Annotated in this window: 63 protein-coding genes, 2 tRNA genes and 1 pseudogene (1 of these 66 cut by a window edge); 23 read left to right on the forward strand and 43 right to left on the reverse strand. The window is 71.8% G+C overall.

Annotation, left to right across the window (positions count from 1 at the left end; translation table 11 throughout):
• Window positions 1–111: 111 nt before the first annotated feature.
• The 15 genes from MXD60_RS08855 to MXD60_RS08915 form a co-directional block, all read right to left on the reverse strand.
• Window positions 112–486 (reverse strand): hypothetical protein, encoded by a 375-nt coding sequence (locus tag MXD60_RS08855; protein ID WP_248818517.1) that lies wholly within the window; start codon window positions 484–486, stop codon window positions 112–114.
• Between the two features lie 113 nt (window positions 487–599).
• Complete coding sequence (locus MXD60_RS08860; RefSeq protein WP_248818518.1) at window positions 600–1,145, reverse strand: hypothetical protein; 546 nt, start codon at window positions 1,143–1,145, stop codon at window positions 600–602.
• Window positions 1,146–1,272: 127 nt separating this feature from the next.
• Window positions 1,273–1,404: a hypothetical protein gene (locus MXD60_RS28690; RefSeq protein WP_283098059.1), complete on the reverse strand. Its 132-nt coding sequence runs from the start codon at window positions 1,402–1,404 to the stop codon at window positions 1,273–1,275.
• Window positions 1,401–1,592: a hypothetical protein gene (locus MXD60_RS08865; protein ID WP_248818519.1), complete on the reverse strand. Its 192-nt coding sequence runs from the start codon at window positions 1,590–1,592 to the stop codon at window positions 1,401–1,403. Before MXD60_RS08865 ends, MXD60_RS28690 begins: the two co-directional genes overlap by 4 nt.
• Window positions 1,589–2,095, reverse strand: a complete 507-nt coding sequence (locus tag MXD60_RS08870; RefSeq protein WP_248818520.1) for a hypothetical protein — start codon at window positions 2,093–2,095, stop codon at window positions 1,589–1,591. Before MXD60_RS08870 ends, MXD60_RS08865 begins: the two co-directional genes overlap by 4 nt.
• Window positions 2,092–2,754, reverse strand: coding sequence for a hypothetical protein (locus MXD60_RS08875; RefSeq protein WP_248818521.1), 663 nt, complete (start codon window positions 2,752–2,754; stop codon window positions 2,092–2,094). The genes MXD60_RS08870 and MXD60_RS08875 overlap by 4 nt, the downstream gene beginning before the upstream one ends.
• Before the next feature lie 801 nt (window positions 2,755–3,555).
• Window positions 3,556–3,924, reverse strand: coding sequence for an SLOG family protein (locus MXD60_RS08880; RefSeq protein ID WP_248818522.1), 369 nt, complete (start codon window positions 3,922–3,924; stop codon window positions 3,556–3,558).
• 184 nt (window positions 3,925–4,108) lie between these two features.
• Window positions 4,109–5,383 (reverse strand): helix-turn-helix domain-containing protein, encoded by a 1,275-nt coding sequence (locus tag MXD60_RS08885; protein ID WP_248818523.1) that lies wholly within the window; start codon window positions 5,381–5,383, stop codon window positions 4,109–4,111.
• A 277-nt stretch (window positions 5,384–5,660) separates the two neighbouring features.
• Window positions 5,661–5,849, reverse strand: a complete 189-nt coding sequence (locus MXD60_RS08890; RefSeq protein WP_248818524.1) for a hypothetical protein — start codon at window positions 5,847–5,849, stop codon at window positions 5,661–5,663.
• Window positions 5,850–6,078: 229 nt separating this feature from the next.
• Window positions 6,079–6,465: a hypothetical protein gene (locus MXD60_RS08895; RefSeq protein WP_248818525.1), complete on the reverse strand. Its 387-nt coding sequence runs from the start codon at window positions 6,463–6,465 to the stop codon at window positions 6,079–6,081.
• A 419-nt stretch (window positions 6,466–6,884) separates the two neighbouring features.
• Window positions 6,885–8,234, reverse strand: a complete 1,350-nt coding sequence (locus tag MXD60_RS08900) for a DNA cytosine methyltransferase (RefSeq protein ID WP_248818526.1) — start codon at window positions 8,232–8,234, stop codon at window positions 6,885–6,887.
• On the reverse strand, window positions 8,231–8,449 hold the full coding sequence (locus tag MXD60_RS29785; protein ID WP_368861199.1) for an HNH endonuclease: 219 nt from the start codon (window positions 8,447–8,449) through the stop codon (window positions 8,231–8,233). The genes MXD60_RS08900 and MXD60_RS29785 overlap by 4 nt, the downstream gene beginning before the upstream one ends.
• 200 nt (window positions 8,450–8,649) lie before the next feature.
• Window positions 8,650–8,829 (reverse strand): helix-turn-helix domain-containing protein, encoded by a 180-nt coding sequence (locus tag MXD60_RS08905; protein WP_248818527.1) that lies wholly within the window; start codon window positions 8,827–8,829, stop codon window positions 8,650–8,652.
• A 167-nt stretch (window positions 8,830–8,996) separates the two neighbouring features.
• Window positions 8,997–9,170, reverse strand: a complete 174-nt coding sequence (locus tag MXD60_RS08910) for a hypothetical protein (RefSeq protein ID WP_248818528.1) — start codon at window positions 9,168–9,170, stop codon at window positions 8,997–8,999.
• Between the two features lie 53 nt (window positions 9,171–9,223).
• Window positions 9,224–10,429 carry an RNA-guided endonuclease InsQ/TnpB family protein gene (locus MXD60_RS08915; RefSeq protein ID WP_248818529.1) on the reverse strand — a complete coding sequence of 402 codons (1,206 nt, stop codon included), beginning with the start codon at window positions 10,427–10,429 and terminating at the stop codon, window positions 9,224–9,226.
• A gap of 22 nt (window positions 10,430–10,451) precedes the next feature.
• Here MXD60_RS08915 and tnpA point away from each other — a divergent pair, with 22 nt between their 5' ends.
• Entirely contained in the window at window positions 10,452–10,868 is a 417-nt protein-coding gene (gene tnpA / locus MXD60_RS08920; RefSeq protein ID WP_248818530.1) for an IS200/IS605 family transposase, read from the forward strand.
• Window positions 10,869–11,209: 341 nt separating this feature from the next.
• On the opposite strand, the gene MXD60_RS08925 is transcribed toward tnpA, so the two are convergent.
• The 7 genes from MXD60_RS08925 to MXD60_RS08955 are packed head-to-tail and all read right to left on the reverse strand — an operon-like array spanning window position 11,210 to window position 13,230.
• Window positions 11,210–11,500 carry a hypothetical protein gene (locus tag MXD60_RS08925; RefSeq protein ID WP_248818531.1) on the reverse strand — a complete coding sequence of 97 codons (291 nt, stop codon included), beginning with the start codon at window positions 11,498–11,500 and terminating at the stop codon, window positions 11,210–11,212.
• Window positions 11,490–11,720: a hypothetical protein gene (locus MXD60_RS08930; RefSeq protein ID WP_248818532.1), complete on the reverse strand. Its 231-nt coding sequence runs from the start codon at window positions 11,718–11,720 to the stop codon at window positions 11,490–11,492. The genes MXD60_RS08925 and MXD60_RS08930 overlap by 11 nt, the downstream gene beginning before the upstream one ends.
• Window positions 11,717–11,974, reverse strand: a complete 258-nt coding sequence (locus tag MXD60_RS08935) for a hypothetical protein (protein WP_248818533.1) — start codon at window positions 11,972–11,974, stop codon at window positions 11,717–11,719. Before MXD60_RS08935 ends, MXD60_RS08930 begins: the two co-directional genes overlap by 4 nt.
• Window positions 11,971–12,555, reverse strand: coding sequence for a hypothetical protein (locus tag MXD60_RS08940; protein ID WP_248818534.1), 585 nt, complete (start codon window positions 12,553–12,555; stop codon window positions 11,971–11,973). The genes MXD60_RS08935 and MXD60_RS08940 overlap by 4 nt, the downstream gene beginning before the upstream one ends.
• A gap of 2 nt (window positions 12,556–12,557) precedes the next feature.
• The gene (locus tag MXD60_RS08945; protein ID WP_248818535.1) at window positions 12,558–12,755 is read right to left on the reverse strand and encodes a helix-turn-helix domain-containing protein; all 198 of its coding nucleotides are present in this window, start codon (window positions 12,753–12,755) and stop codon (window positions 12,558–12,560) included.
• Window positions 12,752–13,015 (reverse strand): hypothetical protein, encoded by a 264-nt coding sequence (locus tag MXD60_RS08950; protein ID WP_248818536.1) that lies wholly within the window; start codon window positions 13,013–13,015, stop codon window positions 12,752–12,754. Before MXD60_RS08950 ends, MXD60_RS08945 begins: the two co-directional genes overlap by 4 nt.
• The gene (locus MXD60_RS08955) at window positions 13,012–13,230 is read right to left on the reverse strand and encodes a hypothetical protein (RefSeq protein WP_248818537.1); all 219 of its coding nucleotides are present in this window, start codon (window positions 13,228–13,230) and stop codon (window positions 13,012–13,014) included. The genes MXD60_RS08950 and MXD60_RS08955 overlap by 4 nt, the downstream gene beginning before the upstream one ends.
• A gap of 254 nt (window positions 13,231–13,484) precedes the next feature.
• Between MXD60_RS08955 and MXD60_RS08960 the strand changes: the two genes are divergently transcribed.
• Window positions 13,485–14,678, forward strand: coding sequence for an RNA-guided endonuclease InsQ/TnpB family protein (locus tag MXD60_RS08960; protein ID WP_248818538.1), 1,194 nt, complete (start codon window positions 13,485–13,487; stop codon window positions 14,676–14,678).
• Between the two features lie 19 nt (window positions 14,679–14,697).
• On the opposite strand, the gene MXD60_RS08965 is transcribed toward MXD60_RS08960, so the two are convergent.
• From MXD60_RS08965 to relB, 3 genes are read right to left on the reverse strand one after another with little or no spacing between them, the layout of a single operon-like run.
• Complete coding sequence (locus MXD60_RS08965) at window positions 14,698–15,048, reverse strand: hypothetical protein (protein WP_248818539.1); 351 nt, start codon at window positions 15,046–15,048, stop codon at window positions 14,698–14,700.
• Entirely contained in the window at window positions 15,045–16,442 is a 1,398-nt protein-coding gene (locus tag MXD60_RS08970; protein WP_248818540.1) for a DEAD/DEAH box helicase family protein, read from the reverse strand. Before MXD60_RS08970 ends, MXD60_RS08965 begins: the two co-directional genes overlap by 4 nt.
• Window positions 16,439–16,822, reverse strand: coding sequence for a type II toxin-antitoxin system RelB family anti-toxin (gene relB / locus MXD60_RS29790; RefSeq protein WP_368861198.1), 384 nt, complete (start codon window positions 16,820–16,822; stop codon window positions 16,439–16,441). The genes MXD60_RS08970 and relB overlap by 4 nt, the downstream gene beginning before the upstream one ends.
• 144 nt (window positions 16,823–16,966) lie before the next feature.
• Between relB and MXD60_RS08975 the strand changes: the two genes are divergently transcribed.
• From MXD60_RS08975 to MXD60_RS08990, 4 genes are all read left to right on the forward strand, one after another.
• Entirely contained in the window at window positions 16,967–17,368 is a 402-nt protein-coding gene (locus MXD60_RS08975; protein WP_248818541.1) for a hypothetical protein, read from the forward strand.
• Between the two features lie 214 nt (window positions 17,369–17,582).
• Window positions 17,583–17,927: a hypothetical protein gene (locus MXD60_RS08980; RefSeq protein ID WP_248818542.1), complete on the forward strand. Its 345-nt coding sequence runs from the start codon at window positions 17,583–17,585 to the stop codon at window positions 17,925–17,927.
• A gap of 112 nt (window positions 17,928–18,039) precedes the next feature.
• Window positions 18,040–18,345: a hypothetical protein gene (locus MXD60_RS08985; protein ID WP_248818543.1), complete on the forward strand. Its 306-nt coding sequence runs from the start codon at window positions 18,040–18,042 to the stop codon at window positions 18,343–18,345.
• Between the two features lie 3 nt (window positions 18,346–18,348).
• Entirely contained in the window at window positions 18,349–19,878 is a 1,530-nt protein-coding gene (locus MXD60_RS08990) for a site-specific integrase (RefSeq protein ID WP_248818544.1), read from the forward strand.
• Between the two features lie 46 nt (window positions 19,879–19,924).
• On the opposite strand, the gene MXD60_RS08995 is transcribed toward MXD60_RS08990, so the two are convergent.
• From MXD60_RS08995 to MXD60_RS09010, 4 genes are all read right to left on the reverse strand, one after another.
• Window positions 19,925–20,015 (reverse strand) — tRNA-Ser (locus tag MXD60_RS08995).
• A gap of 141 nt (window positions 20,016–20,156) precedes the next feature.
• The gene (locus tag MXD60_RS09000) at window positions 20,157–22,553 is read right to left on the reverse strand and encodes a [protein-PII] uridylyltransferase (protein WP_248818545.1); all 2,397 of its coding nucleotides are present in this window, start codon (window positions 22,551–22,553) and stop codon (window positions 20,157–20,159) included.
• A 292-nt stretch (window positions 22,554–22,845) separates the two neighbouring features.
• Complete coding sequence (locus tag MXD60_RS09005) at window positions 22,846–23,187, reverse strand: P-II family nitrogen regulator (RefSeq protein ID WP_248818546.1); 342 nt, start codon at window positions 23,185–23,187, stop codon at window positions 22,846–22,848.
• The gene (locus MXD60_RS09010; RefSeq protein WP_248818547.1) at window positions 23,184–24,473 is read right to left on the reverse strand and encodes an ammonium transporter; all 1,290 of its coding nucleotides are present in this window, start codon (window positions 24,471–24,473) and stop codon (window positions 23,184–23,186) included. The genes MXD60_RS09005 and MXD60_RS09010 overlap by 4 nt, the downstream gene beginning before the upstream one ends.
• A gap of 582 nt (window positions 24,474–25,055) precedes the next feature.
• Here MXD60_RS09010 and MXD60_RS09015 point away from each other — a divergent pair.
• On the forward strand, window positions 25,056–26,258 hold the full coding sequence (locus MXD60_RS09015) for a C40 family peptidase (RefSeq protein WP_248818548.1): 1,203 nt from the start codon (window positions 25,056–25,058) through the stop codon (window positions 26,256–26,258).
• Between the two features lie 52 nt (window positions 26,259–26,310).
• Here the strand turns inward: MXD60_RS09015 and MXD60_RS09020 are convergent, their stop codons facing one another.
• A complete protein-coding gene (locus MXD60_RS09020; protein WP_248818549.1) occupies window positions 26,311–27,000 on the reverse strand; it encodes a metal-dependent transcriptional regulator in 690 nt (229 codons plus the stop codon).
• A gap of 168 nt (window positions 27,001–27,168) precedes the next feature.
• Here MXD60_RS09020 and MXD60_RS09025 point away from each other — a divergent pair, with 168 nt between their 5' ends.
• The 3 genes from MXD60_RS09025 (at window position 27,169) to MXD60_RS09035 (ending at window position 29,746) form a co-directional block, all read left to right on the forward strand.
• Complete coding sequence (locus tag MXD60_RS09025; protein ID WP_248818550.1) at window positions 27,169–27,393, forward strand: DUF3039 domain-containing protein; 225 nt, start codon at window positions 27,169–27,171, stop codon at window positions 27,391–27,393.
• Between the two features lie 77 nt (window positions 27,394–27,470).
• A tRNA-Arg gene (locus tag MXD60_RS09030) sits at window positions 27,471–27,543 on the forward strand.
• A 949-nt stretch (window positions 27,544–28,492) separates the two neighbouring features.
• A complete protein-coding gene (locus MXD60_RS09035; protein ID WP_248818551.1) occupies window positions 28,493–29,746 on the forward strand; it encodes a malic enzyme-like protein in 1,254 nt (417 codons plus the stop codon).
• A 647-nt stretch (window positions 29,747–30,393) separates the two neighbouring features.
• Here the strand turns inward: MXD60_RS09035 and MXD60_RS09040 are convergent.
• Window positions 30,394–30,837: a type II 3-dehydroquinate dehydratase gene (locus MXD60_RS09040; RefSeq protein ID WP_248818552.1), complete on the reverse strand. Its 444-nt coding sequence runs from the start codon at window positions 30,835–30,837 to the stop codon at window positions 30,394–30,396.
• A gap of 333 nt (window positions 30,838–31,170) precedes the next feature.
• Between MXD60_RS09040 and MXD60_RS09045 the strand changes: the two genes are divergently transcribed.
• From MXD60_RS09045 to MXD60_RS09055, 3 genes are all read left to right on the forward strand, one after another.
• Entirely contained in the window at window positions 31,171–32,337 is a 1,167-nt protein-coding gene (locus MXD60_RS09045; protein ID WP_248818553.1) for a DegT/DnrJ/EryC1/StrS family aminotransferase, read from the forward strand.
• Window positions 32,334–33,479, forward strand: coding sequence for a Gfo/Idh/MocA family protein (locus MXD60_RS09050; protein ID WP_248818554.1), 1,146 nt, complete (start codon window positions 32,334–32,336; stop codon window positions 33,477–33,479). The genes MXD60_RS09045 and MXD60_RS09050 overlap by 4 nt, the downstream gene beginning before the upstream one ends.
• Before the next feature lie 196 nt (window positions 33,480–33,675).
• On the forward strand, window positions 33,676–34,392 hold the full coding sequence (locus tag MXD60_RS09055; protein ID WP_248818576.1) for an HAD-IA family hydrolase: 717 nt from the start codon (window positions 33,676–33,678) through the stop codon (window positions 34,390–34,392).
• 79 nt (window positions 34,393–34,471) lie between these two features.
• Here MXD60_RS09055 and MXD60_RS09060 read toward each other — a convergent pair whose 3' ends face one another.
• The 3 genes from MXD60_RS09060 to MXD60_RS09070 are packed head-to-tail and all read right to left on the reverse strand — an operon-like array spanning window position 34,472 to window position 37,445.
• Window positions 34,472–35,479: an ROK family protein gene (locus tag MXD60_RS09060; protein WP_248818555.1), complete on the reverse strand. Its 1,008-nt coding sequence runs from the start codon at window positions 35,477–35,479 to the stop codon at window positions 34,472–34,474.
• A gap of 35 nt (window positions 35,480–35,514) precedes the next feature.
• The gene (locus MXD60_RS09065; RefSeq protein ID WP_248818556.1) at window positions 35,515–36,351 is read right to left on the reverse strand and encodes a shikimate dehydrogenase family protein; all 837 of its coding nucleotides are present in this window, start codon (window positions 36,349–36,351) and stop codon (window positions 35,515–35,517) included.
• Window positions 36,348–37,445 (reverse strand): 3-dehydroquinate synthase family protein, encoded by a 1,098-nt coding sequence (locus MXD60_RS09070; protein ID WP_518467613.1) that lies wholly within the window; start codon window positions 37,443–37,445, stop codon window positions 36,348–36,350. The genes MXD60_RS09065 and MXD60_RS09070 overlap by 4 nt, the downstream gene beginning before the upstream one ends.
• A 436-nt stretch (window positions 37,446–37,881) precedes the next feature.
• Here MXD60_RS09070 and MXD60_RS09075 point away from each other — a divergent pair, with 436 nt between their 5' ends.
• Window positions 37,882–38,277, forward strand: coding sequence for a hypothetical protein (locus MXD60_RS09075; protein ID WP_248818557.1), 396 nt, complete (start codon window positions 37,882–37,884; stop codon window positions 38,275–38,277).
• A 155-nt stretch (window positions 38,278–38,432) separates the two neighbouring features.
• Here MXD60_RS09075 and MXD60_RS09080 read toward each other — a convergent pair whose 3' ends face one another.
• Window positions 38,433–39,002 (reverse strand): VOC family protein, encoded by a 570-nt coding sequence (locus MXD60_RS09080; RefSeq protein WP_248818558.1) that lies wholly within the window; start codon window positions 39,000–39,002, stop codon window positions 38,433–38,435.
• 127 nt (window positions 39,003–39,129) lie between these two features.
• On the opposite strand from MXD60_RS09080, the gene MXD60_RS09085 reads away from it, so the two are divergent.
• Window positions 39,130–39,492 (forward strand): cupin domain-containing protein, encoded by a 363-nt coding sequence (locus MXD60_RS09085; protein ID WP_248818559.1) that lies wholly within the window; start codon window positions 39,130–39,132, stop codon window positions 39,490–39,492.
• Window positions 39,493–39,570: 78 nt separating this feature from the next.
• The gene (locus tag MXD60_RS09090; protein ID WP_248818560.1) at window positions 39,571–40,542 is read left to right on the forward strand and encodes a pirin family protein; all 972 of its coding nucleotides are present in this window, start codon (window positions 39,571–39,573) and stop codon (window positions 40,540–40,542) included.
• A gap of 12 nt (window positions 40,543–40,554) precedes the next feature.
• Here the strand turns inward: MXD60_RS09090 and MXD60_RS09095 are convergent, their stop codons facing one another.
• From MXD60_RS09095 to MXD60_RS09105, 3 genes are all read right to left on the reverse strand, one after another.
• Window positions 40,555–41,028 carry a peroxiredoxin gene (locus MXD60_RS09095; protein ID WP_248818561.1) on the reverse strand — a complete coding sequence of 158 codons (474 nt, stop codon included), beginning with the start codon at window positions 41,026–41,028 and terminating at the stop codon, window positions 40,555–40,557.
• A 189-nt stretch (window positions 41,029–41,217) separates the two neighbouring features.
• Window positions 41,218–42,867: an NAD(P)/FAD-dependent oxidoreductase gene (locus MXD60_RS09100; protein ID WP_248818562.1), complete on the reverse strand. Its 1,650-nt coding sequence runs from the start codon at window positions 42,865–42,867 to the stop codon at window positions 41,218–41,220.
• Between the two features lie 299 nt (window positions 42,868–43,166).
• Entirely contained in the window at window positions 43,167–43,382 is a 216-nt protein-coding gene (locus MXD60_RS09105) for a hypothetical protein (RefSeq protein ID WP_248818563.1), read from the reverse strand.
• A gap of 288 nt (window positions 43,383–43,670) precedes the next feature.
• On the opposite strand from MXD60_RS09105, the gene MXD60_RS09110 reads away from it, so the two are divergent.
• Window positions 43,671–44,354: an HD domain-containing protein gene (locus tag MXD60_RS09110; protein WP_248818564.1), complete on the forward strand. Its 684-nt coding sequence runs from the start codon at window positions 43,671–43,673 to the stop codon at window positions 44,352–44,354.
• On the opposite strand, the gene MXD60_RS09115 is transcribed toward MXD60_RS09110, so the two are convergent.
• A complete protein-coding gene (locus tag MXD60_RS09115; protein WP_248818565.1) occupies window positions 44,320–44,922 on the reverse strand; it encodes a hypothetical protein in 603 nt (200 codons plus the stop codon). The two genes, MXD60_RS09110 and MXD60_RS09115, sit on opposite strands and share 35 nt — an antisense overlap.
• A complete protein-coding gene (selA, locus tag MXD60_RS09120) occupies window positions 44,919–46,754 on the reverse strand; it encodes an L-seryl-tRNA(Sec) selenium transferase (protein WP_248818566.1) in 1,836 nt (611 codons plus the stop codon). Before selA ends, MXD60_RS09115 begins: the two co-directional genes overlap by 4 nt.
• Window positions 46,755–47,238: 484 nt before the next feature.
• On the opposite strand from selA, the pseudogene MXD60_RS30270 reads away from it, so the two are divergent.
• Window positions 47,239–47,382: pseudogene (locus MXD60_RS30270) on the forward strand (TMEM165/GDT1 family protein); the annotation flags it as partial.
• A gap of 362 nt (window positions 47,383–47,744) precedes the next feature.
• Window positions 47,745–48,011: a TMEM165/GDT1 family protein gene (locus MXD60_RS09130; RefSeq protein WP_248818567.1), complete on the forward strand. Its 267-nt coding sequence runs from the start codon at window positions 47,745–47,747 to the stop codon at window positions 48,009–48,011.
• A 20-nt stretch (window positions 48,012–48,031) separates the two neighbouring features.
• Here MXD60_RS09130 and MXD60_RS09135 read toward each other — a convergent pair whose 3' ends face one another.
• Window positions 48,032–48,529 (reverse strand): frankia-40 domain-containing protein, encoded by a 498-nt coding sequence (locus tag MXD60_RS09135; protein ID WP_248818568.1) that lies wholly within the window; start codon window positions 48,527–48,529, stop codon window positions 48,032–48,034.
• 295 nt (window positions 48,530–48,824) lie between these two features.
• On the opposite strand from MXD60_RS09135, the gene MXD60_RS09140 reads away from it, so the two are divergent.
• Window positions 48,825–49,181, forward strand: coding sequence for an STAS domain-containing protein (locus MXD60_RS09140; protein ID WP_248818569.1), 357 nt, complete (start codon window positions 48,825–48,827; stop codon window positions 49,179–49,181).
• Between the two features lie 12 nt (window positions 49,182–49,193).
• On the opposite strand, the gene mshD is transcribed toward MXD60_RS09140, so the two are convergent.
• Together mshD and MXD60_RS09150 are read right to left on the reverse strand one after the other, a co-directional pair.
• A complete protein-coding gene (gene mshD / locus MXD60_RS09145; RefSeq protein WP_248818570.1) occupies window positions 49,194–50,183 on the reverse strand; it encodes a mycothiol synthase in 990 nt (329 codons plus the stop codon).
• A 151-nt stretch (window positions 50,184–50,334) separates the two neighbouring features.
• Complete coding sequence (locus MXD60_RS09150; RefSeq protein ID WP_248818571.1) at window positions 50,335–51,078, reverse strand: response regulator transcription factor; 744 nt, start codon at window positions 51,076–51,078, stop codon at window positions 50,335–50,337.
• 336 nt (window positions 51,079–51,414) lie between these two features.
• On the opposite strand from MXD60_RS09150, the gene MXD60_RS28695 reads away from it, so the two are divergent.
• The 3 genes in view from MXD60_RS28695 to MXD60_RS09165 are tightly spaced (at most 31 nt apart) and all read left to right on the forward strand, a layout consistent with a single transcriptional unit that may run on beyond the window.
• Window positions 51,415–52,740, forward strand: coding sequence for a hypothetical protein (locus tag MXD60_RS28695; protein WP_283098061.1), 1,326 nt, complete (start codon window positions 51,415–51,417; stop codon window positions 52,738–52,740).
• Between the two features lie 31 nt (window positions 52,741–52,771).
• The gene (locus MXD60_RS09160; protein ID WP_248818572.1) at window positions 52,772–53,689 is read left to right on the forward strand and encodes a hypothetical protein; all 918 of its coding nucleotides are present in this window, start codon (window positions 52,772–52,774) and stop codon (window positions 53,687–53,689) included.
• 10 nt (window positions 53,690–53,699) lie between these two features.
• A protein-coding gene (locus tag MXD60_RS09165; protein ID WP_248818573.1) for an SDR family NAD(P)-dependent oxidoreductase crosses the window boundary here: on the forward strand, window positions 53,700–54,051 show its start. Its footprint extends 449 nt past the window's final position; 352 of the gene's 801 nt are visible here — the first part of the coding sequence; its start codon is at window positions 53,700–53,702; its stop codon lies beyond the right edge, outside the window.

Raw genomic sequence — 54,051 nt, forward strand, 5'->3', positions numbered from 1 at the left:
CCCGGGGCCGCCGGGGGGGGGGGCCCGGGCCGGGGGGGGGGGGGGAACCCCCCGGGGGGGGGGGGGGGGGGCGGCCGGGCCGGGGGGGGGCGGCGGGCCGGACAGCCGGTCTCAGAGGCCGGTGAGGCGCGCGTTCGCGTTGCGGTCGTAGTAAGCGGCCTTGTACCAGCACCGCACCCGCTCCACCCCCTGCTCGTCGCGGATCACCGACCAGCGTGGGTCCTCGCGCGAGACCTCTCGGATCCAGCCGGCCGGGAGGGTGGCGTGGCGGAACAGGGGATCGCCGTCGACCGGATCGCCGAGGACGAACCCGAGGTCGGTCCACACCTGCTCGTCGGCGGGGTGCAGGTTGACGGGCAGGAGGTCGGATGCGGCGAGCTGCTCGCCGCCGGCCGCTTCCATGTCCTCGGTGTAGGCGGCGGGACCCATGCCTTCGGCTCCGAGTAGGTGGGTGAAGGGGTCGCGCCGGGCGGTGTTCTCAACCATGATCGCTCCGTTCGGTGGTGGTGTGCCTGCCGGCCCGGGGACGGGGTGGGACCGGGCCGGCAGGCGGAAGGACCGCCGCCCTACACGGGGGAGGGGAAGGGCGACGGTCGAGGTCAGAGAGGGTTGCCGGCCCCGTCGTGGTCGCCGTCCCGCGCGCAGTGGCAGATGGACCCCGACGGCCCGCCAGAGCCGGGGTCGTAGCTGGCCAGCCAGTGCCCCGACCCGGGTTCCCGCTCCTGGCCGGAAGCCGGTTCCGCCGGCCCCCAGTGGTCGAGGATCAGGCCCGGGTCGTGCATCTCGTCGTCCCGGTCGGCGACCGCAAGCAGCGCCTCACCCAAGGCCCGCGCCACGCCGAAGTTGCCGAGCACCAGGACGGCGCCGATCGTGTCGTCGTCCCAGCCCGGGAGGACGACACGGATCTGTCCGCGCGGGTCGAAGCGGTGGAGCTTTCCCGCGTCGGGATCGTCGCCGAGCCCCTGCGGCCAGTCCTCCGGTCCGGCCACGTCGACGACGGAGAATCGGAGGTAGGGAGCGGGGAACAACGGGCCCAGGTTCCTGATCGTGATCGTGTGGCCGGTGGCTTCGGCGGTGAGGTCGGCGGCCCGGCCGGTCAGGTGCTCGCAGTCGACGGTGGTGTCCCTGCGGTCGGTGTCGGTCAAGATGCGGATTCCCCCGTGGGTGTTTCGGGCTGTGGGAGGTTGGCGGCTTCCGGGTCAGGGTCAACGCCCTTCCCGCCTCGGCGCCGGCACGGTGCGCCGGCGCCGAGGCAGAGCACGCACGCGGCGTTCACCGGGGCGTCGGGCAGGGCTTGCCGGTGGCGTGCGCGCTGGCAGCGGACACCACGGCGCCCTTGGGTACCCAGACGGTGCCGCGGCACTTCGGGCAGTTCGCGATCGTCGCGCCGTCGAGGCCGCTCACCGGGCGGCCCAGCCGACGCCGAGAGCGAACCCGACGGGAGCCGCGAGGAACAGGGCGACGCCGAGGAGGAGGGTCCAAGCGGCCAGGCCCCACCAGCGCGGCCGGCGGCCGAACGGCGGCGGGACCGGGGGCAGCTCCTCGGCCGGCAGGCCGGTGAGGAGGAACGGCAGACTGTCGGGGCCGATCATGTGTTCACCGCCGGCGGGGTTAGGGCGTGCAGCGGCGCGAGGAGACCGTCCAGCTCGACCGCCGGCACGTCCCAGGCGATGGTGGTCAACGTGAGTCGAATGTTGCGCCACCGGGTCGCGATCTTTACGTGGACGGGCGCGCCGTCCTCCGTCGAGGGGACCGCGGTGAACGTGTCGACGGCGACGGCGAGCTGGCCGGCGACCGCGGCCAGGGCGGCGATGCGGGCGGCGGGTGTTGCCGCCCCGATGATGAGCACGTCCGCGTAGGCGGCACCGGTGACACTGGTCGTCACGGTCAGGGTGACCAGCGGATCGAGACCGTCCTCCACCTCGGCCAAGGCGCGGAGGAAATCGCCCCGCTTCGGGGTGGGTGTGCGGGTCGGGGTGGGCGTGTAGGCGCGGGTGCAGGCGCATCCGGAGGTCCGGCAGCCGTCCGCGCGGTGATTGTGGACCTGATGCAGGCAGGTGCCGCACCAGACGCCGCCCTCGTCGATGGCGCTCACTGGCTCACGTGCCCGTCACCGTCGTCGATCACCTTGGCGGTGTTGAAGTCGCCCGCGCCCCACGGGCAGTCGCATTCCAGGCAACCGACACCGTCGCCGTGGCTGGTGACGAGGTGCTCGCAGTGGCAGGTGCGGGTGCCGCCCGCGGCGACGTGGACCACCGGGATGGGCATGGTCCGGGCGTAGCCGGCGGGATGACCATCGGTGCCGCACGGCGCCAGGGGCGGGCGGGCGGCGATCCGCTGCCGGTCCGCCCGGAGGACGTCGGCGAGCGCCCGGCGCAACGTCGGGGAGTTCGAGTCGATGCCACGGAGTCCCGCGAGGCGCCGCGCCGCTACCGCGATGTCGTCGACGGTGACGGGCACTGGGGTTGGGATGTCCACGGTGGTCAGGAGCCATCTTGGCCAGGGGGTGGCCTCGGCCTGCGCTAGGGGGATACCTAGTGCGGACGCGAGCGCGACCTGAGCGATGCGGTTGGGCGTGACTCCCCGGTGGGCCCAGCGCCATACCTTCTGGCGTTCAGCGGCCATGTCGCGGACGCCCAGCTGCCAGGCGTGGGCGGCGACGAGTTCGGCAAGATCCCGGTAGGTCCATCCGCGTTGGGCGCGGACCACGTCAAGGGGGTGGATCGGCCCCTCGGGTGATGGGTTTGGTGACATAAGGTCTCCCTTGCAGTTACGGCCGTCCGTTCGTGATCTCTGTCCAGGGGATCGAGCGGGCGGCCGTTTTGCGTCCGTGCCACAACAGTACCACTGATTCATGAAACAGCAAATCTGCTGTTTCGCGTCAACGCCTCCGCCGACGGGGTTGCTCTGCGGCCCGCTGCTCCTGCCACACCGCCAGAGCCCCCCGACACCGGACGCACGGCCGCACCGCATCCCTCGCGACCGGAACACCCCGCCGGGCCCGGTCCACCACCCGGACCTCGACCATTCCCCGGTCACACGCCGGGGCCTCCGGGAAATCCGGGTCCTCGTTCCGGTGGGTGCAGGTGCAGCCCGGCGTCCCGCAGTGCCCGGCCTCGATATCGGCCCGGGGAATCGCCCGGGGCATCACGGACACGGTCACAGCGCACCTCCCACGAATCAGCAGATCTGTCTTTAAACGATACGACGATCCGTGAAATGCGGCTAGGAGGTATTGCGGTCAGGACGCGGTCGGATGCTCCTCAACCACCGCGCGAGCGGCGGCGCGGGATTTCGCGTGTGCCGCGCACACCGGACAGCGGGCCACCGCACCGCCGTCGACCTCGACGCCCTCCTGAAAGGACTGGCCTGCGGAAACAACCCCGCCGGTACGGCTGCCTGGCGCCGGGGTGGTGAATCCGCGGTCGCACGACCGCGGGCCATCCGGGTCGTGCGGGCAGGGACATCCGGGCGTCGGGCAGGCCCCGGAATCCCACCGCGAACGAGGTGCGCCAGGGGGCCGGCGGCGCAGGGGGAGAACCTGCGCGGTGCCGGTCACGATTCGCGCCAGACATGCAGTTCGATACCGGCGTCGAGCGCGAGACGGGCGCACCCGGTGGCACCAGCGGACCGGTTCCGGATGAAGGCCAGGCACACGTCGGCGCCCACCTGGACCATCTCCGCGCTGCGGATCATCCCGGAGCGTTTCTTGAGTCGGTCCCAATCCGCGGGGTGTTCCTCGGAGACGACGGGGTGGCCGTCGGCGCGCGCAGTTTCGGCCCAGCGCTCGGCGATCAGGTCGGCGCCGGTGGGGCACGCGCCTTGGACGACTACCAGGCCGGCCGGGCCGGCGCGGCGCAGCCGGCTGTCGAGCGCCCAGTAGATCAGGGCGGCGTTCCGCCAGTCACGGGAACCGGTGATCAACACTCTCATCATGCCTCCAGGGCAGTGATTCCCGACGGCAGTGGGACCCGGCAGCCGGGGCACACGGGCCAGCCGCGGGCCGGATTCGACGTCTGATGCCGGCAGCGAACGCACGGGGCCCACAGCGGGCGGGCGCGGGCCTCCTCCGGGGGCTCCGATGCGGCCGGGGCGGCCTCGGGCGCGGTCACGACGCCTCCCGGGCGCTGATCGTTGCGGCGTGCCCGCGTGCGGCGTCGAGGTCCCAGTCGTGATCGTCGAGCCAGGCCCCGAGGATCTGCGCGGCGAGCCGGCTCGCCGGCTTTTTCCGCTGGCCGGTGAGTTCTCCGACCACGGACAGGCCGAGCGCATCCCGCGCGCCCTCGATGCGCTGGTGTCGCTCGGCCCGCCGCGCGGACGCCTCCCGGGTGTCCTGCCGTTGCTGCGCGGCCAGCTCGGCCGCGTCCGCCTCGCAGCCGGGGCAGCGTTCGCCCGGCGCGATGTTGACCTTGTGCGTGATGCACGTCGCCGGGGACGGCGTCGCACGGGCCAGCGCGTCGGCAGCACGGCGCCACCGGGTGCAGCCGCGGCACGAGCAGCGAGCCGGGCCCTGCGGCAGCACGTCCACCTTCAGCCGCTTGCCGAGGAGCGCGGCCGGGCGCCGCATGTCGGGCAAGTCCGCGGCCAGATGCTCGGCGAGCGCGGGCGCCGGCCAGCCGCGGGCGAGCGCGGCAGCGATTGCCGGGCGGATGGCGTGTAGCTGCTCGGCGTCGAGGCGGGCGGCCTCGGCGACGGGGCCGACGACCGCGTCGACGACCGCGTCGTGTTCTTCGGGTGCTTGTTCTTCCTGTGGATCTTCCCCACCACCACCCGTCTCGGGAGCCAGTGCGAGCGGCGCGGGCGCCTGCGCGGGTGGTGGTGGAGAAGGTCTCTTAGGTCTGGAAGAAGTAATGGGGGGCGCTGCGCCCCTACCCGTGGTGTTCTGCGCCCCTACCTGTGGGTGTTCTGCGCCCCTACCTGTGGCGTCCTGCGCCCCTACCTCGATGGGGGATGCTGGGGGCGCGGCGCCCCCACCTTGAGCGGGCTTCTTCGCTTTCTTGCGGGGCTCCGGGGTGACCGGCTGAGGCATGCCGTTCAGCCCGGGGAGCCCGAGCCGGTACCAGGTGCGCGTGCCGTTCGCCCGCGCGTCGGCCGGGTCCGGACGGTGCCGGATGATCCACGCCAGCGACTCCAGGTCTTCCAGGGCACGGCGGACGGTGGACCGGTCCAGGCCGGTCAGCGCGGCCAGTTCGGTCAGCGAGGGCGTGACGTCGGCCGAAAGGGTCCCGGTCTCGACGTCGGCGCGGGCGAGCAGGGCGGCCATGACGAGGCGGCAGGTCGACGTCAGCGGAGCGAAGGCGAGGATCCAGCGGCGGTTCGGGTCGTCGCGGTGGTCGCGGAACACGGCCCGCTCGATCTGCCATTTGATCGCGGGCTCGGTCATCGGCTACCCCCGACGAGGGTGCCGGATGCGGTATCCGGGGCGCCGAGGGGCGCGCGGGCATGCGAGCATGGAAGTATCACGATGTGCTGCCTCTTGTTGGTCTGAACAACAGGGGTGGTGCGGCGTCGCAGTAGTCCCGCGCCAACGGGTGCGACGCATTGCTGGCCGGCAGGTGAACGGCCAGGCGGTTGGCTCCGCCTGGCCGGGATCCTCCCGGCCGACCAGACCATACACTCGGCCCGCCGCCCCGCGAGCTGGGCACATCCGTTCGATTCGCTCATGCCTCGACCCACCCGAGCAGGCCCTCGATGTCCTCCGCGGGCACCGCGGCGGCGAGCGCGATGACAAGGCCGACGAGCCGCTGCGGATTGGCCGACGCCAGCGTCCGCACGAGCGCGGCCACCGCGACCGTCCGGCCGTCATGCACCAAGTCTCGGACTTGTTCGGCATCGGCGATCGCGCGCATTCCACTGAGCCCCGGGTCGACCGGTCCGGCACCAGTCCCTGGTGAAACGGCCGCGATATGGCCGTCACACATCCGGGCATCAGTGCCCGGTGTTCGTCGCATCCGCGATATGCTCTTTCTCGGAAAGGCGACCGTAAGGCCGCAGTGAATGGTTGGACACATCGATCTGCTAATCGGTGATCGCGCGAATGGCCCGGCTGGGTGGCTCCGCCGGGCCATTTGCCATCCGCTAACCGTCCGGTGGCTCCTCCCGCGCGAGGAACTGCGTGCACGCCGGCCAGCTCGCCCGCAGATCGGTCGCTGGCCCACGAGTCGCGTTCAGCCGGCACTTCCGATACCGGCCGTGCTCGAAGAACCGCAAACACCCCCCGCAGGTCTTCCCGTCGCTTTCGGGCAGCAGGCGATGTCCCGAGACCGGATGCACTCCGCTCGCGAGCGCATCCTGTTTCCGGGCGGTTCTGTGCCGTTGCGCCGACAACGGTTTCGGACCTGGCGCGCACGGCTCGTCGCCGAACATGTCGAGCTGTCTCGGCCGCTGCTCGCCGGCGAGGTCCTGACGGACGGCCGTGTGCGGCTCGCGCTCAGGCGGCGCGTCGTCCAACGCGATGCCGTCCACGAGCACACCAACCCAGTCGCAGGACACACCCGCCGTGCCGCGGTGGAACGCGAACCTGCCCCGGGGCGTCAGGCCAACCTGCTCCCGGCACCCCGGGCACATCGCCGTCGGCCGCCCCGACCGCACCCGGGCACGCCGTCTCGCGGCCTGGGCCTCAACCCGGCGTCGACAGCGCTGCACCGCCCGGCACTCCGACTTCGAGCAGTACCAGCGCTCATCCGGCCGGCGCCCGCGACCAGGGGGGACCGGTGCGCCGCATCCGCCGGCGCACGGCCGCGGGTCGGTCAGCAGGTACACCCGACGTCGCGGCGGGCTTCCCTCGCACGGCGTGCCGTCGCCGTCGGTGTGGCTGTGGACCTGTCTGTCGCGGCGGACCGCGCAGGAACGGCCGCACGTCGGGCAGTCCCGGCGGGGATCGGTCACCGGATTTGCGCCGTGGATGCCCCGGTCTTCAGGCCGGATGCGGCAGCGATGCAATGCGCGGCGAGCAGCGGCGGCACCGCGTCCCCGACCTGCCGGAACCGCGCGGTCCTCGAACCGCGGAACGGGTAGTCGGCCGGGAAGCTCTGCAGGATCGCCGCCTGCTCGACCGTGATGCGAACGGAGTCCTTCTCGAACTGGGATTCGCCCTTGTCGCGGTCCTTGTGTCCCGGCCGGCCGAGCCGCGGGTCACCCTGGACGGTGGTCGCGGGCCGCTCTCGCACCCACGACACGTCGTTCAGCCGGCCGCCGAAGAACAACGTGCCCGCCGGCTGGTCAAGGTCGCGGACGGCGGCGTTCGCCTGGTTGCCGTTCCGGAGCCGCCACTCGACACCGGCCGAGTTGTGCCCGAACGCCATCGTCGGCGCCGGCTCATCGATCTGGCGGACGGCGGCGTTCGCCTGGTTGCCGGCGCGCAGCTCCCAGCGGCCGGCGTTCGCGACCGGCGTCGGCGCGGGCTGGTCGCGGCGGTGTTCGATCGGGATGCGGCCGGCGGCGGTCTCGCAACTCGGCTCCGTCCGTAGCGTCCACCCCGTGGCATAGCTGCCGCCCTGGCCGTACGCCCAGCGCGGCGCGCGGTTCCCCGCGACGGTCTGGGCCGGCCGGTCGACGCCGGTCATGCCGAGCGCCTCGGCCATGGGCACCCACCGGCGCAGGGGACCCGCGCCGAACAGGTCGGTGCCGCCCGCAGGCATGTGTGTGTGTGTGGGAACAGGTGGTTCCACCGGGCCGTCCACGGATGCCAGTAGCAGCGCGCGGACCCGAGTCTGGGGGACGCCGTAGTCGGCGGCGTTCAGCGTCCCGGTCCACGTCGACCAGCCGGCGGCACGGAGCGCGGCGGCGCAGGTCTCCCACACGGCGAGCGCGGGGGGGACTTGCTCCCAGACCATCCACCGGGGTCGGGCTTCGAGTGCCCACCGCAGCGGTTCGACGATCAGCAGCGAGCGGGGGTCCGCCGCGGCGACGGCGAGGGAGGCGCGGGAATCGACGCCGCGTGCAAGGTCAGCGATGGCCCGCCAGACCAGCGGCAGGTCGCGCCGTCCCCCACCGCGGCCCGCCATCGAGAACGCCTGGCAGGGAGGTGAGAACAGTAGGCCGTCCAGACGGCCGGCCATGCGGGTCGGGTCCACCTGGGCGACGTCGGCGCGGATGGTGCGCAGGCCGGCGGCTGCGCGGGTGGCGCAGGCGGCGGAGTCCCACTCGAAGCCGATCGGATCGAGGCCGAGCATTCGCGCGCCGAGGTCGAAGCCGCCAGGTCCGGCGCATCCGTCGACCACGAGGCCCGTCATGCCGCGTCCCACGAGTGCCGCATCAGCCCGAGGGTTTCGGCCACGAGAGGGTTAGCGTGAGCGTGATCATGGCACGCCCGACACAGCAACACGATGTTGTTCGGGTCGGCCGGGTCACCGCCCCTGGAACGCAACAGCGGCTCATGCCCGTCCTCGCCGAGCCCGGTGCACACCCCGTCGATTCGGGCGCGACACCACGGGTCCTCGTCGACCATCGCGCGCAGGACAGCCGCACGCTTCGCGAACACGGCCCGTGCGCGGGCCCGGCTGGCCGCCGACTGTTGCACCGGCCCAGAGGCCGCGAGCTGTGCACGTCGTTGCGGCGTCGCGGTGCGGGCGAGCGGCGCCCGGGTGGTGAGCGGCGTCCGCCGGGCCGGGCTGGCGCCGCGCTGGAGCGGGGTCCGCCGGGGGAGGCTCACCGGCCGTCGCCGTCGGCCACGATCGGGACGAGGGCGACCTGCATCCCGATCGTGGCCGCGACCCGGGTAACGGTCCCCAGCGACAGGTTGACCGGGTCCCGGCGGCCCTTCATCAGGCGGATGTACGTGGACGGAGAGAGGCCGAGGAGATCCTGTGCGGCGTAGTTGGTGGTCACGCCTCTGTGCTGGAGCCAGCGGCGGATCCCGGCCGCGAGCTCGTCCCGGAGCTGGGCGGTTTGGAGGGTGGGCGAGGCCATGACAGCAGAATAGCGCCTTCATGAATCAACAGATCTGCTGATAGTGCGCCCTGTTCAAACCCTCATGATCCGTTGTGGTGCCGGCGTTACTCCCCGGCAGCCGCGCGCACCGCAGCGGCCACCGCCGCATCCCACCCGTCCCGGAACGTGACCCGCCGCGCCGCCGGCACCGACGGAGGGATCTCCGGCGGCGCCCCGACCAGCGCGACGACGGCGGCCAGGCGCCGCCGCAACTCCGACTCCGGCGGACGCTCCTCCACCCGGCCTTCCACTTGACGTCCTCTCCGCCCTGAAGGGCGGAGATTCCCGCCTGCTACACCCGGGTGAGGGTGAGCTTCGGGTGGGTTCCCGCTTCGTCGCGCGGCGCCGGCACGGGTGCCGGTCTTACCTGCGCTCCACGGGCAGACACCGCCAGTCCGGCGGCCAGCGCGACATTGACCGCCGCGTTCACATCCCTGTCGTGCACCGACCCGCACGCCGCGCACGTCCACTCCCGGACCGCGAGCGGCTTCGGACCGTCCTTCACCCCGCAGGCCGAACACACCTGCGACGTCGGCTCGAACCGGCCGATCCGCACGAACTGCCGGCCGTGCCGTTCGGCCTTGTACTCCAGCATCGCGACGAACGCCGACCAGCCGGCGTCGTGCACCGACTTCGCCAGCCGCGTACGGGCAAGCCCCTTGACCGCCAGGTCCTCGACGGCGACCGCTTGGTTCTCGCGGATCAGCCTGGTGGAGAGCTGGTGGTGGAACTCGCGGCGCGCATCGGCCACGCGGGCATGCGCCCGAGCGACCTTCACCCGGGCCTTGGCCCGGTTCTGGGAACCCTTCTTCTTGCGGGATAGATCCCGCTGGGTCTTCTTCAGTCGCTTCTCCGCACGCCGCAGGAACCGCGGGGAGGCGATTTTCGTGCCGTCGGAGAGGACCGCGAAGTGTGTCAGCCCAAGGTCGATACCGATCTCGGTGGGCGTGCCTGGCAGTGTCTCCTGCGGGCCGGTCTCCACGACGAAGCTCGCGAAGTACCGGCCCGCACTGTCCCGGACCACCGTCACCGACGACGGTGTTGAGGGCAACCGGCGGGACCAGCGCACCTGAACGTCGCCGATCTTCGGCAGACGCAGCTTCCCGCCGGGAGTGATCGACCAACGGGCGTTCGCGGTGAACCGGACCGTTTGCCGGGTGTCTCGCTTCGACTTGAACCGCGGCGGACCCATTCGGGGGCGTTTCCCGGCCAGCCCGTCGAAGAAGTTCCGGTAGGCCGCGTCGAGGTCGCGTAGGGACTGCTGAAGGATCACTGCGGACACTTCGGCGAGCCAGGCCCGTTCGGGGGTCTTCTTCGCCTCGGTGATCAGCAGCTTCGACAGGTCCCCGGTCTTCGGGAATGCCAACCCCGCCGCACGGGCGTCCTCCCGGGCGCGGAGGCCGTCGTTGTACACCACCCGGGCACACCCGAACGCCCGGGCCAGCGACTCGCGCTGCCCAGGACTCGGGTAGAGCCGGAAGCTGTACCGAAGCTGCACACCCCAAGTCTACCCTTGGTCTATGGCAGCCGATCTCAACATTCGCACTGGCAGGCACTGCGTTTTCGCGTTGCACGCCCACTTGGTTTTCGTCACGAAGTACCGGCATCGCGTCTTCGACGATCAGCACCTGACCCGCCTGGAAGAGATCATGCGGATGGTGTGTGGCGACTTCGAAGTCGAGCTGGTCGAGTTCAACGGCGAACGCGACCACGTCCACCTCCTCGTCAACTTCCCGCCGAAGGTCGCCCTGTCGAAGCTGGTGAACAGCCTGAAAGGGGTGTCGTCGCGGCGGATGCGCCAGGAATTCCCCGAGCTGGCGCGGCACTACTGGCGGGCGAACCGGCTGTGGTCCGGGTCGTACTTCGCCGGATCGGTCGGTGGCGCGCCCCTGGACGTGCTCCGCCGGTACATCGAGGAGCAGGCCCGTCCGGCGTAGGGCACGCTCAGGCCGCAGGGCGGCCTTCCCGCGCGGCCCTTCACCCCCGGCCTGAAGGCCGGAGCACTGGGCCGCAACCTGGTAGCGCTCGACGCCGCCGCGGTGGACGCGGTGGCCGACTGGACCACCAGAACCACGCCCAGAACGCCGCCGCACCCGCGCTGAAACCGGCCAGCGCACGATGGCCAGTAGACCAATACAGTGCCGCCGATGCCGCGTAGACGCATGCCAGCCACAGCCCGAACGTCGCGTCGAGCAGGCGTTTCGGAACGCCCCGTGCGAGGTTCCCGACGTAGAGGCCGATTAGCGCGAAGTCGGCGGCGCTCAGCGCGCGCGCCAGTTCAGGGACGCCGGTCAAGGTCCACTCCGATCGTGACAATCGGTCCGGCCGTACCGATGGCCCGGCCGAGGGGAGACGCCGGCCGGCACCGCTCCGCGATCGAGCCGGCGGTGACGCACACCAGCCCGGTCGGCGCCGGCGGGCCGTCCGCCGGCGGGATGACGAGGAGGACCAGCGCGGACACGGCGGCGGCCAAGCCGACACCGCCGGTGATGGTGATGCCGGGCGTCAGGCACGCCGGCCAGCCGGCCCGCGGGCGCGGTACCCGCGGCACCCGATGCCTACCGCCCACCGGGCACCCCCCTACCCAGCGGCGTCCGGGCACCATCGCGGACGGCCGGGTGGACGTCACCCCAGAACCCGGACTGCCAGTCCACCGCCGGCGCCGGCCGCACCGGTACCGCCCGCCGCTCGGGATGCGCGGTCAGGAGCACCACGTACAACACCGTCGGCATGACCGCCACGAGGAGTAGCGCGACGCCCAGCAGGAACCCGCGCACATCCCGGCTCACAGGACACCCCGCCGGCCGGCGTCCTCCCGGGCGCGGGCCACCTGCGCCCGCGCGAACCCGACGGATCGCTCCAGCTTGATGAGGTCGTCGGCGAACTCGTCGAGCAACTCGGGGGGCAGGCTGTCGAAACCGGGGTGTGCCCGGAACGTGAACACTGCGGCGCGGGCGGCGTCGATGGCCGCGCGAAGTTCGGCTGTCGGGCCGGCCCCGCCGGCCGGGGACTGCCCGGCCGGCGGGGTGGGGGTGGCGTTCACGACGCGGCCTCGACTCGCACGACCTTGACACGGTCCGGCAGGGGCTCGCGGGTCCGGCAGTCCTCGAACTCCACTCCGAGGTTCGCCATGGCCCCGGTCCGATATGTCGAAATGCTGGCGATGGCCGCGAACCTGCCCACCAGAAGCTCCACCACCTCCCGGGTGACCTGCTCGGGCACGTCAATCTCGCCGGTCTCCGGGTCCATTCGCAGCGCGTCGGCGAGGCGTCCGCGCATCCGCGGGTGGTCCCACGAATCCCGAGTGACGCGCTCGCGGGCCGCGCGCCAGCCGGCCGGGTGGACGAACCTGCGGGCCTTCCACCCGAACAGGCCCAGGGAGCGTCGGGCGAGCACACCCCGGGCCGTACCGAGCTTCTGGACGGCATCGTCCGCGGTGCCCATGAGCTCGATGACCTCGGCGAGCTTCGGCCCGTCGGGCAGCAGGTCCGCGTTCTCGGCGAGCGCCTCGGCCATCGCGGCGATGGTGCCGAGGGCCGCGTGGACGTCCGACCATGACAGCGCCGAGGCCGGCGGCTCGACCGGTGCGGCGGACGCCTCCACCGCGACGTTCTCCGTGCCCATCCTCAGTTCCCCCGTTCGATGGTGGTGGGGCTCCATCGGCGGCCGTCCGAGTGGACGATCCCGCCCTGCTGGAGCCGGTACAGGGCCGTCCGCACCTCGGCGGGCGGCAGGCGCAGCGCGGCGGCGAGCATCCGGGCGCGCACCGGCCGCCCCGCGAGTTCGACGGCGAGGAGTAACGCCCCCACCTGGCCGGCCGTCACGCGAGTGGCTCGACGAGTCGTTCGACCCGCTCACGGGACATGGGCTCTGGTCCCTCCCAGTCGATGTGGCCGGCGGCGCGCATCGTGGCCGCGAGTGACTCGATGGCATTCCGGTTAGCCCGCATCGCCTCGCCCACGGTCATCAGGCGCAGTAGAACCTCGTTACCGTCGAGGTCCGTGACGGCGATCGGGTTGCCTCGCAGTGCGCTGATCAGGTCGTGGTTGGTGAGCGCTACGACGGGCCGGTTCTGGGCGCTCAACGCGCGTTCCCCGATGCCCGGCGGGTGACGGTCACCCGCGCCGCTGGCGCGAGAGGCACCACTCGGTTGGCGGTCGGGACCAGCCACCACAGGCCGTCCCGTCGCGGCTGGCCGGTGACGGCCGCCTGGCGCGGCTGGTGCTCGACGGCGATGATGACGTCGCCCTGCTCGATGTTCTCGGCGGCGAGGCTCAACGCCACCCGGGAGCCGATCATCGTGCGTTCTCCAAAGTGCGAAGGTCTCGCTTGAAGTGGCGAAGGTTCACCGGCGGCCGGTAGCAGCCCACGCAGGGCTGGGTCGCGCCCGCCCAGGTGGGGGTTTCGCCGGCTCCCCGACACTCCCGGCACACCCCGGGCTCGAACCGGCGGTCACCGAGGAGTCCGCCGTGGATGCCCCGGTCTTCAGGCCGGGGAGGAAACGGCGCCTCACGCTGGAACACATACGCGGATCCTTTCGGTAGAATGATGCCATGTCCCGCTACCGGCTTTATCCGACCGCCGATCAGGCGGCCGTGATGGGCGAGCATTGCGGGCATGCACGCTATGTGTGGAACCTGGCCGTGGAACAGCGAGCGTGGTGGAATCCGCGCCGCGGGCCGGCACCGGGCTATGCGGAGCAGAACCGACAGTTGACCGAAGCGCGCCGCGCATTCGACTGGCTTGCGGCGGGCAGTATCATCGTTCAGCAGCAGGCGCTGCGGGACTTCTCCACCGCCATGGCCAACTTTTTTCGCGGCTCCCATCGGAAACCGGGTTTTCGGAAACGCGGCCGGTCCGAAGGGTTCCGGATCGTCGCCGTGAAAGCCAGTGACGTCCGGCAGGTCAACCGCCGCTGGTCCGAGCTGCGTGTGCCGAAGGTCGGCTGGGTACGGTTCCGCCGATCCCGCGCCGTTCCCGACGCGAAGTCGTATCGGATTACTCGGGATCGTGCGGGCCGCTGGCATGTCGCGTTCGCCGTCGCACCCGCACCGATCGACCCGCCTGGCACCGGCGAGGTGGTGGGGGTCGACCGTGGCGTGGCCGTGTCGGCTGCGCTGAGCGGCGGGGAGCTGCTGGCCTGCCCCGGTCTGCGACCCGCCGAGGCCGCCCGGCTGGTCCGTCTGCAACGCCGGCTCGCCCGCGCGAAACGCGGCAGCAACCGGCGGGCCCGATTGAAGGCCCAGATCGCCCGACTGAAGACCCGGGAGGCTGACCGGCGGAAAGACTGGGTCGAGAAAACCTCCACCGATCTCGCGCGGCGGTACGACGTGATCCGCGTCGAGGACCTGCGGGTGAAGAACATGACCCGGTCGGCCCGGGGCACCGTCGAAGCACCTGGGAAGAATGTGCGGCAGAAAGCCGGGCTGAACCGCGCGATCCTCGGTGCCGGCTGGGGCCTGCTTGTTCAACGCTTGGAGCAGAAAGCCCCCGGTCGGGTCGAGAAGATCCCGGCCGCTTTTACGAGTCAGCGTTGCTCGGCCTGCGGGCATGTGGCGCCCGGGAACCGCGAGAGTCAAGCGGTATTCCGGTGCGCAGCCTGCGGCCACACGGCCAACGCTGACGTGAACGCAGCGGTGAATATCGCGGCCGGACGGGCCGTGACTGCGCGGGGAGGCGCGGCGTTGGCCGTGCCCGTGAACCGCGAACCTCAACACTGCGCACCTCCTCTTCTGGTGGGTGTGTAGGAGTTGGAATCCCCCGCCTTCAGGCGGGGGAGGACGTCAACGTGACCACGAGTTCCGAGCCGCAGTCACAGGTGACGTCGAGCGGGAGAGGGCACCGGCCGTCGCGGTGGTCGGGGACCTCTTCGATCTGCACGGGGATCGGCGCCAAGACGACCAGATCCTCGTAGTCCGGGAACGGCTCGTTACCGCAGCCGGAACAGGCGATGACCACCGACCCCTCGACGATCGTCATCTGCCAGCGGTGGTCACCGGGACCGGCCGGGCAGGGAGTAGTCGCCGTTGGCTCTGGCGTCCGGAAAAGGTCCAGTGGGGTGGGGACTTCCCCGGCCGCCGTGATGGCGGCCGGGGAGCCCTGGGTGCTGCTGGTCATGCCGCCGGGCCGTTCTCGGCGGCGGGGGCCTGGCCCTCGTCGAGCAGGGGGACCGATGCCGGGTCCACCCCGGGCGGCAGAGGCCCGCCGGTGAGGAGGTCGACATCAGCACCGGTCGCGTGGATCTTGGCGATGACCGTCAGCGCCTCGGCCTCGGTCAGCGCCAGCGTCGACTCCAGATCGTTCCTGCCGCTGATCCGGGTGACCGCGATGAGCTGCTCATCGGGGTCCGTGACGTGCCGGGCCTTGAGCAGGTCCAGAAGCTGAAGCGTCGTCTTCTCGCTCGCGAACCCGAGCGCGCGGCGGCGGCCCAGGATCAGGCCGCGGACGTGCGCGGCACCTCCGCCGGTGAGCGCACCGGACTTCTCCTTCGCGTCGACGGACATCAGCGCGTCGGCGAGGCGTTCAAGGGAGTCCGCCTCCGCGACGGCGACGGCGAACTTCCGCACCAGTTGCAAGTCCGGCTGGTTGGTCCGGTGCGCCGGAGCCGATCGGTTGGCCTGCCGCTGCACACCCGCCGGACGCTGCTCCGCAGTCGAAGCCGCAGCGCTACCCCGTTCTTCTGCGGTCAGTTCCCCGCCGGTCGTCGGTCGCAGGTCGCGCACGTCCGCTGTCTGCGGGTCGTACCGCAGCTTCGTGAAGATCAGCCATTCGAGGAGGTGGGCGTCAGCCTCTGTGGCGGCTACCTTTTCCGGCCGGTCCCGCCCGGGGCGGATTCCGGCGTGGACCGATCGGGCGCCGATGATCTGCGGCGGCCCGGTCCGGTCCATCCGCAGCCACACAGTCGCGTCGTAGGCCAGGGACTTGTGCCCCTCGACCTTGTAGTCCTTCTTCCCCTCGACCGGCCGGCCGCCCTCGACCGCTGCAACCTCGCCGCCCCGGGCGATCATGACGACGATCCCCGGGAACATCAGGAGTTCGGTCATCACCCGCCGGTAGCGGGCCTTGGCGTCGTTCCACAGGTCCATCGACACGACGACCTCGTCGTCCGGACCGGCCTTGCGGCGGCCACGTGCCCGGTTCGCCGCCCAGTCGGCGAGTCCCCCCCACAGGTCGCTACCGGTGTCCATGACCAGAACCGTCGGTAGCTCGCCCGCGTCGGCGGCCCGCCGCGCCTCGGCCTTCGCGGCGCGAACCTGGCCGAGGATCGACGCATAGGTGCCGTCATGCTCGACGACCTCGTAGCGGGCGCCGGGCCATGACCCGTACTCGTCCGCGCTGCCCTCGCCGAGGTCGAACCACAGTGTCCGGCCGACCTTCCCGGAGGACGACAGAATCACCGCGGCAGTCGTTTTCCCGCTTTTTTCCCCGCCTTCGACCAGGACGAGGGGGTAGGAGACACGGCCGGTGGGCTTGCGGGTCTGGAGCTGCGGGGGAGCTGCTGGCGCGCTCATGCCTGCACCCCCGTACGGGGGGTGCGGTGTGCCGCGGGTGTGCCCGTGGCGCTATGCTGCCGAACTGGACCCATTGTTTCTCCGTTGTCGATGGGGTCAGGGGGACCACCCGGATGCGACCCGGGCGGTTCCCCGCATTCGTTTCCTGGCCGTGGCGTGTCCCAGCCAGGGCCGAGCAGGTCCGCGATGGCCTGCCGGCGGGACAGCGTGCTCCGGTGCCCGCCCTCCATCAGGCTCACCATTTCCTGGGTGATCCCTAGGTCGGCGGCGAGGTCTGCCTGCCGTAGGCCAGCCCGCATCCGTGCCTCACGTAGCCGCCCGCCTGTGTCCTGGCGGGCCCGTGCATGGGGTGCCGGTCTGTCTGCCGCGTACCGATCCACACCAGCGAGTATAACAGAATCAGCAGATCTGTCGATCCATGATTCACATAGGTATATGTGCGGAGTCCGCGCTGCACTGCTGCTGTTGTGCGCGTCGCGGTCAGCAGGTGTCCCTCGTATAACAGACTCCGCTATGATGTGATCATGAGTTTTGCCGGCCTCCTCCGGGCCCGCCTCGGCACGGGGCCTGGCCAGTACAAGACATATGGCGCCATGGCCAAAGCGCTCGACTGCGGCAATGCGATCTACAACTGGAGCTCCGGCCGCACCGAACCGCGCGGTGGAAATCGGGAAATGCTCCGGCTAGCGGAGATACTCGGCTACACCCGCGAGGAGGCCATCGCCAAAATCGCCGAGGATGATCTGGAACCGGCCGGCCGGACCACCGAACAGGTCCTCCGGGAGGATCTGCATATGCCGGACGATGTCGTCGTCCGCTTCCTGCCCGGGGGCGATCTCGCTCAGGGCGATCCGGCGACCTGGAGCGAGGTCTGGGGCGCGGCGCTCCCGGTGATGAGCGCTCTACTCCGTCGGCGCGACGACTAGTTCCCGACTCACGTCGAGTGTGACGCTCCGTTACATATGCTCCGTGCTGGGCGGATTCGATAGGATTTGTCGTCACGCACCGCATCTGGACGATTTTTTTCTGACAACGGACAAACATTCCGGTCTCGTCGGCCTTGCCGCCATCCCACGGTGCCGCATAAATATCACTCCCTGTACGTGCATATGACGTTGCACGTGAGATGGGGGAATGTAGATGATCGCGATCGTCATGGGGCCAGCTGCGATGCACGAGGCCGCCACGCTCATCGGCCGGCCACCGATAGCCGTGATCATCCTGGTGAACGCGGCCAGGGTCGTCCTCGACGTCCTCGACCGCACCGCCACCCGAGCCACCGGCGGCTACTGGTCCTGGCCCGACATCACCATCACCGTGGGCGAACAGGATCCCGACGGCGCCGCCGAGCTGGTCCGCCGCATCGCCCAGGCCCTCGACCTCGATTCCGACGAGGTCGACGACATCGGCCGGCACCTGCTCCGTGACCTACGGGTGACCGTCGACCCCGGGCGACCCGGTGACCAGGAGTCCTGTCCGGCCTGACATGAAATAACAGATCTGCTGTTTCGCGATTCATGCATATGGTAGACATGTCTCGTGCGGTCCTGACCTGTCCAGGTCGGTCGAGGAGGGGCCCACAGGGAGGGCTGTCTAGATGTCTCGGAATTTGGCTGGCGCGGACGAGGCGTGGACCGCCGAGCGGATCGCCGCTCTCGGCCCGACCACCGACGTACCGACCACTGCATCGATCCTCGGGGTCAGCGGCTGGACGGTCTACGAGGAGATCAAAAAGAGCAGGTGGAAGACGACCCGCGTGCTGCGACTCGGCCGCATCATCAAGATCCCGACGTATGACCTCCTGAACTTCCTCTACCCGGGCCACGTCCAGGCAGCACCCGCCGCAGGCCCGGCAGCCCACGCACCCCTGGCCGCTGTCGGCTCCTCGCTGGCACCGGCGTAGGCAATGGCCCCGCACCGGAAGTGCTCATGCCGGGACCCGCAGACGAAGCGCCTCCTGGGCAAGAAGTGCCCAGACCTGGCGAAGAAGGGGCACGGGGCGTGGCATGCCCGCTACGAGGCCCCGCCCGGCCCCGACGGGAAGCGCCGCCAGCCTTGGATCGGCCCGTACAAGACCGAGAAGGAGTGCAAGGAAGCGCTCGCCAAGGCCGTCGCTAAGGTGGCGGGCAGTCCAACCCGCACCGAGGACACCAAGACCAAGGTTCGCGCGTACTTCGATCAGCGGCACGAGTGGCGCCGCAGCGAAGCGGCCACCGGCGCCGGGCTCAAACCGAAGACCCTCGCCGCCGAGCGGGAGGCGATCGACCTCTACATCAACCCTGGCCTTGGTCATCTCCCGATGGTGGGGCTCACCGACCAGCACATCCGCGACCTGTACGCCGCGATGCGACTGATCAACCGGGACGGCGAGACCGGCGGCGAACACGCCGAGCTCCTGCGTCGCCTCACCGCCGCGCGGGCAACGCGCCCTGATGGCCGGCGGTTGCATACCCGGCCGATCTCGGAGGCCCGGATCCGCCGCGTCCACGCCGTCCTCACTGGCGGCCTGAACGACGCCGTTCTCCTCTCGGGGATCATCGACCGCTCACCAGCGGTAGGTGTGTTCCGGACGAGGGGCGGCGGCCGGCGGTTCGTGCGTATCCGCCCGTTGCTGTGGACGGACGAGCGAGTCGAGCGATGGGAGGCCACTGGCCACATTCCGGGGCGGGTGATGGTCTGGACCCCGACCCAGACCGGGAACTTCCTCGATTTCTCCGAGGCATGCAACGAACGCCTGCACGCCCTGTTCCACCTGGATGCCTACTGGGGGCTGCGCCGCGGGGAACTCGTCGGCCTGGAGCGGTCCGAGGTGAGTCTGGCGCGACGGTGGATGCACGTCCGCCAGTCGCAGGCCGAAGACGACCTCGACGACACGAAGAGCGATGCCGGGGATCGGCACATCACCTACGACGAGGGCACCGCGGCGGTCCTGCGGTCGGAGCGGACCCGCCAGTCCGCTGAGCGCTTGCACTGGGGCGAGGCGTACCAGGATTCCGGCCGATTCTTCAGCTACGAAGACGGACGGGCGTTGAAGCCGGGCAATGTCTCGGAGCGCTTCGGCGCGGCCATCACGCGGTACGGGGCGATCCGGAGCCGGCTCGCCGAGGGCTGGACCGAGCAGAAGATCGCAGGACGCTACCGGGTGCCGGTCGCGGCGGTCCGTATTGCCGCGGTGATGCCGTTGCCGCCGATCCGGTTCCATGACCTGCGTCATGGTGCGGCCACGATGCTGCTCGCGGCCGGCGTCGACATGAAGCTCGTCGCGGACGTGCTCGGGCACGCCAGCGCGAACTTCACGCGCGACGTGTACGCGGTCGTCGCCGGGGAGTTGGCGGAGGCGGCGGCGGTGGCGATCGAGGCGTTCGTACCGCGCCGGAATCGGCGCGAAGCCGTTCGTGCCATCAATGTGCCAGCAACCGGCGAAATGCGATCTTGAATTAAGGTAGGTGTCTCGAACAAATGTTCAAAACTCCTGTTGGGGGCGGAGGCTCCGGGATTTGAACCCGGGAGGGGGTTGAAGCCCCCAACCGCATTAGCAGTGCGGCGCCATAGACCGGACTAGGCGAAGCCTCCCAACGTGCGTGCCCATCATAGCGTCTCCACTCAGGGTGCGAACGCGCCGGGTACGGCGGGATGCGCGCGGCGTGGATCACAGCTTCGGTCGGCGAGCCCGGCTGCACCGCCACGGGGCTCGACGGGTCAGTGACGGGGCGGTCAGCCCGGGGCCGTGCTGACCGCAGCCGGGTCGGTCCGGGCGCCGTCCGCCGCCGGCGGCGAGACGACACCGGCGGCGCTGCCGGCCGCCTCGGGGCGCCCGCCAAGCGCGGTGAGGACCGCCCGCGCGATCTCGCCGCGGCGGGACGCGTCCGCCACCGGTGTGCCGTCGGACTCGCGCAGGTAGAAGGCGTCGACCACGTCGAGTCCCAGCGTGGCCACGATCGCCGTGGCGACGTTGAGCCGCAGCGCGGACAGTTCTCGGACGATCCGGAACAGCACTCCGGCCCGGTCGGGGGCACGGACCTCCAGCACGGTGGTCGCGCCCAGATCGTCGAAGATCACCTGGGGTGGTCCGGGAGTGGTCCAGTGCTTCACGCCGGCGTAGTCGCGTTCCCGGGCGGCCAGCCGTTCGGCGATGTCCACCGTGCCGGCCAGGGCGGCGCGCAGGTCGGCCAGCAGCTTGGCCCGGTCCGGCACCCGTCCGTGCGACGCGGCGACGGCGGCCTGCAGCAGCGCGCGGCCGTCGTGACTGCGGGCGGAGGCCCGGCGGATGTCGAGTCGGTTCATCGCGAGGATTCCCGCGGTGATGGCCAGCAGGCCGACGTGGTCCGCAGTGACGACGACGACCTCGAACATCCCTTCGTCGGGCAGCGGGTTGACCTGGACGACGTGCTCCTCGGTCAGGCCGAGCAGGCCGCGCTGGCGGTCGTCGAGGCGGGGCGGGCAGGGCACCCGTTCGCCGTCGAGCAGCGCCCGGGCGCGGGTGACCAGGTCGCCGATCAGCCGGGCCTTCCAGGCGTTCCAGGCACTGGGCCCGGTGGCGCGGGAGTCGGCCTCGGTCAGCCGGTGCAGCAGGGTGAGGACCCGGTCGCTGCCGACGGCGGCGGCGACCGCCTCGATGGTGGCCAGGTCGTCGATGTCGCGCCGGGTGGCGGACTCACCGAGCAGCAGGTGATGGCGCACCATCGCGACGAGCACGGCGACGTCGTCGGGAGGCAGGCCGAGCCGTGGGCCGATCAGCCGCACCTGTTCGATCCCGGCGTCGGTGTGGTCGCCGGGAAAGCCCTTGCCGATGTCGTGCAGCAGCGCGCCGAGCAGGAGCAGGTCCGGCCGGTCGACCTCGCGGGTGAAGGCGGCGGCCCGAGCCGCGGTCTCCATCAGGTGCCGGTCGACGGTGAAGCGGTGGTACGGGTTGCGTTGCGGTCGGCTGCGCACCGCCGCCCACTCGGGCAGCAGTCGGACGAGCAGGCCGACCTGGTCGAGGGACTCCAGCACGCCGACGGCGGCGTCCCCGGTCGCCAGCAGCGCGACGAGGGCGTCGTGGGCGGCGGGTGGCCACGGTGTCGGCATCTGCGGCGCCTCGCGGGCAAGCCGGTCGATCGCGTAACGGCCCAGGGGCAGGCCGGTGCGGGCCGCCGCGGCGGCGACGCGCAGCACGAGGACCGGGTCCTTCGCCGGTTCGACGTCGAGGGCGAGCTGGATCTCGCCGCCCTGGTCGATCACGCCTTCGTCGAGGGGGCGTCGCACGGGCCGGCGGCCGGGGCGCCAGGAGGTGTTGCGCAGCCCGGCCGCGGTCCGGTACCAGGTCGCGTCCCAGGCCCAGGAGATGGTCCGGCCGGCGTCGGCGACGGTGTGGGCGAGCGCCATCGAGTCGGGGTGGCCGAGCGCTTCGGCGACGGCCGTGCCGTCCTGGAGCAGCAGCCGGTCCTGCGGGCGGCCGGCGCTGAGCCGGCGGATCTCGCCGCGGACGTCGAGCAGTACCCCGGCGGCGGCGAGAACGCGCTCGGAGGGCACCTCGGCCACCCAGGCGGCGGCGAGGGCACGCAGGGCGTCGACGTCGCGCAGCCCGCCGCGCGACTCCTTGACGTCGGGTTCCAGCAGGAAGGCCACCTCGCCGAGCCGCGCGGCCCGCTCGGCGACGGCGGCGGCAAGCTCGGGCAGCCGTTTCGGCGCGCGGGTGCGCCAGCGGGTGCGGGCGCGGCTGGACAGTTCGCGGCTGAGGCTCTCGTCGCCCGCGACATGGCGGGCGTCGAGCAGGCCGAGCGCCGCCTTGAGGTCGTCGTCGGCGACAGCGACGGCTTCCTCGATGGTTCGCACGCTGTGGTCGAGCCCGACGCCGGCATCCCACAGTGGGTACCAGAGGGCGTCGGCGACGGCGGAGACGTCGTGGCGGCGGCCGTCGTGGACGAGGACCAGGTCGAGGTCGCTGCCGAAGGCCGGCTCGGCCCGGCCGTAGCCGCCGACCGCGATGAGGGCGATCCCGGAGCCGGGTTCGCCGAACAGTTCGGTGAGCACGTCGTCGGCCAGGGCGGTGAGCTGACGGCGCAGCTCGGCACCGGTGGCCGCCGGCAGCGGCTCGTGACGACCGCGCAGGACGTCGAGGCGGTCCTTCATGGGCGTCCTCCTCGGCGGCGGGCGGCCCGGCGGGCCAGGGCGCCCGGTTCACGGTCGGAACCGGGCGCGGAGCCGTAGCCGGATGTGCCCGGTACGCATGGGCGCGGCACCGCGCCGTTGACCACGCGGTGCCGCCTCATGTGCTGATGATGCTGGACGTTCTCAGAGTGCCGAACGTCCAGCGGAGGAACTGCGTTGCTGGTGCTGGTGCGCGTCGCGTGTCGGCGGGTGCGACACGCGACGCCGGCCACCGCGGCGAGGTCACCGGGTGATGACCGCGCCGCCGCGGCGGTCAGATCGCGTCGTCGCCCCGCTCGCCGGTGCGGACCCGGATGACCGACTCGACGGGAACGACCCAGACCTTGCCGTCGCCGATCTTGCCGGTCTGAGCGGCCGCCGTGATCGCGGCGACCAGCTCGTCCGCGGCCTCGTCCGAGACCACTACCTCGATCTTGATCTTCGGAACGAAGTCGACCTTGTACTCGGCGCCCCGGTAGACCTCGGTGTGGCCCTTCTGCCGGCCGAAGCCCTGCACCTCGGAGACGGTCAGGCCGTGTACGCCCAACTTCTCCAGCGCCGTCTTGACGTCGTCCACCTTGAACGGCTTGATAACAGCGGTGACGAGCTTGGTCATGCCTGGGCCTCCTCAGGCACCTTGACGGGGGTGACGCTGGAGGTCAGCGAACCGCCGCCGCCGCCGATGGAGGTGTAACGGTAGGCCGTTTCCCCGTGCAGGGCCTCGTCCATGCCGGTGACCTGGTCCTCGTCGGTCATCCGCAGGCCGATCGTGTACTTGATCGCCAGCGCGATGATCAGCGTGACGACGGCGGAGTAGCCGAGCGTCGCGCCGACAGCGAGGGCCTGCTCACCGAACACGCTCCACGGACCGCCGTAGAACACGCCGTCGTGGCCCGCCGAGTTGGTGTCGACGGTGGCGAACAGACCGGTCAGCAGGGCGCCGAGGACGCCGCCGACGAGGTGGACCGCACCGACGTCCAGCGAGTCGTCGATGCCGACCTTGCCCTTGATGGACGTGGCCAGGGCGCAGACCACACCAGCGATGCCGCCGACCGCGATCGAACCCATCGGGGAGACGAAACCACAGGCCGGGGTGATGGCGACCAGACCGGCGACCGCACCGGACGCGGCGCCCAGTGTGGTGGCCTTGCCGTCCCGGAGCTTCTCGACGGCGAGCCAGCCGAGGATCGCGACACCGGTCGCGATCTGCGTGTTGAGCAGCGCGAAACCGGCGAGCGTGTTCGCGGCCAGCGCCGAACCGGCGTTGAACCCGAACCAGCCGACCCACAGGATGCCGGTGCCGAGCAGGACGAACGGCACGTTGTGCGGACGGAAGTCCCCGCTGGGCCAGCCGACTCGCTTGCCGAGCACCAGGGCGAGGACGATCGCGGCGATACCGGCGTTGGCGTGCACGACCGTGCCACCCGCGAAGTCCATCGCACCGCGCTTGAACAGCCAGCCGTTGGTCGCCCACACCCAGTGCGCGATCGGCGAGTAGACGAACAGCGACCACAGCGTGATGAAGATCGCGAACGCGCTGAACTTCATCCGGTCGGCGACAGCACCGGTGATCAGCGCGGGGGTGATGATCGCGAACATCATCTGGAACGCGACGAACACGACGTAGGGGATGGTCGTGTTGCCCTCGTTGAGGTGCTGCAGCGCGGCGAAATGGAATCCGCCCCAGAAGCCGTTACCCGAGCCGAAGGCCAGGCTGAAGCCCAGCAGGGACCACACGAGCGTGACGATGCCGATGGCGAAGAAGTTCTGCATGATCATGCCGAGCACGTTCTTCGCCCGCACCATGCCGCCGTAAAAGAAGGCAAGTCCGGGCGTCATGAACAGCACGATTGCGGCACTTATGAGCATCCACGCGGTGTCGCCCGAGTCCAATTTGACCATGTCTCTCCTGTCATCCCCCCGCGCGGTGCGCGGATGCGCTCACCCGGTCCCCGGCCACGCTGCTCTCGTCCCGGATCCTCGGGTCCGAAGAGTCGGCAAGATCTGTTCCGAATCTGTGTCTTAGCTGTTTCTTACGTGTGAAATCGCTAAATTGGGCGCCCCGTGGCCCGTTCCGGCCGTCTCTCGGTGGGTGGTCGGAGACTCTCCGCCTGGTTCGGCGTGCTTCCGTGACTGTACAACTGCGAATAGTTACGGTCCGGCGGTGTGAGCAGCGTCCCTACGGAGGGCTGGCATCACGTCGCCGGCGAACCGCAATCCGAGACCCGCCACTACGACGCCGACGCCGGGAGCGGCTCCGAAGGACCCGCCAGTGGGGCTGGAACACCGGCCCTGATCCCAGCACCACGGACGCCATTGCCACCGCCCAACTCATCGCTCTCGGTGCCACTGTTGTCGCCCTTGTCGGCAACAGCCCCGCAATCCCCGCAATCCCCATCTTCGGCGCCTTCGTCAATGCCGTCGGCCGCGCCCTTGTTGTCACCGTTCTCGCCGCTGGTGCCGTTGCCGGCGCCGAGGACGCGGTTGCGGCCGGGACGCGCGGACGGCCGCGGCGCCCGGCTGGCCAGGCCGCTCACGGCGGCCCTGGCGGGGCTGCTGCTGGCCGGGTCCGCGGCCCTCGCCGTGCCGGCCGGCGTCGCGTGGGGGACGCCGTCGTCGACGTCGTCGAGCCTGGACGCCGTGCGGGCCGAGATCGATCGAACCCGGGCCGCGCTCGACGAGTCCACCCGGCAGACGGCGCGGGCCGCCGAGGACTTCGACGCCGGGCGAATCCGGCTCGCCGCGGCGCAGCGGGCCGCGGCGGCCGCGGCCGAACGGGTCGGCCGGGCCGATGACGCGGTGCGCGCGGCCGCGGACCGCCACCGCGGGCTGGCTGTGTCGGCCGAGAGCGCCGGCGGCCTGCGGGACCTGTCCCTGCTGCTGACCGGCGACCCCCGGCGCGTCCTCGACCGGATGGGCGCCGTGGACGCGCTGGCCCGCCGACAGCGCGTGGCGGACAGCGGGCTACGGCTGGCCCGGCTTGACCTGACGCAGGCGCGGCAGGAGGCGGATGCGGCTCTCGCCGACCAGAAGAAGATCATCTCCGATCTCGGCGAGCGCAAGCGGTCCATCGAGGCGGCCGCGGATCATCAGCACGATCTGCTGAACCAGTTGAGTGCGCGGTTCGCCGAGCTGGAGCAGAGGGCCAGAGCGGAGGCCGCGGCCGCGCGTCGGGCCGAACAGGCGGCGCGGGCCGCTGCCGCTGCCGCCGCGGCCCGCGAGGCCGCTGCCGAACAGGCCCGCTACCAGCAGCAGGCGGGTGCCGCCGCGGCCGCCGGGCGGGATTTCGCCGCGACTCCGGTGGCGGCGGCGCCCGCCGCGCCGGCACTCGGCAGCGGTGGTGCGTCGACGGCGGTGCGGGAGGCGTACGCGCAACTGGGCAAGCCGTATGTCTGGGGAGCGGAGGGGCCGAACACCTTTGACTGCTCCGGGCTGACCCAGTGGGTCTGGCAGAAGGCCGGCGTCGCGCTCAGCCACTACACCGGGTCTCAGTGGAACGAGGGGCGCCGGGTGAGCCGGGCGGAGCTGCTGCCGGGCGATCTGGTCTTCTTCGACGCGGATCTTGGTCACGTCGGCATCTATGTAGGTGCCGGAAAGATGATCCACGCCCCCCGCACCGGCGAGGTGGTGCGGGTCGAGAACGTGTGGTGGTCGAGCTTCCAGGGCGGGGTGCGACCAGGGGGCTAGGCCGTGGGCGAGGGGCGTCGTCCGAGTCTGGACGACGCCCGGTGGTGACGGTTCAGCGGTCGACGTAGACGAGCGCCGCCGTGCTGCGGCTGATTTCCGCGTCGGTGTCGCCGTTCGGCGTCACGATGCGGATGATGTCCCCGCGGGAACCCGGCATGACCTGGGCCCCGGGCACGATCGCGGCGTCCTGGAGCCGGCGCATGGCGGTCTCGTCGGTCTGCAGCCGCTCGGAGATCCAGCTCACCGTGACCGGCAGGCCGCCGTCCGCGGTCGCGCGGTCGGCGGAGGCCAGCAGACTCACCGGCGCGTTGGTGGGCTGAGCGCTCTCCCGGTTCTGCGCGGGCGGGATCTCGTTGCCGAACGGGCAGCGTTTCGGATCGCCGAGCAGCACGGTGAGGCGAGCCTCGACCTCGTCGGAGATCACATGCTCCCAGCGGCATGCCTCGTTGTGCACCAGGGCCCAGTCCAGCCCGATGACCTTGGTGAGCAGGAGCTCCGCAAGCCGATGCTTGCGCATCACCGCGGTCGCGCGCAGCAACCCCTTCTCGGTGAACTGCACGGTGCGGTCGTCCGCGAGGGACACGAGACCCTCGTTGGCCAGGCGAGCGGTGGACTCGCTGGCGGCCGGCGCGCTGACGTGCAGCCGCTCCACGAGGCGCGCCCGTAGCGGGGGGATGCCCTCTTCCCTCAGTTCGTACAAGGTCCGGAGGTACATCTCGGTACTGTCGATCAGTCCAGTCACCGGTCTCCTTCGTCTGTTCCAGAGTACGCCGCACCCATCGGATGCAAGAGCCATGTGTCCTTTGGCGACCGTGTCGGTTGTCCGCCGACCGGCACGCCGCCGAGCGCGGCCCGAGGACCGCGCTCACCCGTCCCGGCCCTGTCGGTGCCCCGCACTAGAATCGTCGTCATGAGCACGACCCAGATCGCACCTGAGACGTCGGACACCAGTACTGATGAGGGCGACGACCACTCCCATTACGCTCGTCGGGAGGAGATCGTCCGGGCTTCCATCGAGGGCGGGCGGGTCACCGCGCTGTGCGGTTACCGGTTCGAACCCGTTCGGGACCCCTCCCGTTACCCGATCTGCCCCAAGTGCAAGGAACTCGTGGAGATGGCCCAGCAGTTCGGCTGACCAGCCGGCGGTTGGCCGGGAGCGGCTCCGTCGGTCGTACGATCGGCAGGCGCCTGGTTCCCGCCATGCGCGCACCTGCCCCAGTAGCTCAGTGGATAGAGCGACCGCCTCCTAAGCGGTAGGCCGTAGGTCCGATTCCTACCTGGGGCACGTACCCCGCCTGACCAGGCAAGCTTCGTGCTTGCCGGCGCGGGCATGGTCGAGGTCAGTGATGCTGGACGTACTAACTACCTCCCATCGTGGGACCTTGGGGAGGGCGTGCCGGCTGCTGCTGCTGACCGGGCTCGGCTGAATCCCATGGATCTTCGGCTGGCCGGCTGGAGATCCACGCGATGACGATCGTGGGCGCTACGGCGGATGGTGGCACGCGCAAGATGACGGATGTAACCTTTCGTGGCCTTCGGGTGGCGGAAGTTACCGCGTGTGGCCGCCGGCATCCAACGCGATGATCTCTCTCCCGGGTCGTCGTGGTCGCCTTGTATGGCGCAAACCGGATGTGGACCGTACGGAGGGGCCATGGCGTTCCCCGGGGTGCGGATAAACCGGGTCAAATGGTACGCGCCAGACCGCGATGCTCTGTGAGCGCTCACAGAAACGAGCCGTGGACGTCGGGGCGCCGCCCCGGTGGTGAAGTCGCGCGACGCACAGTACGCCGCAGACACAAGGCTGTGACTCGGCGACCCCAACCGCGAGCCCACGACCTCCGACGGGATGTTCGAGGCCGTGGTCCGTCGCGGCCAGGCTGTCGGAGTCCCCGACCTGGCCGGGTGCGGCGGGCCGACGCGCCCAGGCTCAGGATCAACGGCTGGGTGGCCGGATCTGACACCGATGAGGGCGCCCCGAGGTCCTGCCCGGCGTCCTCCACGCGATCAGCGCCTCGGCTCCGTCCGCAGCCGACAATCCGCCCCACGACGGGCGCGAGCACCACCTGCAAGGCGCGCGCGGGGCGGCCCGTGCCGCATGCCGGCCCGATCGGCCCGCTTGCCGAGCTTCGCCCGCTGCCGGTTTGCGATGCTGTACAGGTGATTCCGGGGTGGCGTGTGACGCGACGGTTACCGCAGGCCGAGAGGCGGCGCCCGTCGGCGCGGGTGTGCCCGGCATGAGCACCTCCGGCGGTGGCGGCGCCGACGAGCCGGCGAATGCGGCGGTGGGCAAGGCCAATCCCGCATACAGCGTGACGGTTCGGGTGCCGGGCACCGCGCGGGCCGCCATCGACGCGGTGATCGCCGCCGGTCCGGGTGAGATCACCTGCTACGCGGACGAGCCGGATCCCGCCGGCCGGCGGATCACTCTCGACGCGGACAGCGGCCCGACGCTGACCTGGCTGGTTCAGGCTCTGCGCCGTCAGCTCGGCACGGATCTGTTGCAGACGGAGGATCCGGTCTTCGCGGTGGCGTCGACCGGCAAGCTCACCCAGTCGCTGTGCGCGTCGGTCACCACCGGCCACGACCTGGCCCTGCTGGACGCCGATGCCGACCGACGGGTCATCCGGCACCTGGCCCGACACCCGACGCACACTGACCTGTTCACCGGGCGGCCGCGGCGGGTCGCCCTGGTCACCGACGCCAGTGCCGTGCTGGACTTCGAGCCCCTCACCGCCGAGGCCGCGCTGCCCGCGGTGGAGTCGCAGGCGGTGCATCTGCACCGGGCGACCGGGCTGGACGTCATCCCGATGCCCATCGCCGCCCGGGATGCCGGCGAGCTGCGCCTCGCCATCGCCATGCTGGCGCCCGGCTTCGCCGCCACGGTGCTGGTGCACACCCGGGTCAGCCACGTGGACGCCGTTCGCGCCGCGCCCACCGTGGCCGGGACCGCGGCGCTGCTGGACACCCTCAACGACGGCCTCGCCGTCGCCGCGACCGCGGCGATCATCAATCATCTCCGCGGGCGGCGGGTGCGACCGGGTGCGGCCCGCGTGGCCGTGGTGGATCCGGCCCGCGGCGGCGACCTGGCCGGGCTGCTGCTCGCCGCCGGAATCCGTGACCTGACGCTTTACGATCCACTCGCCTGCGGGATCCAGCCGCTGCACCGGATGGCGGCCGATCTCGACCTGGTGGTGGATCTCATCGGCCTGGCGTCGCCTCCGGCGGGCGCACCGGTGCTGCGCATCCGGCCGCAGTCGCCACCGCCGCTGGCGTCGGCGGCCTTCGGACCGCGTCCGCTGCACGCGCTGCCCGGTCTGCTGTGCGCCGCCGTCCGGGCGCACCGGGTGATCACCGCGCCGGCACGGCTTGCCGCGGTGCGGGCGCTCGTCGAGCTGACTCCGGTCGGCGGGCTGTTGCCGCCGCTGGATCATCCACGGCTGACCGCGGCAGTGGATCAGGCGGCGACCCGGGCATTGACGGAGAGCTGACCCCGGGCCGCGACCATGGGGAACCCTCGGTGGGGAGCCCGTGATGGGGGCCCGCGGTGCGGACCGATCGGGTGGTGGGCGTCCGCCGCGCCGCGCCCGTTGGAATGTCGTCCGGTGAGCGTGGTCCCGGGCGGGCCCGCGGTATTCCTGCCGGATCATGGCTGCCGGTCACCCCGGAAACATCGTCGCGCCGCGGGCACGGCTTTGTGGATGCGCGTCCGGCGGCGGGGCGGGAAGAATTTTCCGTTGGCGTCCGGAGAATCTACTGGGCCAGGGGCGCCGGGACCTGTTCGCGAAGCTCGACGGAAGAGTGCTGAACCGAGTATCGGTGACTCGTGGGTGTCGCGGCGGCGTGCGGTCGCCGAACGAACGTCGAACAATTGCGTACGACTTTCGCCGGCGGACCCTCGCGACCCTTCCCACGGTGCCCGGGTGGCGGCTGGGGGAGGTCGGGAACCTGGCTGGCCGGGCGTGGGCGGGGCGGGGCGGGGCGTTCCCGCGGCGCCAGCCGGCGGCGCGGGTACCCGCCGGCTCCCCCGTGACCCGCTGTCTGCGGAGCGGTCCGGCGGTGCGGCCGCTCGGCGACTGGCCGATGGTGGGCCGCTGGCCGGTCGGCGGACCCACTCTGCCCGGGTCGGGGGCGGGAGTCAGTCCGACGACGGCGGGACGAGGCGGCGCAGGGCCTGCGCGGCGAGCTCGTAGCCCAGTGCGCCGAGGCCGACCACGACCCCGCTGGCCAGCGCGGACAGGATCGACTCATGCCGGAACGACTCGCGCGCCCAGACGTTCGACAGGTGCACCTCGATCCACGGGTTCGGGTAGTTCGCCAGGGCGTCCCGCAGGCTCCAGCCGTACATCATCAGAGCGCCCGGATTGACGATCGCGCCGACCGATTCGTAATTGTCCTGAACGGCGTGGATCAGTTCGCCCTCTGATTCCCGCTGAATTGACACCAGCTTCCAGCCGCGGTCGGCGATCTGGCTGCCTACTGCTGATTCGATGTCGGCGAGGGTGGCGGTTCCGTATACTTCTGGCTGGCGACGGCCGAGGATTCCAAGATTCGGGCCGTTCAGAAGAAGAAGCGTGCTCACCGGACCTCATTACTGCTATTGACCGGCCTGGCCGGCCGGCGTCTGCCGGAGAATATCGCAGCGTCCGGAGGGCGCCGGCCGCGCCGGCGGACCCGCCAATGTGACCGGCACGGGTGCCTTCGGTGCCCGATAGTGGGATTATTGGTCCCACGTTGATCGGGGTGTGGCCTGGGATGGGCGGAGGGCGGACCAGCCGGAGGTGTTCTCGGAGTGCTGAGGTACCGTCCGTCGCGCACCTATCGTGCGGATTCTTCGGGCGACCCACGGTAATGAACCACCGACGGCCGGGATCCTAACGCGAATCTATCGTCACGTGAGAAAAGGGTGGGGACCATGAGCGGTGGAGCGCGTCGAGCGCCAGAGCTGCCGGCCTGGCCGCAGTACTCCGACGAGGAGCGCGACGGCCTGATCCGTGCCCTCGAACAGGGCCAGTGGTGGCGGATGGGCGGCAGCGAGGTCGATAGTTTCGAGCGCGAGTTCGGTGCTTATCACGGCGCGGACTACACGCTCGCGGTCACCAACGGCACCCACGCGCTGGAGCTGGCCCTCCAGGTTCTCGGGGTCGGTCCGGGCACGGAGGTCATCGTCCCGGGGTTCACGTTCATCTCGTCCTCCCAGGCGGCGCAGCGGCTGGGCGCCGTGGCCGTGCCGGTGGACGTCGACCTGGACACGTACTGCATCGACCCGGCGGCGGTGGCCGCCGCCGTCACCCCCCGCACCAAGGCGATCATGCCGGTGCACATGGCCGGCCAGGTCTCCGACATGGACGCGCTGGCCAAGCTCTCGGCGGACACGGGCATCCCGATCCTCCAGGACGCCGCCCACGCGCATGGCGCGCAGTGGCAGGGCCGCCGCGTCGGTGAGCTCGGCTCCGTGGCGTCGTTCAGCTTCCAGAACGGCAAGCTGATGACGGCCGGCGAGGGTGGCGCCGTGACCTTCCCGGACTCCGAGCTGTTCGAGGCCGCGTTCCTGCGGCACAGCTGCGGGCGGCCGCGCACCGACCGCCGCTACTTCCACCAGACGTCCGGGTCGAACTTCCGGCTCAACGAGTTCTCCGCATCCGTCCTGCGGGCCCAGCTCGGCCGGCTGGCCGGCCAGATCGACACCCGCGAGCAGCGGTGGCCGGTGCTCGCCGAGGCGCTCGCCGCCATCCCGGGCGTCGTCCCGCAGGGGCGGGACGAGCGCTGTGACCGCAACCCCCACTACATGGCGATGTTCCGGCTGCCGGGGATCGGCGAGGAGCGCCGCAACGCGCTTGTCGACGCGCTGCTCGAGCGGGGCCTGCCGGCCTTCGCCGCGTTCCGGGCGATCTACCGGTCCAACGGTTTCTGGGAGACCGGGGCCCCCGACGAGACGGTCGACCAGATCGCGGGCCGCTGCCCGAACACCGAGGCGCTCAGCGCCGAGGGCATCTGGCTGCACCACCGCACCCTGCTGGGCACCGAGGCACAGATGCACGAGGTCGCGGCGGTCGTGGCCGACGTGCTGGCCGCGCAGTGACGCAGCCGGTTCCGGAGTCGACCACCGGGCGCCAGGACCCCTTACGGGTCGCCGTCATCGGCCTCGGCTGGGCCGGTCGGTCGATCTGGCTGCCGCGGCTGCGGGAGCATCCCCGTTTCGTGGTGACAGCGGCTGTCGATCCCGACCCGGCCGTACGGGCCGCCGTCGGCGGGGACGACCCGGGACTCGACCTGTTCGCCGACGTGGCCGAGCTGACCGGCAGTGACGCCGCCCGCCCCGATCTCGCGGTGGTGGCGGTACCCAACCACCGCCATGCCGACGTCGCCGAGAGCCTGCTGGCCGTGGGCATACCGGTGTTCCTGGAGAAGCCGGTCTGCCTGAGCTCCGCGGAGGCCGACCGGCTGGCCGCGGCCGAGACGGCGGGCAACGCGACCCTGCTGGCCGGCAGCGCCGCGCGGTACCGGGCGGACGTCAGCCGCCTGTACGAGGTCGCGGCGGGGCTCGGCGCGATCCGCCACGTGGACCTCGCCTGGGTGCGCGCCCGCGGCATCCCCGACGCCGGCGGCTGGTTCACCCGGCGGGAACAGTCCGGCGGCGGTGCGCTCGTCGACCTCGGCTGGCACCTGCTGGACACGCTCACCCCGCTGCTGGGCAGCGTCTGGTTCCACCAGGTGGTCGGAACCACGTCGGACGACTTCGTCAACGACGAGGCGTGGGCGGCCTCCTGGCGCCACGACGACGAGGCCGGTGGCCCCAGCCGCTCGGGCGGCGACGTGGAGGACACCGCCCGTGGCTTCCTCATCACCGAGGAGGGCACGTCGGTGGCGCTGCGGGCGAGCTGGGCCTCGCACGAGGCCCGCGACCTGACCGCGATCACTGTCGAGGGCGCCGGCGGCACCGCGTCGCTGCGCTGCACCTTCGGTTTCGGCCCGAACCGGCAGGACCGGTCGGTGCTCACCCTGACCCGGACCGGGGAGACGACGACCGTTCCCCTGGCCGAGGAGCCGATCGGTACCGAGTACCGCCGGCAGCTCGACGTGCTGCCGGCGATGCTGGTCGACCCGGCCTCCCGCGGACGGGCGATCGCCGAGGTCCGCCCGACGATCGCCGCGATCGAACGGCTCTACGACTCCGCACGTTCGCACCGGACGGTGCCACCGCTGGTACACGCGGGCCGATGACGCCCCGCCGCTAACACCGATGTCCGATTTATCGAGCCCGGGGGGGCGCGTGGGTACGGAACTGCAGGACAGGTCGGCGGCGGACGGCTTTGGCCGGACCGCGATCCCCGAGTCGGCGCCCGCCGCGGCCGGCGGCGTCCGCCGGCGAGTGGTGATCTTCGATCTCGACGGGGTGCTCGTCGACAGCTTCGGCGTGATGCGCCAGGCGTTCACGACCGCCTACGCCGAGGTCGTCGGCGCGGGCGAGCCCCCTTTCGAGGAGTACGAACGCCATCTCGGCCGCTACTTCCCCGACATCATGCGGATCATGAATCTCCCGTTGGAGATGGAGGAGCCGTTCGTCCGGGAGAGCTACCGGCTCGCCCGCGAGGTGACGCTCTTCGACGGGGTCGGCGAGATGCTGCGGACCCTGCGGGCGCGCGGTTACGGCCTGGCGGTCGCCACCGGCAAGGCCGGACCACGAGCCCGCCACCTGCTCGGCGAGCTCGACGTCCTGCCGTTGTTCGACCATGTCATCGGCTCCGACGAGATCGCCCGGCCGAAGCCGGCGCCGGACATCGTCCTGCGCGCCCTGGACCTGCTCGGCGCCGGTCCCGAGGAGGCGATGATGATCGGCGACGCCGTCGCGGATCTCGACAGCGCCCGCGGTGCCGGAGTGCTGGCCGTCGCCGCGCTGTGGGGGGAGACGGACGGCGTCGAGCTGATCGCCGCCGAGCCGGACGCCGTGCTGCACCGTCCCGCCGAGCTGCTGGCGCTGCTTGGTGAGCTGGAGCCGAATCCGGAACCGGGCATCCCCGGCCAACTGGTGGCCGGCCCGGCCGGGGTGCCCACGGCGCACGCGACGCGGGTCGTCATGCCGCCGACCCCGGTGACGGTGACGCCGGTCGCCCAGGGACTGCTCGCCGCCGACTGACCGGGCCGTTATCCGGCCGCGACCGCCGCCTGATCGGGGCGGCCGCGGACGCCGTCGCGGGGCTGGCCGGACCGTTGGATCAACCCTGCTGGCGGGCCAGCAGGATCGCGCCTGACAGTGACGAAAGGCCGCCGAGCACGGCCGCCCGCACCGGTGCGGGCGGATGGCCGGGTCGCCCGAGCGCGCGGGCCTGCTCGTCGACGGCGGCCGCGAAACCCGTCAGCCCGTCGGCGAAACCGCCGCCGATCACGGCCAGGGCCGGATGCAGCAGTTCGGTGAGGCCGACGACGGCGACGGCCGCCGCCGCCGCACTCTCCCGCACCGCCCGCACGGCCCAGTCGGTGCCGGCGAGCCACTGCGCGCGCAGCTCGGGAAAACTCACGGCATCGGCATCGGCATCGGCATCGGTGTTGGTGCCCGGGCCGGTGGTGGCGGCGGACCGGTGCCGCGCGGCGCGGCGCAGGGTCGCGGGACCGCTGGCGACGGCCTGCACGCAGCCGCGCCGACCGCAGGTGCACGGCGCCCCGTCGGCCGCAATCACCATGTGCCCGATCTCGGCCGAGCCGCGGCCGGGCCGCGGACAGTTGCGGCCGTCCAGCACGATCCCGCCGCCGACCCCGGTGCCGATCCCCAGGTACACCAGGTTCGGGCAGCCAGCCGCGGCCGCCTCGGCGAGGGCGGCGAGGTCGCCGTCGTCCGCGTACGCGACGGCCGCGCCCGGCGCCAGGTCGCGCAGCGCTCCGTCCAGCGCGAGGCCGCTCCAGCTCGGGCGTCCCGGCCACGTCGTCACGAGGCCGGTCGGGTCCACCGTCGCCGGCATCGCCAGGCCGACCGCGCTGATCGGACCGGCCCAGCGGGACCGCAGCGATGCGACCTGTCGGGCGAGTGCGTCGAGGTCACCCGCGGCGCTGGCCATCGGCTCCCAGCGGAACGTCGCTTCGACCGGCGTGCCTGCGCCGTCGGTCGCGTCGGACCCGTCGACCGGATCACCAGCCGGCAGCGCCGGTTCGATCCGCAGCGCGACCTTGGTGCCACCGATGTCGATGCCGAGGACACCGGCGGTCGTCGTCGGGCTGGGCGCGGGCATGGTCGTGGTCCTCCCGGATCGGTCGGGCACGGGCGTCAGCCGTCGTTCGCCGGGCCGAGCCCGAAGAAGGCCCGGTACAGGTCGAGCTGCTCGGCGAGCATGGGCAGTCCCGGCTGGGTGGGCAGGCCGAGCCGCTCCGCGGCGGCCAGCAGGCGGGTCCGCGCCGGTTTCATGATGATGTCCGCGACGACGCAGCCGGCGGGCAGTTCCTCGGGCCGTAGTGGCAGCGGGTCGTCGGGACGCAGGCCGAGCGGGGTGGCGTTCACCGCAAGGTCGACGTCTCGGGTCGCGGGTGTCGCGGCGAGCCTGGTGCGGCCGGGCCAGTGGGCCTCCAGCCGACGGACGAGGTCCGCGCACCTCGCCTGGTCCGGGTCGTGGACGGCCAGGCTGGCGCAGCCGGCGTCGAGCAGCGCGACCGCGATGGCGCTGCCGGCCCCGCCGGCCCCCAGCAGGGCCACCCGTGCGCCGCGGACCCAGTGGCCGGCGGCAGCCAGCCCGCGCACGAAACCGGACCCGTCGAAGTTGTCGGCCCGCCAGCCGCCGCCGGGGGCGCGGCACAGCACGTTGGCGCTGCCGCTGATCCGCGCGGCCGTGCTCCGCTCGGCGGCGAGGGCGCAGGCGGCGACCTTGTGCGGGATCGTGACGAGCACGCCGTCCAGGTTCGCGGTGGCGGCGAGGCCCGCGAGGACGGTGGCGAAGTCGGCCGGGCGGGCGTGCACGGGCACCAGGACGGCGTCGTGCCCGAGCTGGGCGAACAGCGGGTTGAGCAGCGACGGCGCCCGCACCTGGGCCACCGGATCGCCGATGACGGCGTACAGCCTGGTGACGCCGCTGATGGGCGGCGCCGTCGGGGCGAAGGACGCCGCCGTCACGCTGCCTGCTTCTGGGGCATCGCGGCGAGCGTCGCCAGCACGAGGTCCTCGGCCACGTCGGGGACGAGTTCGGGGCCGGCCGAGCCGTCGAGAACGAACGTCAGGCCGGTGTTCGTGGACTTCTTGTCCAGCCGCATCACCGTGACGAGGTCGCGAAGATCGATCCCGGCGGGCAGGGCCCAGGGCAGTCCGTAGCCGCGCACCACGTCGAGGTGCTCCGCGACCCGGTCGGGGCCGATCCGGCCGAGCGCCCCGGCGAGCCGGCCGGCGAACACCGTGCCGATCGCGACGCCCTCGCCGTGACGCAGCGCGTAGTCGGTGACCCGTTCCAACGCGTGGCCCAGGGTGTGGCCGTAGTTGAGGATGTGGCGCAGGCTGGAGTCCCGCTCGTCGCGGGCGACGACGGCCGCCTTGAGCGCCACGCTCGCCGCGATCTGCTCGGCGACCGGGCGTCCCTGCAGGTCGGGCGCGCCGATGAAGTGGGCCCGGGCAATCTCCCCGTAGCCGTTGACGCGTTCCCGGTCAGGCAGTGTGGCCAGGTAGTCGGTGTCGCACAGCACGGCGCTGGGCTGCCAGTAGGCGCCCACCAGGTTCTTGCCCGCGGGCAGGTTCACCGCCGTCTTCCCGCCGACGCTCGCGTCCACCTGGGCGAGCAGGGAGGTCGGCAGGTGCACGACGGCGACGCCGCGGTGGTAACATGCGGCCGCGAAACCGACCACGTCCGTGGTCGTGCCGCCACCGCAGGAGATCACCACGTCGGACCGGGTCAGCCCGAAGTCGGCGAAGTGGCTGCACAGCCTCTCGACGTTCGCCATCGTCTTGTCCGCCTCCCCGTCCCGGGCGGGCAGGCGCAGCGCCGGCACCCCGGGGTCGGGGACGGCGTCGAGGGGGCGCGCGGAGATGATCGCGGCCCGCCTCGCCCCGATCCGGGCGACCACCTCAGGCAGGGTGTGGCGGACCCCGGCGCCGATGTCGATCGGGTAGCCACGCTCGCCGAGTTCGACCCGGACCCGCCGGTGGTCGGGGCCGAGCCGGTCGATGGGGCTGAGCCGGTCGATGGGGCTGAGCGGCTGACGGACGGGTGAGCCGGTCACGTGTCGTCTCCTGTTCGGCGGGTGTGGTCGGGGGCGTGGGCGCTGGTCGGCCCGCTGGCGGGGCCCGCCGTGGAGCCCTGTGCCCAGTCTGCCCGGGGGACGCGTCCGCTTCCCGAACCGGGGGAGCGGGGGAGCCGGCGGCCGAGATACGCTCCTGCGCGCGGGCTGACGGGCGTCCGAGGGGGGACACGCCGAGTTGGGCACGCCGAGGGGGGCACGCCGAGTTGGGCACGCCGAGTTGGGCACTCAGTGTGCGGTCGATCGAAGAGGAGCCTGCTCGGGTGGCACCTACGCGCGGCAGCGGCGTCTGGTCGGCCCGGTTTTGGCCCGCGTTCGCGACAGGGCCGGCAATCTGCGTCAGGCTCGGCACCGTGGGCCGCGTCCCGGATCGCAGCACCGAGGGAACGCCGCCAGCCCGTTCGACGAGGAGTCCGTCATGACCAAGCCGACCTCCGTGAACGACGCCGACGCCGGGGCGTCGCCAGCCGAGGCGGCCGGGACGCCGCCCGGCGCCGCGACGGACAGTGATGTCGCGAGCGCCGGAATCGGCAGCACATCAGATGATCCGTATCCGGACGGCTATTCGGACGTAACTGAGCCGGATGGTGCGGTGGGGTCCGACGACGAACTGCCCGGCGCCCGGGCGCTGTGGATTCTCGCGTTCACGTTCGCGATCGTCGGACTGTTCTTCCCGCTGGCCGGACTGATCGCGATCGGTTGCGGGGCGTTGGCCTGGCGCAGAGGCAGCGGGCGTGGTCGGACGGCGACCCTCGTCGCAATCGGTACGACGCTCGTCGGAATCATTCTTACGATCATCGTCCTCACGACCTGACTATTCCGTCGCCGGTCGGGACGGCGTTCACCCGACCGGTTGGCGGCACAGGTGAGGCCGCCCAGCTCGGGGGGTGCCGGGCGGCCTCGATTGATGATGACATTTAAGGTGCGTCCGGCACAAGTCTGCGGGCGGGTCGCCGGTGTGGTGTCGGGTCAGAGCGGCCAGGTCGCGCCATGCCGGAGCAGCGCGATCAGCAGGCCCGAGCCGGCGTCCAGGTACGCCTCGGTCGGCTCGGTGCGGTTCGGCTGGACCTGTTCGATGACGGCCCCGTGGGCCTGCGCGCCCCGCAGCGCCGCCCGCGGGTTACTGACCAGGTAACCGACGGCGAACAGGCCCTCGCCGCGCCGGTCGAGGATCTCCCGCGCGACCGTCGGGTGCGGGCCGGGCTGGATCAGTTCGACCAGGCCGGCGCCGAGGCGACCGACCGCGATCCGGGTCCCGTCGAGCGCGACCAGCCGGCCGTGCCGCAGTGCCGGGCCGGACAGCTCACCGGACTGCCACGCCTCCACACCCAGCTCGACGGTGTGCAGCTCGCGGGCGAGGTCCAGGTCGGCGACGACGATGGCGAAGTGGTGGAAGGTCAGGTCCGCCAGTATGGAATCGACGGCGGCGAAACCCTCCGCAGCGTACGGAGCGAATGGTCCGGACTGGAGCGCGTCGGTCGTCAGAAGACCGTCGCGGGGCGTCCGGGACCGAGGAAGAAAGACTGATTCTATTGTCACGACGCCCCCTCCGCGTCCCACCGTTATCGGGGGAGCGACGCCGATCCTAGCCGTATCAGGCCAGGCCGGCGATCGGCGGCCCCGGCCGTGGCGTGCCGATCGGCACCGCAGGAACGATGATGCGTCCATGCCTGCTTTCATCGAGAAGCCGACCATCATCGAGGCCGCGGGGAACCTGCCCAAAGTCATTCGCGAGTATGTGGGTGCGGTGAACACCGGTACCCAGGGCATGAGCATCGCCCACATGACGAGCCCGGCTGGTTGGGTGGAACCCGGCCAACGGCCGGAGTTCGACGAGTACACGGTCGTCCTGCGGGGATCGCTGACGGTGGCGCACGACGGCGGCGCCATCGTGGTGGCGGCCGGGCAGGCGGTGCACACCGCCGCGGGCGAGTGGGTGCGCTACAGCACCCCGGACGCCGACGGCGCCGACTACATCTCGGTCTGCCTGCCGGCCTTCCTGCCGCAGACGGTCCACCGGGACGAGTGACGGGCCGCGGCCAGCGTCGACAGCCAGGACGTGGGCAGGTTGGTTTCCGTTGCGCGTGCAACGTCGTACTGTCGGCAAATGAGCGGACCCGTCTCGTCTGTCGACGTCACCGCCGGGCTGGCCCCATCGTCCGATGCGCCGGTCCAGGACGCCGCCGCGCCGCAGGTCACCGAGGCGAGAACGGTGGAGGTGGGCGGCCTGCCGGTGCGCCGGGCGCTGCCTGGCCGGGCCCGGCGCACCGTCGGCGCCTGGTGTTTCGTGGATCACCTGGGGCCGACCGCGGTGTTGGCGACGCGGCCGGTCGAGATCGGTCCGCACCCGCACATCGGTCTGGCCACGGTCACCTGGCTCGTGTCCGGGTGCCTGGTGCACCTGGACAGTCTCGGCAGCGACCAGGTGCTGCGGCCGGGTCAGCTCAACCTGATGACGGCCGGCAACGGCGTCGCCCATGCGGAGGTGTCCGGGGACGGGCCCGGTGCCCCAGGGTCCGGTGCTCCAGGTCCGGGTGAGCTGCACGGCGTGCAGATGTGGATCGCCCAGCCGGAGGGCACCCGGCATGGCCCGTCCGCCTTCGCACACCACGCCGACCTGCCCGCGGCCGAGTTCGGCGCGGTCGAGGCGACGGTGCTGCTCGGCGAACTCGGCGGCGTGACGTCCCCGGCCCGCACCGACACCCCGCTGGTCGGTGCGGAGCTGGCGCCGCGCGGCAACGGGGTGATACCGCTGCGGAGCAGCTTCGAACACGCCCTCGTGGTCCTCACCGGTGCCGTGCGGGTGGGCGATCGCATCCTCACCCCGGGGCGGTTGGGCTACCTGGGCGCCGGCCGTGCGGAACTCGACCTCGGGGGCGAGGACGGCACCCGCGCGATGCTGCTCGGCGGCGAGCCGTTCACCGAGCCGCTGGTGATGTGGTGGAACCTCGTCGCGCGGTCCCGGGCCGAGATCGAGGCCGCCCGCGACGACTGGCAGGCCGGCACCGACCGCTTCGGCTCCGTGGCGACCACCGTCGCGCGGACGGTGGCGCCCCGGCCCCCGTGGTCGCCCGGCTGAACCCCGGCTTCCTCAGAGTTTGTCGATCTGCCTGGCGATCGTGTCGACGTCGGAGTACGTCAGGCCGACCAGGCCGACCTGCTTCCAGCGCAGCATGCCCTCGGCGTCGACGAGGAAGACCGAGCGGCGCAGCCCGAGGCCGGGTATCCCGATGCCGTACGCCCTGACGGCGTCACGATCCGGATCGGCGAGCAGGGGGAAGCTCAGTCCCTGCTCACGCGCGAAGGCCTCGTGGCTGTCCAGGCCCTGCGGGCTGATGCCCCACACGCGGGCACCGAGGGTGCCGAAAACCTCGATGCCCGCGGAGTAGCTGCAGAGCTGACGGGTGCAGACCGGCGTGTTGTCGCCCGGGTAGAACGCCAGCACGACGGGATGCCCGCGCTCGGCCGCCAGCGAGCACTCGGCGTCCTGCCGCTCGCCGTCGACGAGCACGATTCCCGGCAGCGTCACATCCGGCGCCTGCTTGCCCACGGTGGGACCGGCCATGTCAGGCCGCCGCCCGGTGCGAGCGGAGGTCGTGGGTGGTGGAGGGCCCGAGCGTTCCCTTCTCCGGCCGCTGCGGCCGTCGGGCCGGGCGAGAACTGCCTGACGGGCCCAGAACTGCCTGACGGGCCCAGAACTGCCTGACGGCCCAGTATCGGTGCCCGAAATCGGCCGCTACGGGTTCCGAGCTGTTCAGAGGCTGACCGGCTCGGGTGCCCCTCCCGTGCGGGCCAGCAGGTTGTCGAGGTCGTAGGCGTACCAGCGCCGCATCGATGGCGGCGCGCTGGTGCGGCCCCACTCGTACATCCGGCGCTGCGCCTCGAAGGAACCGTCGTGCCAGCGCCGCAACACATCACCGAGCTGCAGTGGCGCCGGCAGGAACGGCGCGCCACCGAGGAGGTGGGCGAGTCGGTCGACGGCGGCGGCCGGGCTCAGCCGCCCCTCCTCGACGTCGACCATGACCGCGCTCAGCGACTCGAACAGCGGCTGGAACTCGGGCAGATCCGGGCAGAAGGTGCCGGGGAAGGGCGAATCGAGGAGCTGGTCGAACAGCTTGTGATCGCCCGTTTCCAGATAGCTGAAATGCGTGCCGACGATGCGGGCGATGCCGAGGTTCCAGCTCATGAACCACACCTTCGACCACGCCCGCCACAGGTCGAAGTCCCGGAACGAGACGTACGAGCCGTGGACGAGCTTGTCGTTGACGGCCAGGACGGTCTGGTTGAGCGTGTCGATGTGGCGGAAGCGCTCCGCGGAGAAGTCGTCGTCGGCGAGCGCTGTCATCAGGGTCGGCACGAAGGCGTAGATCACCTGCATGGTGTTGGCCATGCCGCGGGAGAACAGGGCGTCGATCGCGCCGGCGGCGTGGCTCATCATCGCCCAGCGATCACCCACGGTGTGGGTGCTGGAGTACTGGGTGCGCCCGGTCGCCACCCAGTCCCAGGCGGGGCGTGCCTCGGCGAACTGCCGGGCCACGCTGGGGAACCGGTCCAGGAAATCGGCCCATTCCTGCTCGGCGGAGCGGCCCGGCTGGCGGGGAAAGCGCTTGGTGTCGAGGTTGAGACCGACGCTGCACAGTGGGTTGGTGGCGTGCCGGTGGTTGTCGAAAGGGATCACCCAGAGCCAGCCGCCGTCGAAAATGTGGTGCAGGGTGCCCTGGTGCCAGCGGGTTGGCTGGCCGCTCGGGGTCGTGACGTCGTCGAACGGGAGGACGCCGACCATGTGGGTGAACAGGGTCCGCGAGCTCGTCCGGAACCGGCAGGGTTCCTCCCGCAGGCCGAAGGCGCTCGCGAGGACCGAATTGCGCCCGGACGCATCGACGACGTACCGCACCCGGATGGTCTCGCCGGTGCTGGTGGTCAGCGTCGCCGCGTCGGCGGTGAAGTCCACCCGTTCGACCTTCGTTCGCTGGCGTGGTTCCGCTCCGTAGCGGACCGCCGTGTAGAACAGGTAGGAGTCGATGTCCTGGCGGTGCATGTGCATCTCAGGGCCGTTCGGAAACTCCGAGACGCTGCACTGGGTGACTTCTTCGGGGTCCTGGACCAGGCCGTCCCGCTGGTACACGAACCCGAAGTTTCGTTTGACGCCGCACGCGGACGTCACATGCGAGCGCACCCCCGCGAAGCTGCTGACGTGGCCGAGTTCAGGAACGTCGAAGCGCTCGGCCAGGAGCTTCAACAGGTAGGTTGTCTCGCCGATCGTCGATTCGCCGAGCGCGAACCGTGGATGAGTACCGCTGTCGACAAGTACCACGCTGTGGCCATGCCGGGCAAGGATGTTGGCGAGTGTAGAACCGGCGATGCCACTGCCAAGGATGGCAACCGAATAGTCGTACCCACTCATGAGAAGACCCCCAGACGCGTCCCGCGGAGAGGGCCGGCTGCATCCCCTCAAATCACAAAAGATCGTAATTATCGCAACCGGCGCACAATTCACACTTAAGCACCCTTGCGAGTGACAGGTGGCGATAAACGCGGCGACAACGACGGTGGGGTAAACAAGTGTCACAAATTGTCATGTTTGTAGGTAAATCAGAAGAATAGTCGGTTTGTTCTATTAGCTCATATTGTGCTGATAATACTAATTAAACTAGTTTCTACCGACTTGGTCGGGCTGATCCGGATCTGCCGTGCGCCGTCGGTCTAGGTGTCGGCGGGGTGGTCCGCGTCGCCCTGTGTGCGGATCTCGACGGACCGGACCGACCGCCAGTTGATCAACATGGTCCGCCCGTCGGCCAGGTGGAGCTGCTCGACCTCGCAGCGGAAAACCGCCTGGCCGACCCGCCGCCGTAGCTCCGCCGGATCGGCGTCCGCCGGCAGTTCGTACGGCTGTCCATCGATCACCAGCTCAACTCTCACGGCCCGAGATTCGCACACGTGTTCGACAATGGCAAATGTCGGGGTGGACTGATCGGGTATGGCGTCCGCCGGCGGCCTCGCGCCGTCGGGCAACGCCGGTCCGCGGGCCAGGGGGGACTGGTTGCCGGTGGCCAGACGCCGATCTGGTATCAGATGAAGCGTTCAGCCGGATTCTGGGTACCTGCGGACGCATGTCCCGGGCTCAGCGCCGGCCGCGACCGGGTCCCGGGGCCAACCCCGGGCCAACCCCGGCGAGAGGGGGAAGAGCGTGCGGGTGGGAACGAGGACGTGAGCGCCGATGCGGCCACGACGGGCGCGCCACGCTCGCCGTTCGCGCGGGTCTTCGACGACGCCCTGGTCACCGCGGGTGTCCGGGCCGACGCCGGCGAACGGGTTGCCGCCTTCGTCGATCTCGCTCGGCGCTACCAGGAGCCCGGCCGGCATTACCACACGCTGCGGCACATCGCCGAGACGACGGCTGCCCTGCGCGTGCTGATCGCCGCCGAACGTCGCTCGGTCGACGGCGACGAACAGGGGATCACCGCTGCCTGCGTGCTCGCCGTGTACTTCCACGACGCCGTCCTTGACCCGCGGATGGCCGACAACGAGCAGCGCTCGGCGGACCTGGCGGCCGCGGTCCTCGCTCGGTTGGGCTGCCCGGCGGCCGTTGGCGCGGCCGTCGCCCGGCTGGTCCTCGCCACCGCGACGCACCGGTCGGACGAACGGGACGAGGCCCTGGTCAACGATGCGGACCTGCGGATTCTGGGCCGCCACCCGGCTGCCTACGACCGGTATGTCCGTCGGGTGCGCCGGGAGTACGGCTGGCTGGACGACGAGCAGTGGCGCCGGGGGCGCACCCAGCTCCTGCGAGGGTTGCTCGACGGCCCCCTCTACGCCACCGTCCTGGCACGCCACGACTGGGAGCGGCCGGCCCGCCTCAATCTCGCCCGCGAGCTGGCCGCACTGTCCTGACGGTGGCGACCGAGCGCCTGCCGGACCGGTCCTGGTCGGCGCGCTCCACCGCATCCCGGTCCTGACGGTCCCAGTCATGACCGTCCCGGCCGGGACGGCCCGTCGGCGGCGGATGCCGGCGGGCCCAGGCGGTCGCCAGCACGCTGGCGAGCAGCAGAGCACTGATCACCGGCCCGGTGCTGAAGTCGGTGGGCGTCGGTTGCAGCCCCGGCCAGGTCACCGCGTACAGGCACAGGGAGGCGCTGGAGCCGACGCCGATGGCCACGAGGCGCAACCGGCGCAGGATCGGCATTCCGATCACTCCGGCCGCACCGCAGGCATATCCGAACACCGAGGCGGCCAGCAGGATGCCGCCGACCGCCCACACCGCCGAGTCGGGCAGCCAACCGAGGACATCGGTCGAGCCGTTCCACCGGTAGCGCTCGCCTGGTGTTCCTGTTGGGGCACCGGGCCAGACCAGCAGATGGACCAGCCCGTAGCAGAGCAGCACCGAACCTGCGGCGGCTGCCCCGAGCAGCCGTACGGCGTCGAGGATCGCGCGGTGCCGCCACAGCCTGGGCTGGTTCACGATGCCCGCCCCGGAATCGAGCCACGCGGAATCGTCAACGATCGGATCGTCTCCAGAGCGCTGGTGTCTGCGGTGCTGGCGTCCCGCGCGGTGCCCGGGGGTCGGCCGTCGGCCGGATGCGGGTGGCCTGCCCCGGAACGTTCACTCCAGGGGATGTCCACCCTGGTGGTGGCGCATCCGGACTGCTCCGGCGCCAACCGGGGCGCTGCCGGCTCCATCGTCGCCTCGTCGTGGATCGACGTGCCGGGCCTGCCCGCCAGAGATGCACTGCCCGCCTGTGCGCCGTTCGCTGCCGGCGCGGCGGTGCTGGCCGGAAAGGCGGTGCTGGCCGGAAAGGCGGTGCTGGCCGGAAAGGCGGTGCTGGCCGGGACGGCAGTGCTGGCCGGGACGGCAGTGCTGGCCGGGACGGCGTCGCCAGCAGGGGAGACGGCGCCAGCAGGGGAGACGACGCCGGGGTTCGAAGGGGCGGTGCCGGCTCGGGTGGCCGGAGGAGACACAGCCGGCAACGACGGGTCCGGGGAGGGACCGGAACGGGGAACGACCGTGACGGCGGTGGGAGCGGTCGGGGGGTCGGCTGCGGCGGTGGCGCCGGCCGCGGTGGCGGCCGCGAGCACGGCGGCGGCCAGGACGGGATCGAGACCGGGCGGCACGGTTCGCAGGTCAAGCAGGCAGCAGCCCTGCTCCACGCGTCCGAGCACCGGAGGTTCGCCCCGGCGCAGCGCCACCGCGACCACCGCGTCGAGCGCGACGGCCGCGCTCGGTAGCTCGACCCCCACCGCCGGGTACCCGCACCGGCATCCACGCTCGCCGCGTACCGGCGGCGGGCCGGCGGCACCGTCGTCGACGACGGACCGGCTGGACACCGCGGACGCGGCGATTCCGGCGCGACGCAACCAGGCCGCGAGGGTCTCGGCACGCGCGGTCAGCCTGTCCGGGTGAACGCGCAGTGCCTGCCGCACCGGCGAATCACCCTGCCGCAGGGTCGCCTCCAACGCGGCGAGGGTGAGCTTCCCGGCCTGCATCGCCCGGGACATCGGATGCCGGCGGATCCGTTCGATCAGGTCCGCGCGGCCGAGCAGGAGGCCGCATTCGGGACCACCGAGCAGCTTGTCGCCGCTTGCCAGCACCAGGCTCACGCCGCTATCCAGCCAGCTCGTGGCATCCGGCTCGCTGGCCAGCAGCGGTTCCGGCCAGAGCAGACCGGATCCGCAGTCCGCGACGAGGGGCACGGTGAAATCGGCGCAGAGTGCGGCGAGGCTGCCCACGGCGGGGCGGTCGGCGAACCCGACCACCCGGTAGCCCGTGGGGTGTACCCGCAGCACGAAACCGGTGCGCGGGCCGATCGCGTCCGCGTAGTCGCCGAGGGTGGTGCGGTTGGTGGTGCCCACCTCGCGCAGCCGGGCCCCCGCGGCGACGAGCAGGTCCGGCAGCCGGAGACCGTCCGAGGTCTCGGCCAGCTCACCTCGGCTGACGACGATCTCGCGCCGTCCGGCCAGCGCGGCCACCGCCAGGGTGAGTCCGGCGGCGTTGGTGTTGACGACATGGACGTCGGCCGCCGCCGGCACCGCCGCGGCCAACGCGGCGCGCGCGGTCCGGCCCCGCCGGTCCCGACGGCCGGTGTCGAGGTCGAGTTCCAGATCGGTGGTGCCGGCCGCCAGGTCCACCGCGGCGCGGGCGGCCGCTGACAGCTGCGCCCGACCAAGGGAGCCGGGCAGGAGGACTCCCGTGGCGTTGATCACCGGCCGTAGTCCGGTCGCGGTACGGGCGAGCGCCGACGGCGCCGGGACCGGGTCCGTGGCGGCGCCGAACTCGGGAGGTGCCTGGTCGACCATCACTTCACGTAAATTTAGTGACGCGATCCGTGAAGTCCAGGCGGGTGGCCCCCGCAACGATGTGTCTCCTCGTGTGCTTTCCAAATGCCCAGGTGACGGTGGTGGTGGGTGATGCGCGTCATCCGCCGGCCGGGTAGTGTCCACGCCTGAAGGGGAGTAGCCCCGCCGAGCGACCGGATCCGCGGCGCACGGCCGCTGTCACCGACTGTGTCGGTGGAGCGGTCGGCCACGGACTGCGCGCGGCCCGGATCGTCGACATACTGGCGCCCGCCGTCCGACCAGCAGATGGTCGCCGACGCGGGTTCCCGGCGGCCGGGCCCGGCCCTCGTGGCCGGGTGGGCGAGACCTTCGACACGGCAGGCAGCCGGGTCGAAGGCGGACTCCCGCTCACGGCCCGGCCCTACGGAGAGGTCCCGGCGTGAGTATCACTGCGGCACTGGTCACCTTTGGCGTGATCTTCCTGGCTGAGCTGCCCGACAAGACGATGGTCGCGAGCCTCGTGCTCGGCAGTCGGTTCCGCCCGCTGTATGTCTGGGTGGGCGTGGCCGCCGCGTTCGCCGTGCACGTCACCCTGGCGGTGGCGGCGGGCAGCGTGTTCTCCCTCCTCCCGAGCCGGATCGTGGACTCGATCACCGCGCTGCTGTTCGTCATCGGCGCCGTCCTCGTACTGCGGGAGGGCCGGGAGAGCGAGCCGGACGGCGACGGGCAGGACGAGGCCGCCGCTGCGGTCAGCGCTGCGGCGGGCGACGGCGGGGGGCCGGGGGGGGGGCGGGGGGCGCCCCCCCCCCCGGGGGGGGGCGGGGGGGGCCCCCCCGCCGGGGGGGCGGCGGGGCGGCGCGGCGCGGGGGGGGGGGGGCGGGGCCCGCGGGGGGGGGCCGGGGGGGGGGGGGCGACGGCGGGGGGCCGGCGTCGCCCGCCCCCCGGGAGGCAGGCGACGCGAACCATCTTGGCGCATCGGGAGGTGCCGCAGCGCCAGTGGCGTTCTGGCGAGTGGCGACAACCTCCTTCGGTGTGGTGTTCCTCGCCGAGCTCGGGGACCTCACGCAGATCTCGACGGCGAACCTCGCCGCCCGCTACGACTCCCCGGTCATGGTGTGGCTCGGCGCGGTGCTGGCACTGTGGACGGTGGCCGCGCTCGCCATCGCCGGCGGGCGTGGCCTGCTCAGGGTGCTGCCGATCTCCGTGATCACCCGCGTTGCCGCCGCGGCGTTCGCGGTGCTCGCGGTGCTGTCGGTGATCGAGGCGGTGCGCGGATAGGCGCCATCGGAACGCCTCGTTCAGCCGGCCGGGTCCGGCCTGGCGGGCCAGCGCGGATCAGCCGTGGCGAACACGAGCACGACGTCGGTGTCCGAGGAGAAGTCGACGAGTCGGGCCTCCTGGGGCAGCAGGGTCAGCGCGCGGCCCAGCTCGGCCGGCGCCGCGCCCTCGGGCACGGCCACGACCCACCGGCGGTGTGCCAGGGCGGATCCGTCGAGGCCGGCGCCGGAGATCCGCCGCCCACCCGGCGAAACCGCCAGGTCGGGAGCCTGGGCCGGTGCGCCGGACTCGGCCGCCTCGACCAGCAGCTCCGCCAGGCGCAGTGCCTCCTGGGGCACCAACCGCAGGGCGGCTGGCGGCGCGCCGGGCATCCGGGCGTCCAGCAGCACCAGCGGGGTGCCGGGTTCGGCGCCCGGGTGCGGCGCGATCGAGACGGCCGCGCCGTCCGTGCGGCTGAGGAAGGTGACCACCTCCGGGGGAGTGCTGCCTCCGCGGGGCCAGGGCGGGTTGATGTCCATGGTTCGACGCTCTCACCCGAGGACGTGTCATCCCATCCCGTCCGGCGGGGAGAAGACGGGAGGGACCTGTCGGGGCGGCGCCGGGTGGCGACGGTGCGTCGCCCGGACCACCGCGAGCGGGGCGACGTCGACCTGATGTGAGGAGAACCGCCTTCGGCGGGGCGGCCGGCGGGTGTGGAAGTCAGGTGGCCGGGGTACGTCCGCATCGTCGTGCTTGCCAGGGGTGCGACGCGTGGTGGGAGGCAGCCCGGCCGGCCCCCTGCGGCGCCCAGGCCGTCCGGTCGTCAACGGAGCCATGGAGCCAAGTGTTCGGGTTGAGGTGACCGGCCGCGACGCCATCATCGTTCACCCAGTCGGAGAGATCGACTACTCGTCCCTGGACCCCTTGCGGGAGGCGCTGCTCGACGCCCGTATCGCCGGGGTACGGGACATCATCGTCGACCTGACGGAAGTGAGCTTCCTCGATTCACAGGGGCTCGCGGTCATTCTTTTCGCCCATCAGCGACAGCGTTCCGCGGGCGGCCGGCTGGCACTGCGCAATCCCAACGAGGACGCGCGGCGGCTGCTGACCGTCACCAATCTCAGCACCGTCATCCACGTGGATCACACCGAGACGGCGGCATCCAGCCTGGCGAGTCGCCGCGGCAGCTGACCGCGGCCGCGTTCACGGAGTCGGGTCGGAGCGGGACTGCTCGGCCGAGCCGGTCCAGTGGTAGGACACATCCCGGGTGTAGGTGCTGAACCCGAGGGCGCAGTACATCCGCACGGCGCGATCGTTGTCCTCGTCCACGTACAGCAGCACCGAGTCGAGCCCCTGGTCCCGCAGGTGCCCGAGCCCGGCCAGGGTGAGCGCCCGGCCGAGCCCGGCACCGCCGGCCCCGGGCCGCACACCCACCACGTAGACCTCACCGATCGGCCCCGCGGGCCGGCCGGCCGGCGGCATCGGATCGACCTCGTGGATCTTGGTCCAGTGGAAGCCGACCAGGTGCCCGTCACGCTCAGCGACGAAGAAGCCCTTCGGGTCGAACCAGGGCTCGGCCTGCCGCCGGGTGAGGTCGTCGAGTGTCCACCGGCCCTGCTCGGGATGGTCGGCGAAGGCGGCGGCGTTCACGGCGAGCCATGCCTCGTCGTCCCGGCCGGGCTGGTAGGTCCGCAGGGTGATCCCGGCGGGTGGCTCGGCCGGCGGGAGCGCCGGCCCGGCAGCCAGCGGGCGGCGCAGTTGGAACAGCACCCTGGTCCGGGCGAAGCCGAGCCGATCGGCGAGGGACGCGGCGGCCGGCAGGTCGCCGTGGGCCCAGACGTCGAGGCGCATGGGCGCCGACCCGGCCGCCTCGGTCAGCGCGGTGGCCAGAGCGGTGCCGACACCGCGGCGCCGGTGGTCGGGATGCACCACGAGCTCGGCCTGGCCCTCGCCCGGGACGCCGCCCAGGTGCGCGTAGCCGACGAGCCCGCGTGGGCCTGCGGCCGGCGCGTCAGCGGTCCCGACCGCGAGCAGGTGACGGCCGGTGCCCAGCCGCAGGCCGGGCCGCAGCGTCAGCCGAACGTCCTCGGAGACCGGGCCGGTGCCGTCGGCGTGTTCCGCGGCGGCGAGCAGGTTCTCGATGTCGTCGACGTCCGCGCCGCTGAGCGTCGGCCGCCAGGTCAGGGAAGTCACCACACGACCGTATGGGCCGCACCGGGGGGCTGTCCCGCGTTCGCGCGCCCGATCCCCCGGGCGGGCGCCGGGGGGGATCGGGCGGCCGGGTGAATGGCCGCCCTGCCCTGGTCCGGTGTGGTTGGGGCCGGATCGGGGCAGGGCGGTGCGGCTAGACCCGCTCGGGCGTGCGGGCGTCGACGCGGCCGGCCGACCCGGGCGCGCCGTCCGCCAGCGGTGTGATCGACGGCGCCACGAACTTGTAGCCGACGTGCCGGACCGTGCCGATCATCGCTTCGTGCTCGGGGCCGAGCTTCGCGCGCAGCCGCCGGACATGGACGTCCACCGTGCGGGTACCGCCGTAGTAGTCGTAGCCCCATACCTCCTGGAGCAGCTGGGCCCGGGTGAAGACCCGTCCCGGGTGCTGCGCCAGGTACTTCAGCAGCTCGAACTCCTTGAAGGTGAGCTCGAGCGGCCGGCCGCGCAGCTTCGCCGAGTAGGTCGTCTCGTCGACGGAGAGATCGCCGGACCGGATGACACCGGCCTCGGCGGTGCCGCCGGCGGCAGCGACCCGACCGATGGCCAGTCGCAACCGGGCCTCGACCTCGGCGGGACCCGCGGAGTCGAGGACGACGTCGTCGACTCCCCAGTCGGCGGAGACCGCGGCCAGGCCACCCTCGGTGACCAGCGCCAGCAGCGGCGTGGTGAGACCGGTGGTGCGCAGCAGCCGGCACAGGCCGCGGGCGATGACGAGTTCCCGCCGCCCGTCCACCACGATCACGTCCACAGGCGGAGCGTCCAGCAGCGCACTCGCCTCGAGCGGTGCCACCCGTACCGTGTGCGTGAGAAGGCCAAGGGACGGAAACGATTCAGCGGAGGGACCGGGGGCGTTGGTGAGCAAAAGGACGACGCTCAAGACGACTCCTCCAGGGTGGTGTGGTGGGGCAGCGTCGACCCGGTGAGTATCTCGATGTCCGGCACTGGGTGTCTCACGACCGTCATGGGCATGAAACGAAGGTCGGTATGTGGGGAGGATAGCGGAGTGCACTACTCGGCTCCTACCGTCTACGGGATGCTGCCGACCGCCGATTCTGAGATCCTGGCCACGAGCCACGCCAGAAGGCTCGGCTCTATGCGCGGAGAGTCACATCGGCTCGCGAGTGTGCTCGTCCACGGCGTCTCCGGCTCCATGAACAGTCCCGCGTTACGGCGGATTTCGTCTGGATTGCGGGAATATGGCGGAGTCCTGGTGATGGACCTGCGGGGCCACGGGCGATCAACGGGGTGGTGCACCTTCGGCGATCGTGAGGTCTTCGACGTGGACGCCGCCGTGGCCGCGGCTCGCGGACTTGGCTACCTGCACGTTGTCACGATCGGCTGGTCCATGGGCGCGGCGGCGGTGATCCGCCAGGCGGGCCTCGCCAACACCGGCACGCTCTGTCACGGGCGGCGGCTCCGGCGCGCGCCGGACGGGGTCGTCAGCGTGAGCTCCACAAGCCGCTGGTTTGTTCGCGACACCGCGCCCATGCGGCGGATTCACTGGTTTGCGGAACATCGCACCGGCCGAATGGTGGCGCGTGCGGCGTTACGCGTGCGTATCGATCCCCGCGCCTTCGCGCCTGTCCCACGATCACCCCTGGAGATGGTCGGTGCGATCGCACCGACTCCGCTGCTGATCGTGCACGGTCGGCGTGACCGGTATTTCACGCTGGAGCGCCCACGCGCACTCGCCGCGGCGGGGGGGGGGGGGGGGGGGGGCCGGGGGGGGGGGGGGGGGGGGGGGGCGCGCGCGCGCGCGGGGGGGGGGGGGGGGGGCCCCGCGGGGGGCCCCCCCCCCCCCCCCACCGCCGAACTCTCGGACCTGCGCAGGCAGGTCGACGAGACGCTCGACACGCTGATCGCCAGGTTCTACGCCGAGATTCCGTACGCGGATCACCAGGCGCGCGGCGAGGAAATCAACATGGCGTACTACAAGCGCCACAACATCGAGACCATCCTGCGGCTGCGCCGCAAGCGCACGATCGACGCGCTCGCCATCGGCTACTTCACCAAGCGTGACCCGGTCCGCGGGGCCGCGTGGGCGCACTACGTCGAGGACGAGATGCTCCACGACGAGTGGTTCGCCGGCGACCTGGGCCGCGTCGGCGTGACCAAGGACGAGATCTACTCCACCGAGCCGTTCCAGGCCACCAAGCTGCTCACCGGCTACCTCCAGTACGGCATGGAGTTCGAGGGCACGCCGCTGGCCCTGCTGTGCAGCGTCTACTTCGTCGAGTACACGACGACGGAGACCCAGCCGTCCTGGGTGAAGAACCTCGAGGACAAGCTCGGCCGGGAGAAGCTCGCCGGCGCCCGCCGCCACGTCGGCACCGACATCGAGGACGAGCACGCCGACTTCGTCTGGGGCGTGCTCACCTCCCTGGTCGCCTCCCCCGAGGACGAGGCGAAGGTGCTGGCCCACATCAAGATCGTGGCGAACCTGTGGGTCGCCTACTTCCTCGAGCTCTACCAGGCGGTCGTGGCCCCGGCGACCAGCGCCTTCGAGGCGGCCGGCAGCCTGGCCGGACGGTTCGCCTGACCCACGCCCGTACGCACGGGGGGAACCGTTTATGGCACCCGCACCACCGACAGCATCACCGGCGGACACAGCATCACCGGCGGACACAGCAGCACCAGCGGACACAGCAGCGGGCCCGGCTGTCCGGCGCAGCGTCGTCCGGTTCACCCGCGACGGCTGCCCGCTGGGCCCGTCGGAGGAACGATGGCTGCGGGAAGGCCTGATCGCGGCGTTGCCCGACCTGCGGATGGCGCAGCTTTTCGCCCTGCGCCCCGGGCTGCTGCGCGAGGCGGAACACCTGGTCGTCGGCGTCGAGCGGGACAGCGGGCAACCGGTGTCCGCACTGGGGGCGAGCTGGGAGCGCACCACCGGCGGCCGCCGGTTCCTGCACATCGGCGTCCAGTTCGTCGCGGCGACGCTGCGCGGCGGGCAGGTGTTCAGCACGAGCTGGCTCGCGTTGCTCGAGGAGGTCATCGCCACCGGGGGGTTTCCGGTGCTCTCCGCGCTGCGCACCTACAACCCGGTCGCCTACTGCGCGATGCGGGCCTACGGCGAACTGCCCGGCGCGGTGATGTACCCGCGGGTGGCGCGCCCCGCCGCGGCCACCGCGCGCCCCTGCGGGCGGGACGGATCCGTGCCTGGCGGCGGATCCGCACCCGGTGGCCGGCCGAGCGCCGGCGACCCGGTCGACCACGATCGCGGCGTCCGGGCGCTGGCCGGCGAGATCGCGGCGACGCTCGCCCCCGGTGCCGCCTTCGACCCGGCCAGCGGGCTGCTGGCCGGCATCGGCGTCCCTCGCGACCTGTACCGCGAGCGTCCGCTCGGCGCGGACGCGGCGGTCAACGCGCACTTCGCCCGGTACACGAGCCCCGGCGATCGCATCCTCTGCGCGGTGCACGTCCACGACCCGGCCACCGCCGACGCGATCGTCGCGAACTTCGAACGCCGCTCAGCGCGGTCCTCGACGTAAGGAGCACACAGTGGCAACCAGTCTGGATCTGACCGGCAAGGTAGCGGCCGTCGTCGGCGCGGCGTCGGGGATCGGCCAGGCGATCGCGATCGGCCTGGCCGAGCAGGGCGCTGTCGTCGAGTGCGCCGACGTCGACACCGTCGGCCTCGAGCAGACCGTCGCGGAGATTCTCGCCGCCGGCGGCACGGCGAAGGCCTCGACCGTCGACGTGCGGTCCTCCGCCGAGGTCGACGACCTGTTCGCCCGGGTCGTCACCGACCGCGGCAGCCTCGACATCGCCGTCGGCACCCCCGGCATCAACATCCGCAAGCCGCTCGTCGACTACACCGACGAGGAGTACACCGCCGTCACGGACGTCAACC

Origin of the sequence: Frankia sp. AgB32 (genome assembly GCF_023243045.1) — a bacterium.
Taxonomy (GTDB): Bacteria; Actinomycetota; Actinomycetes; order Frankiales; family Frankiaceae; genus Frankia.

Bases quoted from the DNA above. Each gene is read 5' to 3' on its own strand.
- MXD60_RS08855 (WP_248818517.1), bottom strand. From the start codon at position 486: ATGGTTGAGAACACCGCCCGGCGCGACCCCTTCACCCACCTACTCGGA.
- MXD60_RS08865 (WP_248818519.1), bottom strand. From the start codon at position 1,592: ATGATCGGCCCCGACAGTCTGCCGTTCCTCCTCACCGGCCTGCCGGCC.
- MXD60_RS08875 (WP_248818521.1), bottom strand. From the start codon at position 2,754: ATGTCACCAAACCCATCACCCGAGGGGCCGATCCACCCCCTTGACGTG.
- MXD60_RS08885 (WP_248818523.1), bottom strand. From the start codon at position 5,383: ATGACCGAGCCCGCGATCAAATGGCAGATCGAGCGGGCCGTGTTCCGC.
- MXD60_RS08890 (WP_248818524.1), bottom strand. From the start codon at position 5,849: ATGCGCGCGATCGCCGATGCCGAACAAGTCCGAGACTTGGTGCATGAC.
- MXD60_RS08900 (WP_248818526.1), bottom strand. From the start codon at position 8,234: ATGACGGGCCTCGTGGTCGACGGATGCGCCGGACCTGGCGGCTTCGAC.
- MXD60_RS29785 (WP_368861199.1), bottom strand. From the start codon at position 8,449: ATGGTCGACGAGGACCCGTGGTGTCGCGCCCGAATCGACGGGGTGTGC.
- tnpA (WP_248818530.1), top strand. From the start codon at position 10,452: ATGGCAGCCGATCTCAACATTCGCACTGGCAGGCACTGCGTTTTCGCG.
- MXD60_RS08940 (WP_248818534.1), bottom strand. From the start codon at position 12,555: ATGGGCACGGAGAACGTCGCGGTGGAGGCGTCCGCCGCACCGGTCGAG.
- MXD60_RS08955 (WP_248818537.1), bottom strand. From the start codon at position 13,230: ATGATCGGCTCCCGGGTGGCGTTGAGCCTCGCCGCCGAGAACATCGAG.
- MXD60_RS08960 (WP_248818538.1), top strand. From the start codon at position 13,485: ATGTCCCGCTACCGGCTTTATCCGACCGCCGATCAGGCGGCCGTGATG.
- MXD60_RS08965 (WP_248818539.1), bottom strand. From the start codon at position 15,048: ATGACCAGCAGCACCCAGGGCTCCCCGGCCGCCATCACGGCGGCCGGG.
- MXD60_RS08970 (WP_248818540.1), bottom strand. From the start codon at position 16,442: ATGAGCGCGCCAGCAGCTCCCCCGCAGCTCCAGACCCGCAAGCCCACC.
- MXD60_RS08975 (WP_248818541.1), top strand. From the start codon at position 16,967: ATGAGTTTTGCCGGCCTCCTCCGGGCCCGCCTCGGCACGGGGCCTGGC.
- MXD60_RS08980 (WP_248818542.1), top strand. From the start codon at position 17,583: ATGATCGCGATCGTCATGGGGCCAGCTGCGATGCACGAGGCCGCCACG.
- MXD60_RS08985 (WP_248818543.1), top strand. From the start codon at position 18,040: ATGTCTCGGAATTTGGCTGGCGCGGACGAGGCGTGGACCGCCGAGCGG.
- MXD60_RS08990 (WP_248818544.1), top strand. From the start codon at position 18,349: ATGGCCCCGCACCGGAAGTGCTCATGCCGGGACCCGCAGACGAAGCGC.
- MXD60_RS09000 (WP_248818545.1), bottom strand. From the start codon at position 22,553: ATGAAGGACCGCCTCGACGTCCTGCGCGGTCGTCACGAGCCGCTGCCG.
- MXD60_RS09005 (WP_248818546.1), bottom strand. From the start codon at position 23,187: ATGACCAAGCTCGTCACCGCTGTTATCAAGCCGTTCAAGGTGGACGAC.
- MXD60_RS09010 (WP_248818547.1), bottom strand. From the start codon at position 24,473: ATGGTCAAATTGGACTCGGGCGACACCGCGTGGATGCTCATAAGTGCC.
- MXD60_RS09025 (WP_248818550.1), top strand. From the start codon at position 27,169: ATGAGCACGACCCAGATCGCACCTGAGACGTCGGACACCAGTACTGAT.
- MXD60_RS09035 (WP_248818551.1), top strand. From the start codon at position 28,493: ATGAGCACCTCCGGCGGTGGCGGCGCCGACGAGCCGGCGAATGCGGCG.
- MXD60_RS09045 (WP_248818553.1), top strand. From the start codon at position 31,171: ATGAGCGGTGGAGCGCGTCGAGCGCCAGAGCTGCCGGCCTGGCCGCAG.
- MXD60_RS09055 (WP_248818576.1), top strand. From the start codon at position 33,676: ATGCGCCAGGCGTTCACGACCGCCTACGCCGAGGTCGTCGGCGCGGGC.
- MXD60_RS09060 (WP_248818555.1), bottom strand. From the start codon at position 35,479: ATGCCCGCGCCCAGCCCGACGACGACCGCCGGTGTCCTCGGCATCGAC.
- MXD60_RS09075 (WP_248818557.1), top strand. From the start codon at position 37,882: ATGACCAAGCCGACCTCCGTGAACGACGCCGACGCCGGGGCGTCGCCA.
- MXD60_RS09085 (WP_248818559.1), top strand. From the start codon at position 39,130: ATGCCTGCTTTCATCGAGAAGCCGACCATCATCGAGGCCGCGGGGAAC.
- MXD60_RS09090 (WP_248818560.1), top strand. From the start codon at position 39,571: ATGAGCGGACCCGTCTCGTCTGTCGACGTCACCGCCGGGCTGGCCCCA.
- MXD60_RS09095 (WP_248818561.1), bottom strand. From the start codon at position 41,028: ATGGCCGGTCCCACCGTGGGCAAGCAGGCGCCGGATGTGACGCTGCCG.
- MXD60_RS09100 (WP_248818562.1), bottom strand. From the start codon at position 42,867: ATGAGTGGGTACGACTATTCGGTTGCCATCCTTGGCAGTGGCATCGCC.
- selA (WP_248818566.1), bottom strand. From the start codon at position 46,754: ATGGTCGACCAGGCACCTCCCGAGTTCGGCGCCGCCACGGACCCGGTC.
- MXD60_RS09135 (WP_248818568.1), bottom strand. From the start codon at position 48,529: ATGGACATCAACCCGCCCTGGCCCCGCGGAGGCAGCACTCCCCCGGAG.
- MXD60_RS09140 (WP_248818569.1), top strand. From the start codon at position 48,825: ATGGAGCCAAGTGTTCGGGTTGAGGTGACCGGCCGCGACGCCATCATC.
- MXD60_RS28695 (WP_283098061.1), top strand. From the start codon at position 51,415: ATGGACCTGCGGGGCCACGGGCGATCAACGGGGTGGTGCACCTTCGGC.
- MXD60_RS09160 (WP_248818572.1), top strand. From the start codon at position 52,772: ATGGCACCCGCACCACCGACAGCATCACCGGCGGACACAGCATCACCG.